This window comes from Kitasatospora sp. NPDC048298 (assembly GCF_043201465.1).
In the GTDB taxonomy this organism is placed as follows: domain Bacteria; phylum Actinomycetota; class Actinomycetes; order Streptomycetales; family Streptomycetaceae; genus Kitasatospora.
In genome coordinates, this window is record NZ_JBICYZ010000004.1 from 1 (window position 1) to 56,358 (window position 56,358).

Annotated in this window: 54 protein-coding genes and 1 rRNA gene (1 of these 55 only partly in view); 14 read left to right on the forward strand and 41 right to left on the reverse strand. The window is 72.7% G+C overall.

The window, feature by feature from the left end; all coding sequences use genetic code 11:
- Together ACGF0D_RS04315 and tyrS are read right to left on the reverse strand one after the other, a co-directional pair.
- Positions 1–88, reverse strand: a 16S ribosomal RNA gene (locus ACGF0D_RS04315); the annotation flags it as partial.
- A gap of 588 nt (positions 89–676) precedes the next feature.
- Entirely contained in the window at positions 677–1,945 is a 1,269-nt protein-coding gene (gene tyrS / locus ACGF0D_RS04320) for a tyrosine--tRNA ligase (RefSeq protein WP_392914086.1), read from the reverse strand.
- Positions 1,946–2,238: 293 nt separating this feature from the next.
- Here tyrS and ACGF0D_RS04325 point away from each other — a divergent pair, with 293 nt between their 5' ends.
- A complete protein-coding gene (locus ACGF0D_RS04325; protein ID WP_392913940.1) occupies positions 2,239–2,769 on the forward strand; it encodes an HNH endonuclease in 531 nt (176 codons plus the stop codon).
- 163 nt (positions 2,770–2,932) lie between these two features.
- Here ACGF0D_RS04325 and ACGF0D_RS04330 read toward each other — a convergent pair whose 3' ends face one another.
- The 7 genes from ACGF0D_RS04330 to ACGF0D_RS04360 all read right to left on the reverse strand — a co-directional run bounded on the left by ACGF0D_RS04330 (position 2,933) and on the right by ACGF0D_RS04360 (position 9,019).
- Positions 2,933–4,945, reverse strand: a complete 2,013-nt coding sequence (locus ACGF0D_RS04330) for a PQQ-binding-like beta-propeller repeat protein (RefSeq protein WP_392913941.1) — start codon at positions 4,943–4,945, stop codon at positions 2,933–2,935.
- 125 nt (positions 4,946–5,070) lie between these two features.
- The gene (locus ACGF0D_RS04335) at positions 5,071–5,376 is read right to left on the reverse strand and encodes a 4a-hydroxytetrahydrobiopterin dehydratase (protein ID WP_392913942.1); all 306 of its coding nucleotides are present in this window, start codon (positions 5,374–5,376) and stop codon (positions 5,071–5,073) included.
- Positions 5,377–5,463: 87 nt separating this feature from the next.
- Positions 5,464–5,643: a DUF1272 domain-containing protein gene (locus tag ACGF0D_RS04340; RefSeq protein WP_392878234.1), complete on the reverse strand. Its 180-nt coding sequence runs from the start codon at positions 5,641–5,643 to the stop codon at positions 5,464–5,466.
- Positions 5,644–5,681: 38 nt separating this feature from the next.
- Positions 5,682–6,440 carry a sulfite exporter TauE/SafE family protein gene (locus ACGF0D_RS04345; protein WP_392913943.1) on the reverse strand — a complete coding sequence of 253 codons (759 nt, stop codon included), beginning with the start codon at positions 6,438–6,440 and terminating at the stop codon, positions 5,682–5,684.
- Between the two features lie 184 nt (positions 6,441–6,624).
- Complete coding sequence (locus ACGF0D_RS04350) at positions 6,625–7,674, reverse strand: SPFH domain-containing protein (protein ID WP_392878238.1); 1,050 nt, start codon at positions 7,672–7,674, stop codon at positions 6,625–6,627.
- 10 nt (positions 7,675–7,684) lie between these two features.
- Positions 7,685–8,107, reverse strand: coding sequence for an NfeD family protein (locus tag ACGF0D_RS04355; RefSeq protein ID WP_392878240.1), 423 nt, complete (start codon positions 8,105–8,107; stop codon positions 7,685–7,687).
- A 120-nt stretch (positions 8,108–8,227) separates the two neighbouring features.
- Entirely contained in the window at positions 8,228–9,019 is a 792-nt protein-coding gene (locus ACGF0D_RS04360; protein WP_392913944.1) for an ABC transporter ATP-binding protein, read from the reverse strand.
- A gap of 150 nt (positions 9,020–9,169) precedes the next feature.
- Between ACGF0D_RS04360 and ACGF0D_RS04365 the strand changes: the two genes are divergently transcribed.
- Entirely contained in the window at positions 9,170–9,973 is an 804-nt protein-coding gene (locus ACGF0D_RS04365; RefSeq protein WP_392913945.1) for a hypothetical protein, read from the forward strand.
- Positions 9,974–11,000: 1,027 nt separating this feature from the next.
- On the opposite strand, the gene ACGF0D_RS04370 is transcribed toward ACGF0D_RS04365, so the two are convergent.
- The 3 genes from ACGF0D_RS04370 to ACGF0D_RS04380 all read right to left on the reverse strand — a co-directional run bounded on the left by ACGF0D_RS04370 (position 11,001) and on the right by ACGF0D_RS04380 (position 15,690).
- Positions 11,001–11,657: a response regulator gene (locus tag ACGF0D_RS04370; RefSeq protein ID WP_392913946.1), complete on the reverse strand. Its 657-nt coding sequence runs from the start codon at positions 11,655–11,657 to the stop codon at positions 11,001–11,003.
- Entirely contained in the window at positions 11,650–12,747 is a 1,098-nt protein-coding gene (locus ACGF0D_RS04375) for a GAF domain-containing sensor histidine kinase (RefSeq protein WP_392878827.1), read from the reverse strand. Before ACGF0D_RS04375 ends, ACGF0D_RS04370 begins: the two co-directional genes overlap by 8 nt.
- A gap of 321 nt (positions 12,748–13,068) precedes the next feature.
- Positions 13,069–15,690 carry an FHA domain-containing protein gene (locus tag ACGF0D_RS04380; protein ID WP_392913947.1) on the reverse strand — a complete coding sequence of 874 codons (2,622 nt, stop codon included), beginning with the start codon at positions 15,688–15,690 and terminating at the stop codon, positions 13,069–13,071.
- 223 nt (positions 15,691–15,913) lie between these two features.
- On the opposite strand from ACGF0D_RS04380, the gene serB reads away from it, so the two are divergent.
- Positions 15,914–17,170, forward strand: coding sequence for a phosphoserine phosphatase SerB (gene serB / locus ACGF0D_RS04385; protein WP_392878248.1), 1,257 nt, complete (start codon positions 15,914–15,916; stop codon positions 17,168–17,170).
- Positions 17,171–17,296: 126 nt separating this feature from the next.
- Here serB and ACGF0D_RS04390 read toward each other — a convergent pair whose 3' ends face one another.
- From ACGF0D_RS04390 to ACGF0D_RS04400, 3 genes are all read right to left on the reverse strand, one after another.
- Positions 17,297–17,824, reverse strand: coding sequence for a SixA phosphatase family protein (locus ACGF0D_RS04390; RefSeq protein ID WP_392878250.1), 528 nt, complete (start codon positions 17,822–17,824; stop codon positions 17,297–17,299).
- Positions 17,825–17,947: 123 nt separating this feature from the next.
- Entirely contained in the window at positions 17,948–18,070 is a 123-nt protein-coding gene (locus ACGF0D_RS04395; protein WP_392878252.1) for an SGM_5486 family transporter-associated protein, read from the reverse strand.
- A 220-nt stretch (positions 18,071–18,290) separates the two neighbouring features.
- A complete protein-coding gene (locus ACGF0D_RS04400) occupies positions 18,291–19,577 on the reverse strand; it encodes a CynX/NimT family MFS transporter (protein WP_392913948.1) in 1,287 nt (428 codons plus the stop codon).
- 124 nt (positions 19,578–19,701) lie between these two features.
- Between ACGF0D_RS04400 and ACGF0D_RS04405 the strand changes: the two genes are divergently transcribed.
- Entirely contained in the window at positions 19,702–20,379 is a 678-nt protein-coding gene (locus tag ACGF0D_RS04405; RefSeq protein WP_392913949.1) for a FadR/GntR family transcriptional regulator, read from the forward strand.
- Positions 20,380–20,575: 196 nt separating this feature from the next.
- Here the strand turns inward: ACGF0D_RS04405 and fabI are convergent, their stop codons facing one another.
- Positions 20,576–21,343 (reverse strand): enoyl-ACP reductase FabI, encoded by a 768-nt coding sequence (fabI, locus tag ACGF0D_RS04410; RefSeq protein ID WP_392878257.1) that lies wholly within the window; start codon positions 21,341–21,343, stop codon positions 20,576–20,578.
- A gap of 2 nt (positions 21,344–21,345) precedes the next feature.
- Positions 21,346–22,065, reverse strand: coding sequence for a 3-oxoacyl-[acyl-carrier-protein] reductase (gene fabG / locus ACGF0D_RS04415; protein ID WP_392878259.1), 720 nt, complete (start codon positions 22,063–22,065; stop codon positions 21,346–21,348).
- Between the two features lie 312 nt (positions 22,066–22,377).
- Between fabG and ACGF0D_RS04420 the strand changes: the two genes are divergently transcribed.
- The 6 genes from ACGF0D_RS04420 to ACGF0D_RS04445 all read left to right on the forward strand — a co-directional run bounded on the left by ACGF0D_RS04420 (position 22,378) and on the right by ACGF0D_RS04445 (position 28,449).
- A complete protein-coding gene (locus ACGF0D_RS04420; protein ID WP_392878261.1) occupies positions 22,378–23,523 on the forward strand; it encodes an MBL fold metallo-hydrolase in 1,146 nt (381 codons plus the stop codon).
- A 281-nt stretch (positions 23,524–23,804) separates the two neighbouring features.
- Complete coding sequence (locus tag ACGF0D_RS04425) at positions 23,805–25,358, forward strand: TldD/PmbA family protein (protein ID WP_392914087.1); 1,554 nt, start codon at positions 23,805–23,807, stop codon at positions 25,356–25,358.
- Complete coding sequence (locus ACGF0D_RS04430; RefSeq protein WP_392878263.1) at positions 25,358–26,755, forward strand: metallopeptidase TldD-related protein; 1,398 nt, start codon at positions 25,358–25,360, stop codon at positions 26,753–26,755. The genes ACGF0D_RS04425 and ACGF0D_RS04430 overlap by 1 nt, the downstream gene beginning before the upstream one ends.
- Positions 26,756–26,786: 31 nt before the next feature.
- Entirely contained in the window at positions 26,787–27,335 is a 549-nt protein-coding gene (locus ACGF0D_RS04435) for an RNA 2'-phosphotransferase (RefSeq protein ID WP_392878830.1), read from the forward strand.
- A gap of 186 nt (positions 27,336–27,521) precedes the next feature.
- Positions 27,522–27,923 (forward strand): DUF3099 domain-containing protein, encoded by a 402-nt coding sequence (locus ACGF0D_RS04440; RefSeq protein ID WP_392913950.1) that lies wholly within the window; start codon positions 27,522–27,524, stop codon positions 27,921–27,923.
- A 268-nt stretch (positions 27,924–28,191) separates the two neighbouring features.
- A complete protein-coding gene (locus ACGF0D_RS04445) occupies positions 28,192–28,449 on the forward strand; it encodes a hypothetical protein (RefSeq protein WP_392913951.1) in 258 nt (85 codons plus the stop codon).
- Here the strand turns inward: ACGF0D_RS04445 and moaA are convergent.
- The 4 genes from moaA to ACGF0D_RS04465 form a co-directional block, all read right to left on the reverse strand.
- Entirely contained in the window at positions 28,446–29,435 is a 990-nt protein-coding gene (gene moaA, locus ACGF0D_RS04450) for a GTP 3',8-cyclase MoaA (protein WP_392914088.1), read from the reverse strand. The genes ACGF0D_RS04445 and moaA overlap by 4 nt on opposite strands.
- A gap of 76 nt (positions 29,436–29,511) precedes the next feature.
- Positions 29,512–31,119: a cation acetate symporter gene (locus tag ACGF0D_RS04455; protein ID WP_392913952.1), complete on the reverse strand. Its 1,608-nt coding sequence runs from the start codon at positions 31,117–31,119 to the stop codon at positions 29,512–29,514.
- Entirely contained in the window at positions 31,116–31,475 is a 360-nt protein-coding gene (locus tag ACGF0D_RS04460; RefSeq protein ID WP_392878271.1) for a DUF485 domain-containing protein, read from the reverse strand. The genes ACGF0D_RS04455 and ACGF0D_RS04460 overlap by 4 nt, the downstream gene beginning before the upstream one ends.
- Positions 31,476–31,758: 283 nt before the next feature.
- Positions 31,759–32,802, reverse strand: coding sequence for a zinc-dependent alcohol dehydrogenase family protein (locus ACGF0D_RS04465; protein WP_392913953.1), 1,044 nt, complete (start codon positions 32,800–32,802; stop codon positions 31,759–31,761).
- Positions 32,803–32,926: 124 nt separating this feature from the next.
- Between ACGF0D_RS04465 and ACGF0D_RS04470 the strand changes: the two genes are divergently transcribed.
- Positions 32,927–33,922 carry a DEDDh family exonuclease gene (locus ACGF0D_RS04470; protein WP_392913954.1) on the forward strand — a complete coding sequence of 332 codons (996 nt, stop codon included), beginning with the start codon at positions 32,927–32,929 and terminating at the stop codon, positions 33,920–33,922.
- A 31-nt stretch (positions 33,923–33,953) separates the two neighbouring features.
- Entirely contained in the window at positions 33,954–34,751 is a 798-nt protein-coding gene (locus tag ACGF0D_RS04475) for an SURF1 family protein (RefSeq protein WP_392878277.1), read from the forward strand.
- On the opposite strand, the gene trxA is transcribed toward ACGF0D_RS04475, so the two are convergent.
- Positions 34,748–35,080: a thioredoxin gene (gene trxA, locus ACGF0D_RS04480; protein ID WP_392913955.1), complete on the reverse strand. Its 333-nt coding sequence runs from the start codon at positions 35,078–35,080 to the stop codon at positions 34,748–34,750. The two genes, ACGF0D_RS04475 and trxA, sit on opposite strands and share 4 nt — an antisense overlap.
- Before the next feature lie 3 nt (positions 35,081–35,083).
- Entirely contained in the window at positions 35,084–35,491 is a 408-nt protein-coding gene (locus ACGF0D_RS04485) for a MerR family transcriptional regulator (protein ID WP_392914089.1), read from the reverse strand.
- A gap of 200 nt (positions 35,492–35,691) precedes the next feature.
- On the opposite strand from ACGF0D_RS04485, the gene ACGF0D_RS04490 reads away from it, so the two are divergent.
- Positions 35,692–36,453 (forward strand): SDR family oxidoreductase, encoded by a 762-nt coding sequence (locus ACGF0D_RS04490; RefSeq protein ID WP_392913956.1) that lies wholly within the window; start codon positions 35,692–35,694, stop codon positions 36,451–36,453.
- 111 nt (positions 36,454–36,564) lie between these two features.
- Here the strand turns inward: ACGF0D_RS04490 and ACGF0D_RS04495 are convergent, their stop codons facing one another.
- The 9 genes from ACGF0D_RS04495 to ACGF0D_RS04535 form a co-directional block, all read right to left on the reverse strand.
- Positions 36,565–37,221 (reverse strand): alkaline shock response membrane anchor protein AmaP, encoded by a 657-nt coding sequence (locus ACGF0D_RS04495; protein ID WP_392913957.1) that lies wholly within the window; start codon positions 37,219–37,221, stop codon positions 36,565–36,567.
- Positions 37,218–37,874: a DUF6286 domain-containing protein gene (locus ACGF0D_RS04500; RefSeq protein ID WP_392913958.1), complete on the reverse strand. Its 657-nt coding sequence runs from the start codon at positions 37,872–37,874 to the stop codon at positions 37,218–37,220. Before ACGF0D_RS04500 ends, ACGF0D_RS04495 begins: the two co-directional genes overlap by 4 nt.
- Positions 37,871–38,197: a hypothetical protein gene (locus ACGF0D_RS04505; RefSeq protein ID WP_392913959.1), complete on the reverse strand. Its 327-nt coding sequence runs from the start codon at positions 38,195–38,197 to the stop codon at positions 37,871–37,873. The genes ACGF0D_RS04500 and ACGF0D_RS04505 overlap by 4 nt, the downstream gene beginning before the upstream one ends.
- 95 nt (positions 38,198–38,292) lie before the next feature.
- Positions 38,293–38,484: a hypothetical protein gene (locus ACGF0D_RS04510; protein WP_392878287.1), complete on the reverse strand. Its 192-nt coding sequence runs from the start codon at positions 38,482–38,484 to the stop codon at positions 38,293–38,295.
- 106 nt (positions 38,485–38,590) lie between these two features.
- Positions 38,591–39,097, reverse strand: a complete 507-nt coding sequence (locus ACGF0D_RS04515) for an Asp23/Gls24 family envelope stress response protein (protein ID WP_392878289.1) — start codon at positions 39,095–39,097, stop codon at positions 38,591–38,593.
- A 187-nt stretch (positions 39,098–39,284) separates the two neighbouring features.
- Positions 39,285–40,091, reverse strand: coding sequence for an enoyl-CoA hydratase/isomerase family protein (locus ACGF0D_RS04520; RefSeq protein WP_392913960.1), 807 nt, complete (start codon positions 40,089–40,091; stop codon positions 39,285–39,287).
- 308 nt (positions 40,092–40,399) lie between these two features.
- Positions 40,400–40,633: a helix-turn-helix domain-containing protein gene (locus ACGF0D_RS04525; RefSeq protein WP_030059940.1), complete on the reverse strand. Its 234-nt coding sequence runs from the start codon at positions 40,631–40,633 to the stop codon at positions 40,400–40,402.
- A 327-nt stretch (positions 40,634–40,960) separates the two neighbouring features.
- Positions 40,961–42,559 (reverse strand): ABC-F family ATP-binding cassette domain-containing protein, encoded by a 1,599-nt coding sequence (locus ACGF0D_RS04530; RefSeq protein ID WP_392878293.1) that lies wholly within the window; start codon positions 42,557–42,559, stop codon positions 40,961–40,963.
- A 381-nt stretch (positions 42,560–42,940) separates the two neighbouring features.
- Positions 42,941–43,969 carry a hypothetical protein gene (locus tag ACGF0D_RS04535; protein ID WP_392913961.1) on the reverse strand — a complete coding sequence of 343 codons (1,029 nt, stop codon included), beginning with the start codon at positions 43,967–43,969 and terminating at the stop codon, positions 42,941–42,943.
- A gap of 369 nt (positions 43,970–44,338) precedes the next feature.
- On the opposite strand from ACGF0D_RS04535, the gene ACGF0D_RS04540 reads away from it, so the two are divergent.
- Positions 44,339–45,562, forward strand: a complete 1,224-nt coding sequence (locus ACGF0D_RS04540; RefSeq protein WP_392913962.1) for a glycoside hydrolase family 26 protein — start codon at positions 44,339–44,341, stop codon at positions 45,560–45,562.
- 4 nt (positions 45,563–45,566) lie between these two features.
- Here ACGF0D_RS04540 and ACGF0D_RS04545 read toward each other — a convergent pair whose 3' ends face one another.
- The 9 genes from ACGF0D_RS04545 to ACGF0D_RS04585 form a co-directional block, all read right to left on the reverse strand.
- Entirely contained in the window at positions 45,567–46,727 is a 1,161-nt protein-coding gene (locus ACGF0D_RS04545; RefSeq protein WP_392913963.1) for a GNAT family N-acetyltransferase, read from the reverse strand.
- A complete protein-coding gene (locus ACGF0D_RS04550) occupies positions 46,724–47,719 on the reverse strand; it encodes a Wzz/FepE/Etk N-terminal domain-containing protein (RefSeq protein ID WP_392913964.1) in 996 nt (331 codons plus the stop codon). Before ACGF0D_RS04550 ends, ACGF0D_RS04545 begins: the two co-directional genes overlap by 4 nt.
- A 49-nt stretch (positions 47,720–47,768) precedes the next feature.
- A complete protein-coding gene (locus tag ACGF0D_RS04555; protein WP_392878304.1) occupies positions 47,769–48,884 on the reverse strand; it encodes a glycosyltransferase in 1,116 nt (371 codons plus the stop codon).
- On the reverse strand, positions 48,881–49,732 hold the full coding sequence (locus tag ACGF0D_RS04560; protein ID WP_392913965.1) for a polysaccharide deacetylase family protein: 852 nt from the start codon (positions 49,730–49,732) through the stop codon (positions 48,881–48,883). Before ACGF0D_RS04560 ends, ACGF0D_RS04555 begins: the two co-directional genes overlap by 4 nt.
- Positions 49,722–51,467, reverse strand: a complete 1,746-nt coding sequence (gene murJ, locus ACGF0D_RS04565; protein ID WP_392913966.1) for a murein biosynthesis integral membrane protein MurJ — start codon at positions 51,465–51,467, stop codon at positions 49,722–49,724. The genes ACGF0D_RS04560 and murJ overlap by 11 nt, the downstream gene beginning before the upstream one ends.
- Positions 51,464–52,885, reverse strand: a complete 1,422-nt coding sequence (locus tag ACGF0D_RS04570; protein WP_392913967.1) for an O-antigen ligase family protein — start codon at positions 52,883–52,885, stop codon at positions 51,464–51,466. Before ACGF0D_RS04570 ends, murJ begins: the two co-directional genes overlap by 4 nt.
- A 6-nt stretch (positions 52,886–52,891) precedes the next feature.
- The gene (locus tag ACGF0D_RS04575) at positions 52,892–54,406 is read right to left on the reverse strand and encodes an exopolysaccharide biosynthesis polyprenyl glycosylphosphotransferase (RefSeq protein ID WP_392878312.1); all 1,515 of its coding nucleotides are present in this window, start codon (positions 54,404–54,406) and stop codon (positions 52,892–52,894) included.
- 396 nt (positions 54,407–54,802) lie between these two features.
- Positions 54,803–55,957, reverse strand: coding sequence for a glycosyltransferase (locus ACGF0D_RS04580; protein WP_392878314.1), 1,155 nt, complete (start codon positions 55,955–55,957; stop codon positions 54,803–54,805).
- Positions 55,958–56,227: 270 nt separating this feature from the next.
- Positions 56,228–56,358 carry the 3' portion of an SRPBCC family protein gene (locus ACGF0D_RS04585; RefSeq protein WP_392878316.1) on the reverse strand. Its footprint extends 310 nt past the window's final position, so the window shows 131 of its 441 coding nt (coding positions 311–441); its start codon lies off the right edge, out of view — the gene reads right to left on this strand; it ends in the stop codon at positions 56,228–56,230.

The following is a 56,358-nucleotide window of genomic DNA, read 5'->3' on the forward strand; positions in this document are numbered from 1 at the left end:
TCCACCCCGAAGGGCTTCACCGTTCGACTTGCATGTGTTAAGCACGCCGCCAGCGTTCGTCCTGAGCCAGGATCAAACTCTCCGTGAATGTTTACCCGTAATCGGGTCCACACCCGCGTTGAGCGGCACGGCAACCACCGGAATAGGGCGGCCCCGCGCACTGCGTCCTCGCTAGTGTTTATTTCAAAAGGAATCTCCAACCCCAGGAAACCTGAGGCCGGGGATGTCAACATATCTGGCGTTGACTTTTGGCACGCTGTTGAGTTCTCAAGGAACGGACGCTTCCTTCGGACTGCCTTCCAGCAGGCCCTCCGGGCTTCGTTCTTTCGTGTTTCCAGCTTATCAGATGTTTTCCGCTCCGTTTTCCGGAGTTTCATTCATCTGATTTCCCGTAACTGGCCGGGATCGCTTTCGCAACGTCCACCACACTAACGCATTTCGAGTGTCACTCGAAATTCACACTCGCTCCGGTTGGCGGGAACGCCAACAAACCCATTTTCATGGGGATCAGAGTGAGAGTGGGTCTTGCTGAGTGGGATGGCCGCTCCAGCGACTCGTTCAACACTAGGCCACCTGGACGACATCGTCAAACGCCGAGGGCCGGATCTGTCCAGATCCGGCCCTCGAAGCTCGAAGCCGCAGCTCAGAGCAGGTGTGTTTCAGCCATGGCCAGGCCTCAGCCGGCGGCGACCAGCTCCGCCGCCGCCAGGTTCCGCTTGCCGCGCCGCAGCACGAGCCAGCGGCCGTGCAGCAGGTCGGCCTCGGTCGGCACGGCCTCCTCGTCCGTCACCTTGACGTTGTTGAGGTAGGCGCCGCCCTCCTTGATTGTCCGGCGGGCGGCCGAGCGGCTCGGCGACAGGCCGACGGCGACCAGCAGGTCGACCACCGTCTGAAGCTCGGACACCTCGGCCTTCGGGACCTCGGCCAGGGCGGCCGCCAGGGTCGGGGCCTCCAGGTCCGCCAGGTCGCCCTGGCCGAACAGCGCCTTGGACGCGGCGACCGCGCGCTCGTACTGCTCCGCGCCGTGCACCAACGTGGTGAGCTCCTCGGCGAGGGCGCGCTGGGCGAGGCGGGCGGCGGGGCGCTCGGTGGTCTCGCGCTCCAGCTCCTCGATCTCCTCCTTCGAGCGGAAGCTGAAGATCCGCAGGAAGTTGGGGATATCCCGGTCGTCCGCGTTCAGCCAGAACTGGTAGAAGGCGTACGGGGTGGTCAGCTCGGGGTCGAGCCAGACGGTGCCGGACTCGGTCTTGCCGAACTTGGTGCCGTCGGCCTTGACGATCAGCGGCGTGGCCAGCGCGTGGACGGACTTGCCGTCGGCCTTGCGGATCAGGTCCGTGCCGGCGGTCAGGTTGCCCCACTGGTCGCTGCCGCCCGTCTGAAGGGCGCAGCCGTAGCGGCGGTTCAGCTCCAGGTAGTCCATGCCCTGGAGGATCTGGTAGCTGAACTCGGTGTAGCTGATGCCCGCGTCGGAGTTGAGTCGTCGGGCGACGGCCTCCTTCGCGATCATGTTGTTGACCCGGAAGTACTTGCCCACGTCACGCAGCAGGCTGATCGCCGACATCCCGGACGTCCAGTCCAGGTTGTTGACCATGCGCGCCGCGTACGGGCCCTCGAAGTCGAGGAAGCGCGAGATCTGGCCGCGCAGGCGCTCGACCCAGCCGGCCACCGTCTCGGGGTCGTTGAGCACGCGCTCGGCGGTGGGCTTCGGGTCGCCGATCAGGCCCGTGGCGCCGCCGACCAGACCGAGCGGGAGGTTCCCCGCCTGCTGGATGCGGCTCATGGTGAGGATCTGCACCAGGTTGCCGAGGTGCAGGCTGGGGGCCGTCGGGTCGAAGCCGCAATAGAACGTGACCGGGCCGTCCGCGAACGCCTTGCGCAGTGCGTCCTCGTCAGTGGAAAGGGCGATCAGCCCACGCCACTGCAGCTCGTCGACGATGTCCGTCACGGTCACGCTTCTCCTTCGATCGGGCGTCCGCCCGGTGCCGGCCCGATTCGGTCGGGCCCCGGGTCGGTACGACTCCAGCCTGATAGAGCCTACGCGGTTCCGGCCAGCGAGTTTTCCCCGAGGCACCCCACCGGGTCGGAGGGTCCCCTCTCCCGGTCCCCTCCCCGATACCGGAAATTCCGTTGTTCGACGGCCACGGGCCCATTCAGAGTGGTTCCACCGCCGTGCGGCGGCAGTGACGTGTGTGGAGACGGTCGTGCCGCCGTGGCACGCCCGCGGGAAGGGTGTGCCGAGTGCGCAACACGCTGGTTCTGAACGCGAGCTACGAGCCCCTGACAACGGTGTCGCTCCAGCGCGCCGTCGTCCTGGTGCTCCAGGACAAGGCGGTGGTGGAGCAGGCGCATCCGCTGCGCTCGATCCGGGGGACGGGCGTGGCCGTCCCCGTGCCACGGGTGATCAGACTGCAACGGTACGTACGGGTGCCGTTCCGACAACAGGCTCCGTGGTCGAGGCGGGGCGTCCTGGCCCGAGACCAGCACCTGTGCGCGTACTGCGGCCAGCGGGCCACCACGGTGGACCACCTCCAGCCGAAGTCGCGCGGTGGTGCCGACAGCTGGATGAACACCGTCGCCGCGTGCGCGGAGGACAACCAGCTCAAGGCGGACCGCACGCCGGAGCAGGCCGGGATGAAGCTGCTGCGCCGCCCGTTCGTGCCGACGCCGCAGGCGAGTCTCATGCTCGCGCTCGGTCTGCGCAGCTCGGAGGTCCGGGACCTCGCCGACTGGCTGCCTGTCGTACCGGGCCGGCCCGTCTCGGCGGCGTGAGGCGGTTTCCGGGCACGGGAGCGTTCTCGGCACTCTCGGCTCCCTCAGCGCTGTCGACGCTCTCGGAACTCTCGACGCTCCCGGTCTGAGGACGCTCCCGGCGTCCGGACGGCGGCGGGTGACCGTGGGATGGCATGGACGGTGGGGGAACGGGCTGAGGGCCTCAGTCCTTCGCCTGGTACCCCGCCGCCGTGCCGTAGTTGGTCGAGTGCTCGGGCACCACGACCACCTGCCCGCCGCCGATCAGCACCCGTCCGGAGATCAGGAGCGAACCGGTGCCAGCCGGGAAGTTGCCGCCGATCGCCTCCTGGCCGCCCGCCAACGGGAACCTGCTGAGGCGGGCGGGCTGGTCCCGTCGTTCATCGGCGGCGAGCACCAGCGATCCGCCGTCGATGCCCACGGCCCGGGCAGCGCCCTTGGCGGCGGTGGGCACCTTCCAGCGCTGCTTGCCGGTGTCCAGGTCGTAGCCGACGGCGGCCACCTGTCCGCCGCCGTTCGGAGGGGCCAGGGTGGTGACCATCGTGCGGCCCTCGAAGTACACGCCGGGAGTGGCCGAAAACGTACCGTGGGCGACGTCCAGCCGACCGCCGTCGACGGCCACCGGGATCTCGGTGGCCGGGTCGCCGCCCGCACCCCAGGCGAACAGCCGGTCCGCCTCGGGCTTCTCGCCGGTGGTGAGGACCACGGACGGCTCGGCGGACAGCACGGTCACCGTCTTCGGCTGGTTGTTCAGGCCCCGCCACCAGGCGACCTTGCCGTCCGCGGTGTTCAGCGCGACGGTCTGGTCGGCGGGGGTCGAATCGGCGCAGGAGGAGGCGACGAGCACGGTCTTGCCGCTGACGCCGCCGGAGAGGGTGCAGAACTTGCCCTGGCCGGTGTACTGCCAGACGTCCTTCCCGTCGGCGGACTCCCAGGCCAACGCCCGGTCGTCACCGACGGCAACCACCTTGTCCTCGGTGACGCCGACCCGGGCCGAGTACGCGCCCTTGGCGTCCGAGAGAGTCTTTGTCCAGGTGGTCTTGCCGGTCTTGGTGTCCACCGCGGTCACCAGCGTGCAGGGGCTCTTCGGATCGGCCTGCGGACGGAACAGCACCGCGCCCAGACCCGCCTGGTTCACCCCCGCCGACAGCCCGCACGGAACGGCCCCGGCGGCCGGCGGCTCCACCGACCAGGTCGGCTTGCCACCCGCCCGGTCGTACGCGTGCACCCCGGAGCCGTCGGCCCGGACCACCAGGTCGGCCAGCAGCCAGCTGCCGATCAGCGTGTCGTCGCCCCCGGACGAACCGGCCGCGGCGGGCTGCGCGGCCCACGCCCGGGCGTGCGCCACCGCGAAACCCGGCTCACCGCCGCTGCTCGCCGCCGCGCTGCCACCGCCCTCGGCGCCAACCGTCAACCCGGCGGCCACCAGCACCCCCAGCGCGGCCACACCGGCGCCGGTCCGCACCAGCAGGGCCTTGCGGCTGGGCACATGCTCCCCGGTCAGCACCGCGCCGGCGGCCTTCCGGGCCTTGGCGGAGAGCGAGGAGCCGGAGCCCGCGCCGGAACCGGAACCGGCTCCGCCCCCGGCGCCTCGACGGGCAGCGGCCCTCGACGGTGCGGCGGTCTCGGCCTGGCGCTCGGGGGCCTGTTCCCGAGAGGTCCCCGCAGGCTGCTCGGGGCCGGGCTCGGGTTCCGGCTCGACCTCTTCGATGTGCACGTAGCCGTCCGGCGAGTACTCCGCCCCCGCCGGGACGTACAGCCCCTCTGCGGCGGCGGGCTGCTGCGGCGTGGCGTACGGCGCGTAGGACTGGTGCTGTGTGTGGTCCGGGTACTGCGGATGCGGCTGGTACTGCTCCTGGCCGTCGTACCGGCCCTGGACGTAGCCGCCCTCGACATAGCGGCCCTCGACATAGCCGGTCGGACCGAAGCCGGACTGGTCGTACCCACTCTGGTGGTACCCGCTCTGGTCATAGCCGGCGTGCCCGTAGCCACCCTGGCCGAACTGCTGCTGCGGATGCTGTTGCTGCTGCCCGTACTCGGCTGAGCCGTAGCCTGGCTGCGGCTGCCACTGCGACGGCTGCTGAGGTGCCTGTTGCTGCTCGGAGTACCCGCCGTACGCGTCGTTCTGCCAGTCCTGGTGGCCCTGGGGCGGCCACGGCTGCCGGGGGTGGGCGTCTCCGAAGGGCTCCTGCGCCATCCGTTCCCGTCCCTCCGAGCCGTCCGCCTGCCGATGCGGCAGTCAGCATCTCACGCCCGCCCGGAGGCACCGCCCGGGCCCTCGGCCCTCGGCCGTACAGTCCCGGGCTTCGCGGTCGTTCCGCGTCAGGCCGCCGACTCGGCGCGCAGGGCCTCGTCGATCCGGGCGGCGAGGGAGAAGTCCAGCCCGGTGAGGCCGCCGGCACTGTGGGTGGACAGGACGAAGCGCAGCGTGCGCCAGCGGACGTCGATGTCGGGGTGGTGGTCGAGCGCCTCGGCCTGCTCGGCGACGGCGACGACCACCCGGATCGCCGCCGGGAAGTCCGGGGCGTCGGCGGTGCGGAAGATGCTGTCGCCCTCCCGCGTCCACTGGGGCAGCGCCACCAGGGCCGCCATGATCTCGTCCTCGTTCAGCCGTGCCCTGTTGCTCATCGCCGCGCTCCTGGTGGGTCGTCGGTCCGGTGCCGGGATTCCGGAGTGCCGGGACTCCGGGCTACCGGAATGTCCGGGGTTCCGGTGTCAGGCAGCCTTCCGCCGCGGACGGGCCACCAGCTCGCCACCACAGTTGGGGCAGCTGTCGGCCATGGCCTCGGTGCAGTCCGGGCAGAAGGTGCACTCGTAGGAACATATCGAGGCAAGGCCGTCCGCGGTCAGCGACACCGCGCAGCGCTCGCAGCTCTCACGCATCTCCAGGGCCACGGCGTACTCCTCCGTTTTGCACACGATGTGACAGTCGTTCAACTCAACAGAAGCTTGGCGACGGCCACGAGACCGACCACCACGATGACACCGCGCAGCGCGGTCGGGGGGAGGCGGCGGCCCACCTTGGCACCGAGCAGGCCACCGACCAGCGAGCCCGCCGCAATCAGACCGGCGGCGGCCCAGTTCACGGTCGAGGTGAAGAGGAAGAAGAGCGCGGCGACCGCGTTCACGATCATCGCCAGGGCGTTCTTCACCGCGTTGATCCGCTGGAGGTCCTCCTGGAGCAGCATCCCCATCAGTGCCATCAGCAGCACGCCCTGCGCGGCGCCGAAGTAGCCGCCGTAGATGCCGGTCAGGAACACCCCGATCAGCAGCACCGGGCTGCCGTCCGGATCGCCACCAAGTCGGCGGCGGGCCGCGACGGCCTTGGCCACCCGCGGCTGGATCACCACCAGAACGAGCGCGAGCAGGATCAGCACCGGGACGATCGTGTCGAAGGCCCCGCTCGGCAACTTGATCAGCAGCAGCGCCCCGAGCAGCCCGCCGAGCAGTGAGGCAGTGCCCATGCGCAGCACCCGGCGGCCCTGGCCCACCAGTTCACGGCGGTACCCGATCACGCCGCTGAGCGAGCCGGGGACCAGGCCGAATGAGTTGGAGACGTTGGCGGTGACGGGCGGGATGCCGACGGCGAGCAGGACCGGGAAGGTGATCAGCGTGCCGGAACCGACGATGACGTTGATCATCCCAGCGCCGACGCCGGCCGCCAGGACAGCGATCGACTCCCAGAGCGTCATGGGTCACCTCTCCTCTCGGTCCTGTCCGAGGGGATCATGCCGGACGGCCTCGCGCGCCGACCAGACCCGCCCACGATTCGGGACGCACGCCACACACCCCGGACGTACGCGCCGGCCTCGCGAAAGGCCGAGGGCCCGCCACCTCTCGGCAGCGGGCCCTCGCCAGTACATGGGGTTCGACCGATCACTCCGGGTCGATCTTCGGGTACTCCCGAGCCGGGTCCACCCGGGGACGGGCGGCGCCCTTCTCGGTGTCCACGGGCCGCGGGCCGGCCGCCGGGTCCAGCGGCACCTGGGTGGCCGCCGGGGCGGTCTGCGGGATGCTGGGTGCCGCGACCGCGCCGCCGTTCATTCCGCCGTTGCCGGTCAGGCCAGTGAAGGCGCCGCCGAGGCCCTTGAGCGCGTCGCCGACCTCGCTGGGGATGATCCAGAGCTTGTTGGAGTCGCCCTTGGCCAGCTCGGGCAGGGTCTGGAGGTACTGGTAGGCGAGCAGCTTCTGGTCGGCGTCGCCGTCGTGGATGGCTTCGAAGACCGTCCGGATCGCGGCCGCCTCACCGTCCGCGCGCAGGACCGCGGCCTGCGCCTCACCCTCGGCCTTGAGGACCTCGGCCTGCTTCTCACCCTCGGCCTTGAGGATCTGGGCCTGGCGCTGGCCTTCGGCGGTGAGGATCGCGGCGCGCTTGTCCCGGTCGGCGCGCATCTGCTTCTCCATCGAGTCCTGGATGGAGGTCGGCGGCTCGATCGCCTTCAGCTCGACACGGTTGACCCGGATGCCCCACTTGCCGGTGGCCTCGTCCAGGACGCCGCGCAGGCCGGCGTTGATGACCTCGCGCGAGGTGAGGGTGGACTCCAGGTCCATCGAGCCGATGATGTTGCGCAGCGTGGTGACGGTCAGCTGCTCGATGGCCTGGATGTAGCTGGCGACCTCGTACGTCGCGGCGCGGGGGTCGGTCACCTGGTAGTAGATGACGGTGTCGATGTTGACGACCAGGTTGTCCTGGGTGATCACCGGCTGCGGCGGGAACGGCACGACCTGCTCGCGCAGGTCGATGCGGTTGCGGACGCGGTCGATGAACGGGACGACGATGTTCAGCCCAGCGTTGAGCGTCCGGGTGTAGCGGCCGAAGCGCTCCACGATCGCGGCGCTGGCCTGCGGGATGACCTGGATCGTCTTGATCAGCGCGATGAAGGCCACCACGACCAGGACGACCAAAACGATAAGGACGGGTTCCACGGACTCTCCCCTAGACGACCAGGGCGGTCGCGCCCTGGATTTCGACGACGTCGACCTGCTGCCCCGGCTGGTACACCTGGCCCGGGTGGAGCGCACGGGCCGACCAGATCTCGCCTCTCAGCTTGATCCGCCCGCCCTCCCCGTCGACGGTTTCCGCGACGACCGCGGTGGCGCCCTGGAGCGCCTCGATGCCCATCTTGACCTGCGGGCCCTTTCGAAGCTGCCGGTAGGCGATCGGGCGGACGAAGACCACCAGAGCGACCGAGACGACGACGAAGGTCACGGTCTCCAGGACCACTCCCCCGCCCAACGCGGCCACGCCGGCGGCGGCCAGCGCCCCGACCGCGAACATGGCGAACTCCGGCATCGCGGTAAGCACCAGCGGTATGCCGAGCCCTGCGGCGGCCAGGAGCCACCAGATCCAGCTGTCCACACGTCCATCCTAGGGAGCGAAGGCCTTCGAAGCGGACAGTTCCCGCAGGTCGAGGGGCGGAAACCGGTCGCACGTGCGACCGGTTCCGACGGCCTTCCGGATGAACGAACGGACGGGGCCTCAGCCCAGCGGCAGACCCTGGGCCGACCAGCGGTCTCCGTGCCGCTCCAGGGTGAGCGGCAGGCCGAAGCACTTGGAGAGGTTGCGGGCGGTCAGCTCGGTGTCGATCGGCCCGGCCGTGAGCACCTTCCCCTGGCGGATCATCAGGACATGGGTGAAGCCCGGCGCGATCTCCTCGACGTGGTGGGTGACCATCGCCATCGCCGGGGCGAACTCGTCCTGGGCGAGCGCGCCCAGCCGGCGGACCAGGTCCTCGCGGCCACCGAGGTCCAGGCCGGCGGCGGGCTCGTCGAGCAGCAACAGCTCGGGGTCGGTCATCAGGGCGCGGGCGATCAGGGTGCGCTTGCGCTCTCCCTCGGAGAGGGTGCCGAACTTGCGGTCTGTGAGGTTAGCCATGCCAAGGCGGTCGAGCAGGGCAAGGGCGCGGGTCTCGTCCGACTGCTCGTAGGTCTCCTGCCAGGTGACCGTCATGCCGTACGCGGCGGTGAGGACGGTCTGGAGCACGGTCTGCTCGGCGGGCAGCTTGTCGAACATGGCGGCGCCGGCCAGGCCGATCCGGGAGCGCAGCTCGAAGACGTCGATCTCGCCGAGCTTCTCGCCCAGCACCGTGACCTTGCCCGAGGTCGGGAACAGGTACGAGGACGCGATCTGCAACAGCGTGGTCTTGCCGGCGCCGTTCGGGCCCAGGATGACCCAGCGCTCGCCCTCGGAGATGGACCACGAGACCTGGTCGACCAGCGCGCGCCCCTCCCGGACCACGGATACGTCCACCAGCTCCAGCACGTCGCTCATGCCTACGCCTTCCCCAAAAAACAAGATTCTCGGCCGTCGGTGCGGGCGGCGAGCCTACTCCGGCAGCCGGTGGGCACGGGGTGGGTGCGCCGCACACGCATGGGCAAACCTACGCCACGCGGATGACCGCCGATTCCGTAGGCTGGCCGGATGCTCGCGACACCTGCCGACAATCCGTACGAAGAGCCCCGTTCGGGGCGGCTCACCGCATGGGGCAACGCCCTGCTGGCTGGTCTGGTCCCTCCGGACGACGCCGCCACGGCAGTCCTGGGCGCAGACGAGATCCATCGGGTCACCGGGCTTCCCGGCGACGAACCTGGCGAGCAGCACGGCCTGACCTGGGCGCTGGGCCGACTGCGAGTGCTCGGTGTGAAGGGCCTTCGTCTCGCGCTGCCCTCAGCCGGGCATCCGCTCGGGCTGACTGGCCCGAGGGCCTTCAACGAGCAGGCCATGAGTGCGGGTGAGGCCGTCCTGGCTGTGGGCGCACCGCTCGGGCTGGTGCCGGAGGTGGAGGTGTACGGTCCGGCCGGCGACCGCTCGGCCACCGTGCTGTGGCGCTGTTCCGAGGTCAATGACGCACCTCCGGCGGACGTGCCGTCGCTCCACGAAGCCGAGCGTGAGCTCGCAGACGGGCTGCGGGAGGCTACCGTCATGCTCGCTCGCCTCGACGTGGCCGGGGCCGGGCCTGAGGCCCTGCGCGCCCTCGATGCGTACCGCCGGCGTGGCCACAGCGAGCTGCTCGCCCCTGGCTACCCGTCCCGGGCCGTCCGCGTCCTGGAGTCGGCCCGCCAGGTGTCCGCCCTGCTCGCCATCGCCTCCGGCGGCCACGGCGCTGCCGTCAGCGCCTCGGAGATGGCGGCCCGCCAATCCGTGCTGGCCCCGCTGCGGCGCACCGCCCGGCGCGCCCAGGTGGCCGCCTACAACGCCCTCGTCGACGAGCGAGACGACCGCTGAGAGGCGGTGGGGCCCGGAGCCGGCGGCGGCGAGCGCGATCACCTCGGCGCGCTCGTATCTGCCGTCGGGCCCGATAACCAGGTCTCCCTGTGTCGTAGCGGCCGCCAGCCTTCGCCGGGACCACCCCAGGATCTCGGCCGCCTCCTCCTCCGAGAAGCTCGCCGCAAGCCGCCGCTCCAGCACCTCGACCGCGGCTCTCGCCGTGTCCGCAGCCTTGCGCATGCGCTCCATGACGGCCTGCTCCACCGCGGCATACGGGACTGCGGCCAAGGTCTCCCGGCTGTAAGTCGGCCAACCCCGGTATCCGCCACAGGGTCGCAGCTCCCCTGCGGCGGCAAGGCGTCTGACGTCCTCGGCGATCACCAGCAGACCGGTGGTGTGCCTCAGCACCGTGGCCGCCTTGGCCGCTCCCACCGGCGGCACGGCGCCCAACGCGAGGACGATCTCCTCGGCACGAGCCTCGAGCTGCACCTTGACGAGGGCCGACCAGGTGCCGTTGTCGAGGTCCGGTTCGGGGATCAGTTCGCGTTCCCGTGCCAGGTCGAACTGCCAGCGCCGCATCCGGAGCCGGCGCCTCAGCAGCTCCGGCCCGTACGCCTGCCGGTCGCGGATTGCCGCCCGGGTCGACCGCGCCCGGCGCTCGGTGGCTTCCGCTGCGCCGATATCCGGCTCCATGTCCTGACACCCCGACAAGAGGGGTTCGTCCGGCCCCCGCCCCTGGCTTCCGCGCTCGGAAGTCAGGGGAGGCCCAGAGCTGGACGGGATGGACGCGCCAGACAGGCGGCACGTCAACTCGAACTCATGGGCCAGCAGGGCAGTCCCGCAATCACTGCGCATCGCGTTCATCCGGCCCTCCATCGGAATCGGTGTCGGCATTCAGGCTGGCACAGCCGAATGACCACACGTCACCAAAATTCGGACCATCCCTGCCGAAAGGCATATGCCGGACCACCGTTTGACACCAGTTCTGGCCGAAACCCTGCCGATCGACACAGCACCCGCATTAACTCCCCGCGCCCCCGGCGCACTACCCCTCGCGGGTCTCGCCATGGCGAACGGCCCAGAGTGCCGCCTGAGTACGGTCGGCCAGGTCCAACTTCATGAGGATGTTGGACACATGGGTCTTCACCGTCTTCTCCGAGAGGTGCAGGCTGCGGGCGATCTCCCGGTTGGAGCGGCCGTCGGCGATGTGACCCAGTACCTCGCGCTCGCGCTCCGTGAGCGTGCCTCCGCGCCCCTGCGGAGCACGAGGGCCGTCGTCGGAAAGCAGGGCCTCGGCCAGTTCGGGCTGGAGCAGGACGTGACCGGCGTGCACAGATCGGATCGCCCCGGCCAGTGCCTCCGGATCCACGTCCTTGTAGACGTACCCGGCCGCGCCGGCCCGCAGCGCGGGAACCATCGTGCGGTGCTCGGTGAAGCTGGTGACGATAAGGATCCGGGCCCGGCTGCCTTCCCCCTTGAGCGTGCGCAGCGCCTCGATGCCGTCGACGCCGGGCATCTTGAGGTCCATCAGGACCACGTCAGGATCGAGTTCACGGGCCCGCTCGATGCCCTCCGCCCCATCGGCGGCCTCCCCGACCACCTCGATGTCGTCCTGGACCTCCAGGAACGTACGCAGCCCGCGCCGAACCACCTGGTGGTCGTCGACCAACAGGACACGGATCGACGGTGTGCTCTCAGGCACCGGGGACCTCCATCTCGACGAGCGTCCCCCGGCCGGGGGCCGACTCCAGGGTTAGCGTGCCGCCGACGGCGGACGCTCGGTCGCGCATCGAGGCCAGGCCGAGGTGGCGGCCGGCTCGACGGACTGACTCTGGATCGAAGCCGCGCCCGTCGTCGTGCACCCGCAGCACCGCACCGCGCGCCGGCGTCCCGGTCAAGGTGACGGTGACGGTCCGGGCTCCCGAGTGACGTAGCGCGTTGTGCAGCGCCTCCTGGGCGACTCTCAGCAGCGCGGCCTCCTGGGCCGGCGGCAGCGCCCGGACACCGTCGGCGGTGAAGGTGACATCGGCGGTGTGCGCCCGGTCGAGCACCTGCACCTGCGAGGCGAGAGTCGCGCTGAGCCCGTCCTCCTCCAGCGCGGCGGGGCGCAGCTCCACGACGACGGCGCGCAGTTCGTCGGCCGCCTCGGCAGCCAGCCGGGCGACCTCGGCGAGCTCGGCACGCGCCCGGGCCGGGTCGCGGTCGACGAGCTTGGCGGCCGCCTTGGCCGTGAGCCGCAGTGAGAAGAGCTTCTGCGAGACGGCGTCGTGCAGGTCGTGGGCGATCCGGGCCCGCTCGCCGGCCAGCGTGAGCTCGCGGCTGCGCTCGTACAGCCGGGCGTTGGACAGGGCCAGGGCGGCGTGCGCGGCGAGGATCCGCAGCAGCTCCTCGTCGTGGTCGGTGAAGAGGCCGCCGCCGCGCTTGTTGGCGAGGAAGATGACGCCCATCACCTGCGGCTCGTCCTCGGCCGCGTCGGTGTCCAGGATCGGCATGCCCAGGAAGGCGTCCATGTCGGGGTGGGCCGCTGGCCAACCTTCGAAGGCGGGTGCCTTGCGGACGTCCACGAGCCGCGTGGGACCGGCCTCGTGCAGCATCGCGGCGAGCACCCCGTGCTGCCGGGGCAGCGGGCCGATCGCCCGCCACTGCTCGTCGGTGACACCGTCGACCACGAACTGGGCGAAGCCCCCGTGGTCGTCGGGCACACCCAGGGCCGCGTACTCGGCGCCGAGCAGCCCGCGGGCAGAAGCGGTGATGCGGCGCAGCACCTCGCGGACCTCCAGGTGCCGGCTCATGGCGAGCAGTGCCTGGCTGACGGTCTCGATCCCGGACAGGCACGGTTCGCAGGCAAGCAGCGGGCCGCGGTGGGCCCGGTGGTCTCCGGTGATGCTGGGCATATCGCCAAACTACCGCCGTCGCGACGAGCGCCGCGTCCGTCCGCGGCCGCCCCGGGCCCAGGTCCGGGGACCTAGGCCACAGGGCCCGCCCGGAGTCCTGGGGAGACCACTCGGAGCCCCGAGGGACCTTCCGGAACACGGAACCGAACACGCCCGGAACACGAAAGGGGCGGCCCTCCCCACTGGGAGAGCCGCCCCTCGGCCTGTCGTCGAGAAGGGTCAGCCCTTCTGCATGACCTCAGGCTCGTGCCGGCGCTGGAGCCGGGTCACGATGACGCCGATGACGATCGAGATGGCGATCAGCACGCCCGCGTCGATCGCCCACTGGGCGACGCTGTGCTTCCAGAGCGGGTCGTAGTTGGGGTTCTGGAAGTCCTTGTTCCACGGGCCCATGAGCACGGAGAGGTCGAGCGTGGTGGACACGACGCCGGTGCCCCAGCGGGCCGGCATCAGCCAGGCGACCTGCTCCAGTCCTGGCTTGCTGAAGATCTGGAAGAGGCAGCCGGTGAAGACGACCTGCACGATGGCGAACATGACCAGCAGCGGCATGGTCTTCTCGGCGGTCTTCACCAGCGCGGAGATCATCAGGCCGAACATCATCGCGGCGAAGCTCAGCAGGATCATGCCGATGGTCATTTCGATGATCGGCAGGTTCTTGACGATCAGGCCGTGCTCGGGGAGCTTGCGCGGCAGGAAGCCGACGGCGGAGATGATGGCGCCCTGGATCACGCTGAAGAACCCCAGCACGATGATCTTGGACATCATGTACGCCGAGCGGGAGAGCCCGGTGGCTCGTTCTCGCTCGTAGATCGCCCGCTCCTTGATCAACTCGCGGACGGAGTTGGCCGCTCCGGAGAAACAGGCTCCGATCGCCAGGATCAGCATGATCGTCGCGGCGCCGCTGTTGAGGTGGAGCTGCGTCTTGGGATTGGGCGCGAGCCCCGGTTCGTTCGGGATCAGCACGCTGACCGCGCCGATGACGGCGGGCAGCAGCACGGACAGCGCGAGGAAGCCGCGGTCCGAGGCGAGCACCGACATGTAGCGGCGCATCAACGTCCACAGCTGCGAGCCCCAGCTCTGCGGCTTCGGTGGCCTGACGGCCTCCTGGGCGACCTGGACGTGCTGCACCTCACCCGCCTCCACGGTGGGCGCGGAGTACTGCTGGTAGTGCACCGAGCCGCGGTAGCGGCCGGCCCAGTCGTGGTCCGGGTAGTTCTCGAAGGCCTGGAAGACGTCCGCCCAGGTCTCGTACCCGAAGAAGTGCAGCGCCTCGTCCGGCGGGCCGAAGTAGGCCACCGAACCGCCCGGCGCCATCACCAGCAGCCGGTCGCACAGCGCCAGCTCGGCCACCGAGTGGGTGACGACCAGGATGGTGCGGCCGTCGTCGGCGAGGCCGCGCAGCATCTGCATGACCTCGCGGTCCATGCCCGGGTCGAGGCCCGAGGTGGGCTCGTCCAGGAAGATCAGCGAGGGCTTGGTGAGCAGCTCCAGGGCGACCGAGACGCGCTTCTGCTGGCCGCCGGAGAGCGCGGTGATCTTGTTGTCGGCACGCTTGTCCAGGCGCAGTTCGTACAGCACCTCGTCGATCCGGGCGTCGCGCTCGCGGGCCTCGGTGTCGCCGGGGAAGCGCAGCCGGGCCGCGTACTTGAGGCCCTTGCGGACGGTGAGCTCGCGGTGCAGGATCTCGGACTGCGGCACCAGGCCGATGCGCGAGCGCAGCTCGGCGAACTGCTTGTAGAGGTTGCGGCCGTCGTACAGGACCTCGCCGCGGTCGGCCGGGCGGTAGCCGGTGAGGGCGCGCAGCAGCGTGGACTTGCCGGATCCGGACGGGCCGATGACGGCGACCAGCGACTTCTCCGGGACGCCGAAGCTGACGTCGTTGAGCAGGATCTTCTTGGTGCCCTTGTGCTCGACCTCGACGGTCAGGTGACGGGCGGAGAAGGAGACCGCACCGGTGTCGACGAACTCCTGCAGCTGGTCGCCGACCAGGACGAAGCTGGAGTGGCCGACGGTCAGCCGGTCCTGCGGGCCCATCAGCTGACGCTGCACCCGCTGGCCGTTGAGGAAGATGCCGTTGTGGCTGCCGAGGTCGACGATCTCGTAGCGGCCGTCCGGGAGCTGGCGCAGCTCGGCGTGGTGGCGGGAGACCTGGAGGTCGGACACCACGACGTCGTTGTCGAGCGCACGGCCGATCCGGACGGTACGCATCGCCGACGTCAGGTTGCGGATGATGGTCGGCTGCGGCCCGCCGTCGTGCTGCGGCGGGGCCGGAAAGCCCTGCTGGGGGAAGCCACCGTGCTGGGGCTGGGACTGCTGCGGGGCCGGCTGGGCCTGCGGCGGCGCGTACTGCTGCTGCGGGAACGCCGGCTGGGCCTGCGGCTGCCCCTGCCAGGCCTGCTGCTGCGGCTGCGGCTGCTGGTACGGGTCGTGCTGCGGCCAGCCCTGCTGCGGGGCGGGCTGCTGGGGCGTGGGCACCGGGCCGCGGCTGGTGGCGGCCTCGTGCACCGGGGCGGCCTGCGGCGCCGGGGCCTGCGGAGCCACGGCGTGCGCGGGTGCGGAGAAGCCGAGCCGGGGGCCGTTCTCCGGGTTGCCCAGGTTGACCACGGCACCGGGGAACAGCTGGGCCTGCATGGTGCGGGCGCCGGCCACGTACGTTCCGTTGGTGCTGCCGTGGTCGTCCAGCTGCCAACCGCTGCCGTTGAAGCTGATGGTCCCGTGCTGCCAGGAGACCCTGGCATCGTCGAACGTGAAGTCCGACTGCGGGTTGCGCCCGATGGTGTAGGACCGCCCGGGCTCCAGAGTCCGCTGCTGTCCGTTGATCTCGATGACGAGTTGCGGCACTGCTCGCCTGCCCCGCTCTCTCGGTTCCCCCGAATTGTGGCCCCCGGCCGGGGCTGCGATGTTCCTGTGACTGACGGGGGGAATCATTCCAGCCTGCCGACCACCGGTGAAAGTCAGCCCTGGCGACTGTGACCAGGCTGCTACCGAGCCCTGACCCGCGGCGTCCCGCGAGGTGGGACGGGTGCTCCCGGGCCCTCGGCCGCCCGGTAGCGTGGGAGGCACCATGAACGCATCGCCCCTGGCCGCTGAGCCCCTCCCCGCCGCCCAGCACCGGACCGCGGACGAGCGCACCCTGCTCGTCAAGGTGTTCGGCAAGGACCGCCCCGGCATCACCGCCGGCCTCTTCGCGACGCTGGCCGGCTTCGGCGTCGACGTCATCGACATCGAGCAGGTCGTCACCCGTGGCCGCATCACGCTGTGCGCCCTGGTCACCCCGCCTCCCACACCCGGTGCCGAGGGTGGACTGCGGGCCACCGTCCACCGCTGGGCCGACGAGCAGAAGCTCCAGGCCGAGATCCTCTCCGGCATCGGTGACAACCGGCCGCGCCGTGAGGGCCGTTCGCACGTCACGGTGCTCGGCAACCCGCTGACCGCCGCCGCCGTCTCCGCGCTCACCTCCCGGATCACCGCCTCGGGCGGCAACATCGACCGTGTCTTCCGGCTCGCCAAGTACCCGGTGACGGCGGTCGAGCTGGCCGTCTCCGGCGTGGCCACCGACGAGCTGCGGGCCGCCCTGGCCCAGGAGGCCGCCACCCAGCGGGTGGACGTCGCGGTGGTCGCCGCCGGGCTGGAGCGCCGGGCCAAGCGCCTGGTGGTCATGGACGTCGACTCGACGCTCATCCAGGACGAGGTGATCGAACTGTTCGCCGCCCACGCGGGCTGCGAGGAGGAGGTCGCCGAGGTGACGGCGGCGGCGATGCGCGGCGAGCTGGACTTCGCCGAGTCGCTGCGGGCCCGCGTGGCACTGCTGGCGGGGCTGGACGCCTCGGTGACCGAGAAGGTCCGTGCCGAGGTCCGCTTCACGCCGGGCGCGCGCACTCTGATCCGTACGCTGCAGCGCCTCGGCTACCAGGTCGCGGTGGTGTCCGGTGGCTTCACCCAGGTCACCGACCACCTGGTGGAGCAGCTGGGACTGGACTTCGCGGCCGCGAACACCCTGGAGGTGGTGGACGGCAGGTTCACCGGCCGGGTGGTCGGCGAGATCGTGGACCGGGCGGGCAAGGCCCGCTGGCTGGCCCGCTTCGCCGAGCAGGCGAAGGTGCCGCTGGAGCAGACGGTGGCGATCGGCGACGGCGCCAACGACCTGGACATGCTGAACGCGGCCGGCCTCGGGGTGGCGTTCAACGCCAAGCCGGTGGTGCGCGAGGCCGCCGACACCGCGGTGAACGTGCCGTTCCTGGACACCGTGCTGTACCTGCTGGGCATCACCCGCGAGGAGGTCGAGGCGGCCGACGCGCTGCACGGCACCCCGCCCGAGTAGGCGCGGACCCGGCGACGGCCGATGGAGTGAGGCCCGCCGAGGAGCGCCTGCGTTCTGCGTCCCGCAGCCGCGGACACACGAGGGGCGCGTGGATCAATCCGCGCGCCCCTCACGTACGTTCCGGGGTCAGTCCTGCGGTGTGTGGTACGAGACCAGCTCGGCCACGCCCGGCTCGACGCCCTTCCAGGAGCCGCTGAAGCTGAGCACCGCGATCGCCGCCGTCGGGAAGCCCCCGAGCCGCAGCCGCTCCAGCGCGTCCCGGTCGCCCGCGTCCCCGGCCAGCACCTGGGTCAGGCCCAGCACTCCCGGGTTGTGGCCGACCAGCACCACGTCCGAGTACTCCTCCGGGGTCTCCTGGAGCACCGCGATGATCTCGCCGGGACTGGCCTCGTAGACCCGCTCCTCGTAGACGGTCTTGAGGGGCCGCTGCGGCAGCTCGTGTACGGCCAGCTTCCAGGTCTCGCGGGCGCGCAGTGCGGTGGAGCAGAGCACGTAGTCGGGGCTGATGCCGGAGTCCACCAGCCAGCGGCCGGCGTCCGGGGCCTGGTGACGGCCCCGGTCGGCCAGCGGCCGGTCGTGGTCGTCCACGCCGTTCGGCCAGTCGGCCTTGGCATGGCGGAGAACGATGATCCTGCGGGGCGTGTCGGCGCTCATACCCAGCAAGCTTGGCAGAAAAGCGGCCCGGCGGCGCGATGCTCCCGGATGCCGCCACTCCGAGGGACGACGAGTGTCATCATGCCCCGTTCACCGGGGCGTCGGATGGCGTACGGGCGTCCGTCAGCCCATCGTGGCCGCAACGGTGGCGATGATCGCCACCAGCACCACGATGGCGCCGAAGGCGAGGGCGATGCGGCCGAGCTGCTTGCGGCCGTCGGTGGGGTTGGGATCGAGAACGGGCATGTCCGAAAGTCTCCCATCCCGAACACGCCCGCCCCCCGCTGGCCCCTCCCCCTTGGCCGGGGCTTGACCTTCCCCGCCGGGCCCGGCCTTCACCGCCCCGTCCGACCGCCTCGCGGCCTCACGCGCCCCTCCGCGGCGTCACACGCCCCTCCACTGCCGCACGCGCCCTGCTGCGGCATCACGCGCTCCTCCGAGGCATCGCACGCCCTACCCGGGGGCGTCACGCCTTGGCCTGCTCCACCGGGTGCACCGCCTCGTCCTCGATGTGCCGGGCCCGCGCCGCGCGCAGGCCGAACAGCATCTGCGGCACCAGCAGCAGCGCCAGGAATCCCAGCGGCCAGTACCACTGGCCGGTGATGTCGTAGATCCGGCCGATCAGGATCAGGCCGGGAACGGAGATCAGGTAGCCGACGCCCTGGGCGAAGGCGGACAGCTGCGCCACCCCACCTGCCGTCCTGGCTCGCAGTCCGATCATCGTCAGCACCAGCGGGAAGGCGCAGTTGGACAGGCCCACCAGCACGGCCCAGACCCACGCCCCGCCGGCCGGGGCGAACGCCAGCCCGGCGTACCCGACGATGCCGCAGGAGGCCAGCACGACCACGAACGGCCGCTGGTCGCCGCGGCGGGCGGCCAGGTTGGGCAGCACGAAGGAGACCGGCACGCCGATCACCATGGTGACCGCGAGCAGCACCCCGGACGTGCCCTTGTCGACGCCGGCGTCCTGGAAGATCTTCGGCAGCCAGCCCATCACCACGTACGCGCCGGTGGCCTGGAGGCCGAAGAAGCAGGCCAGCGCCCAGGCCGTACGGCTGCGGGTGATGGGCAGCCGGGCGAGGGCGGCGCCGTCGGCGCGCTCACCGCGCTCGCGCTTGGCGATCAGCACCGGCAGCCAGAGCACCAGGGCGAGCGCGCCCAGCGCGGCCCAGACGCCCAGTCCATGGCGCCAGTCACCGCCGAGCGCGTTGGTCAGCGGCACACTGACCAACGCGGCCAGCGCGGTGCCGGCGGACAGCGCCATCGAGTACAGGCCGATCATCGGACCGACCTTCTCCGGGAAGTACCGCTTGATGACCACTGGCAGCAGCACGTTGGAGACCGCCACACCGGCCATGGCGAGCGCGGTGAGCAGCAGGAACACCGCCGTGCCGCCGGCGAAGGAGCGGGCCAGCACGCCCGCCGTGATCGCGCCCATCCCGGCAGTGACCACCGCGATCGGGCCGATCCGGCGGGCCGCGACCGGTGCGGCGAACCCGAACAGCGCGAAGCACAGCGACGGGACGGCGGTGAGCAGTCCGGCGAGCGTCGGGTTCATCCCGAGGTCGTCGCGGACCTGGTCGAGCAGCGGCCCGAGGCTGGTGACCACGGGGCGCAGGTTGAAGGCGGCGGCGGCGATCGCGACGGCGAACAGCCAGCCCAGGTACTTGGCGGAGCCGGAGGTGGCGGACCGCTCGGCGGCCGGCGTCCGGCTCTCGGTCCGGGCGGAAGTGGTGGTGTCTGCTGCGGGCATGGAGAGCATCATAGAATGATGGGATGAATTGATGCACCTCGTTATTGGCATGATGTGCCGACCGTTCATCCGCCGGCCATCTCCCACCCAGGCCCCACCGAGCCGTAGTCGCAAGGAGTCCCCCGTGGCGCTGTCCTCGCCGAGGCGCACCCCGCTGTCCGACCAGGTGATCGCACAGCTGCGTGCCCAGATCACTTCCGGGGAGTGGCCGGTCGGCTCCCGCATCCCCACCGAGGCCGCCCTGGTCGAACAACTCGGTGTCGCCCGCAACACCGTCCGCGAGGCCGTCCGCGCCCTCGCCCACAACGGGCTGCTCGACATCAGACAGGGCTCCGGAACGTACGTCCTCGCCACCAGCGAGCTGGCCGGCGTGATGCACCGCCGCTTCGCCGACGCCGACCAGGACCAGGTCGCGGAGCTGCGGGCGGCCCTGGAGACCTCGGCCGCGGCCCTCGCCGCCCGCCGCCGCACCGCGCGCGACCTGGAGCTGCTGGACGGCGCGATGGCCCGCCGGGAGGCCGCCTGGCTCTCCGGCGACGCCGAGGACTTTGTCCAGGCCGACGCCGCGTTCCACCAGGCTGTGGTGGAGGCCGCCCACAACGACGTCCTGCTCGCCGTCTACGCCGACCTCGGCGAGGCCACCCGCGAACTCCTGCGGCACGACATCGGCCCCGAGCTGATCCCCGAGCGCTACATCGGCCACCAGGCCATCCTGGAGGCCATCAGGGACGGCGACGCCCAGCGCGCGTCCATCGAGGCCGGCCGCGCCGCCCCCGGCCCCTGCGCCACCATCGAGGCCTGACCGCCCGCACGCCGGCCTTCGACGTCACCCCAGCCCCCGCCCCTGGCTGCCCCACCCCTCAGCCCTCAGCTCAGCCCTCAGCCAGAACCACCCCGCGGGGCCCACCGAACGAGAGCAAGAACGAGAGATCGAGAACAAGACGCCGCTGCCCGGCACCCCCACGAGGGGCGCCGGGCAGCGGCGTACGGGCGGAGCGTCAGGCGCCGATGGCGTGCAGACCGCCGTCGACGTGGATGATCTCGCCGGTGGTCTTCGGGAACCAGTCCGACAGCAGCGCGACGATGCCGCGGCCGGCCGGCTCCGGGTCGCTCAGGTCCCACTTCAGCGGGGAGCGGTGGTTCCAGGTGTCGGCCAGGTCGCCGAAGCCCGGGATGGACTTGGCGGCCATCGAGCCGATCGGGCCGGCCGAGATCAGGTTGCAGCGGATGTCCCGCTCGCCCAGGTAGCGCGCCAGGTAGCGGTTGGTCGACTCCAGGGCGGCCTTGGCCGGGCCCATCCAGTCGTACTGCGGCCAGGCGAACTGCGCGTCGAAGGTCAGGCCGACCACCGAGCCGCCGTCCTGCATCAGCGGCAGCAGCGCCGTGGTCAGCGACTTCAGCGAGTACGCCGAGACGTTCATCGCGGTGGCCACGGACTCCCACGGGGTGTCCAGGAAGTTGCCGCCCAGCGCGTCCTGCGGGGCGAAGCCGATCGAGTGGACGATGCCGTCCAGGGTCGGCAGGTGCTCGCGGACCTGGTCGGCGATGCCGGCCAGCTGCTCCGGGTTCGAGACGTCCAGCTCCAGCACCTTGACCGGGTTCGGCAGCTTCTTGGCGATCCGCTCGGTCAGGCTCGGGCGGGGGAAGGCGGTGAGGATGATCTCCGCGCCCTGCTCCTGCGCGAGCTTGGCGGTGTGGAAGGCGATGGAGGACTCCATCAGCACACCGGTGATCAGGATCCGCTTGCCCTCGAGGATTCCACTCATGATCAGTGACCCATGCCCAATCCGCCGTCGACGGGAATGACGGCTCCAGTGATGTACGCGGCCTCGTCCGACCCGAGGAACCGCACGGTGGAGGCGACCTCGGCGGGCGCCGCGTAGCGGCCCAGCGGCACGCCCGAGACGATCTCCGCGCGGCGCTCGTCACTGAGCACGGCGGTCATGTCGGTGTCGACGAAGCCGGGGGCGACCACGTTGACGGTGATGTTGCGCGGCCCGAGCTCGCGCGCCAGCGACCGGGCGAAACCGACCAGGCCGGCCTTGGAGGCGGCGTAGTTGGCCTGGCCCGGGGAGCCGGACAGGCCCACCACGGACGAGATGAGCACGACACGGCCCTTCTTGGCACGCATCATCAGCTTGGACGCGCGCTTGACCACCCGGAAGGTGCCGGTCAGGTTGGTGTCCACGACGGAGGTGAAGTCCTCCTCCGACATGCGCAGCAGCAGGGTGTCGTTGGTGATCCCCGCGTTGGCGACCAGCACCTCGACCGCGCCGTGCTTCTGCTCGATCTCGGTGAAGGCGGCGTCGACCTGCGCGGCGTCCGTGATGTCGCAGCGGACCGCGAGGACGTCGTACTTGGCCAGCGCCTCGGGCACCTCACCCGAGCGGCTGGTGATGGCCACCTTGTCGCCCGCCTCGGCGAAGGCCTGGGCGATCGCGAGGCCGATGCCCCGGTTTCCTCCGGTGACGAGAACCGAGCGGCTCAACGATCCACCTCTCTCCGTGTGTGAGCGCGTACGTCGGAATGCGCACGCAATGTGACGCTATCGGGCGGTCGGCGGCGGCGGCGCATCGGTCTCCCACAGCGCGACCCCGGCGGATCTGTCGCAATCCGACAATCCGCACCCGCCCGCGCCGCCCCGGCGACGGACATCGCCCAGGCCCGGGCGCTGCCCGGATCGGGGCGACTGTACGGGAACAACACGGGCGGGCGCACCCGTTGCCCCCGTGGTGCGGGCCGGCCCGGGACCTGCCGTACCGATCCCCGACCATCCCGGTGAGCGACGAAGGCAGAGCGGATGACCAAGGCACGGCCCGGGAGCACCCACCGACGCGGACGACTGCTGGCCCTCACCGCCTTGGCGGCCGGCCTGGGGGCGGCCGCCTGGTCTCTGCGCGACCTCCCGGCGGCGTTCGGGCGGCGGCCGGACGGCGAGCGCGAGGAGCGGGTGCGCAACTCCCCGCAGTACCGCGACGGCGTCTTCCACAACGCGCCCTCCGCGCTCGCCCGCACCGCCGGCGCCCCCGGCTTCGACGGCGCCACCGCCCGCCGGATGCTGTTCGAGCGGGCCGGCCGCGTCCCCTCGCGTCCGGTTCCGACGGTCCGCCCCGCCGTCCCGGCCGGGCCGGCCGCCGAGGGCGTGGAGGTCACCTGGTACGGGCACGCCTCCGCGCTGGTGGAGATCGAGGGCTTCCGGGTGCTGTTCGACCCGATCTGGAGCGACCGCTGCTCCCCCGCCGCGCACGTCGGCCCCAAGCGGCTGCACCCGGTGCCGGTCGAGCTGGAGGAGCTGCCGCAGGTCGACGCGGTGCTGATCTCGCACGACCACTACGACCACCTGGACATGGCGACGGTCAAGCGCCTGGTGCGCAGCCAGTCCGCGCCGTTCGCGGTGCCGCTCGGCATCGGCGCCCACCTGCGCCGCTGGGGCGTCCCCGAGCACCGGATCATCGAACTGGACTGGGACGAGACCTGCACCCTGGGCGATCTGGTGCTCACCCTCACCGCGGCGCACCACTTCTCCGGCCGCGGGCTGACCCGCAACACCACCCTGTGGGGTTCCTGGGTGGTCGCCGGCCCGAACCGCAAGGTCTTCTACACCGGCGACTCCGGCTACTTCGAGGGCTACGCCCGGATCGGCGCGCAGCACGGCCCGTTCGACGCCGCGCTGGTCCAGATCGGCGCCTACGACGCGGCCTGGGCGGACATCCACATGACCCCGGAGGACGCCGTCCTCGCCCACCGGGACCTGGCCGCCGGCCTGCTGGTGCCCGTCCACTGGTGCACCTTCAACCTGGGCCTGCACCCGTGGTCCGAGCCGGTCGAGCGGCTGGTGAAGGCCGCCAAGGAGCAGGCCGTCCCGCTGGCCGTGCCGCGGCCCGGCGAGCGGGTCGACGTCGACAACCCGCCGGAGCTGGACGGCTGGTGGGAGAACGTCGGCTGACGGCCCGCACCCACCGGCCGGGGGCACCGGCCCCGCCGGTCGGACGAGGCCGACTGCCGGACGGCACCACCGACCAGCCGGGCACCACCGGCCGGACGGCCCGCTGGTCAGACGGCCCCGCCGGTCGCACGGTGCCGGTTTCGGACGGCGCCGTCCGAAACCGCGGCGCAGCGGCCGTAATGCGCTGGCCGGAAACCGGGTGGACGGGAAATGATGCGGTGCGGGCGCCCCTGTGGCGCCGCACCGCCACCCTCCGCGACCTGGGAGCCCGATTGCCTCCGATCCCTCCGGCCGATCGCTCCGGCGCCCCGCACGGGCGCGCCGTCGATCCGCTGTTCCTCGCCCTGCCGCTGCGGCCCCTCGCCGACGCCGCCCTCACCCGGGCCCGCGGACTGGGCGTGAGCCACGCCGACTTCCGGCTGGAGCGGATCCGCAGCGCCTCCTGGCGGCTGCGTGACGCGCGTCCCGCCGGCACCTCCGACAGCGTGCAGCTCGGTTACGCCGTCCGGGTGCTGCTGGACGGCGCCTGGGGCTTCGCCGCCGGTGTCGACCTGACCCCCGACGCGGCGGCCCGGGTCGCCGAGCAGGCCGTCGCGGTGGCCCGCCTGTCCGGCGGGATCAGCCGGGCGGCCGGCACCGCCGAGCGGGTCGAGCTGGCCGACGAGCCGGTGTACCGCGACGTCACCTGGGTCTCCGCGTACGAGGTCAACCCCTTCGAGGTGCCGGACGCCGAGAAGACGGCGCTGCTCGCCGAGCGCAGTTCCCGGCTGCTGGCGGCCGAGGGCGTCTCGCACGTCCAGGCGGCCCTGCGCACCGTCCAGGAGAACAAGTTCTACGCGGACACCGCCGGAACGGTGACGACCCAGCAGCGGATCCGGGTGCACTCGGACCTGGAGGCCACCTCGGTCGACGAGCGCACCGGCGCCTTCGACTCGATGCAGACGCTCGCCCCGCCGGTCGGCCGCGGCTACGAGTACGTCACGGGCACCGGCTGGGACTGGGACGCCGAGCTCGCGGAACTGCCCGTCCTGCTGGGCGAGAAGATGCGGGCCCCGAGCGTCGAGGCGGGCCGCTACGACCTGGTCGTCGACCCGACCAACCTCTGGCTGACCATCCACGAGTCGATCGGCCACGCCACCGAGCTGGACCGCGCGCTCGGGTACGAGGCCGCCTACGCCGGCACCTCCTTCGCCACCTTCGACCAGCTCGGCTCGCTGAAGTACGGCTCCGAGCTGATGCACGTCACCGGCGACCGCACCGCCGAGCACGGCCTGTCCACCATCGGCTACGACGACGAGGGCGTGGCCACCCAGTCCTGGGACCTGGTCAAGGACGGCGTCCTGGTCGGCTACCAGCTGGACCGCGGCATCGCCAGGCTGAAGGGCTTCGAGCGCTCCAACGGCTGCGCGTTCGCCGACTCCCCTTCGCACGTCCCGGTGCAGCGGATGGCCAACGTGTCGCTGCAGCCCGCCGCCGACGGCCCGGACACCGAGGGCCTGTTCGCCCAGGTCGAGAACGGCCTCTACATCGTCGGCGACCGTTCGTGGTCGATCGATCAGCAGAGGTACAACTTCCAGTTCACCGGGCAGCGCGCCTACGCGATCAAGGACGGCGAGCTCGCCGGCCAGGTCAAGGACTTCGCCTACCAGGCCACCACCACCGACTTCTGGGGCTCGATGGCGGCGGTCGGCGGCCCGCAGACCTACCTCCTCGGCGGTGCCTTCAACTGCGGCAAGGCGCAGCCCGGTCAGATCGCGGCGGTCAGCCACGGCTGCCCGTCGGCGCTGTTCCGCAACGTCAACGTGCTCAACACCCAGCAGGAGGCGGGTCACTGATGACCGCGAAGCAGCCCCACGAACTCGTCGAGCTGGCGCTCGGCCTCTCCCGCGCCGACGGCTGCGTGGTGATCGCCGACGAGGAGTCCACCGCCAACCTGCGCTGGGCCGGCAACGCGCTGACCACCAACGGCGTCACCCGCGGCCGCCGCCTCACCGTGATCGCCACCGTGGCGGGCGCCGAGGGCACCGCCTCCGGCGTGGTCTCCCGCGAGGCCGTCACCGCGGAGGAGGTGGAGGGCCTGGTGCGGGCCGCCGAGGAGGCCGCCCGCGCGGCCGGACCGGCAGAGGACGCCCAGCCGCTGATCGCCGACCAGCCCTCCTCGCCGGACTTCACGGAGCCGCCGGCGCTCACCTCCATCGAGGTGTTCGACGCCTTCGGCCCGGCCCTCGGCGAGGCCTTCGCCCGCGCCGCCGCCCAGGGCGAACTGCTGTACGGCTTCGCCCGGCACGAGATGACCTCCAGCTACCTGGGCAGCTCCACCGGTCTGCGGCTGCGCCACGACCAGCCCACCGGCATGGTCGAGATCAACGCCAAGACCGCCGACCTCTCCGGCTCGGCCTGGGTGGGCGCCGCCACCCGGGACTTCGCCGACATCGACCTCACCGCCCTGCACACCGAGCTGACCAGGCGGCTCGGCTGGGGTGCCCGCAAGGTGGACCTGCCGGCCGGCCGGTACGAGACGCTGCTGCCGCCCTCGGCCGTCGCCGACCTGCTGGTCGTCCTCAACTGGAACGCCGGCGGCCGGGACGCCCAGGAGGGCCGGACGGTCTTCTCCAAGCCCGGCGGCGGCACCCGGCTCGGCGACAAGCTCAGCTCCCTGCCGCTGACGCTGCGCTCGGACCCGCGCGAGCCCGGCCTGGAGGCCGCGCCGTTCGTACTGACCCACTCCACCGGCGGGGACTTCTCGGTCTTCGACAACGGCCAGCCGATCGCCGCCACCGAGTGGATCCGCGACGGCGTGCTGAACGACCTGATCACCAGTCGCCACGCGGCCGCCCTCACCGGCCTGCCGCTGCGCCCGGCGATCGACAACCTGGTGCTGGAGACGGCCGACCAGGAGTCGGCGCCGACGCTGGACGAGATGATCGCCCGCACCGAGCGCGGCCTGCTGCTCACCTGCCTCTGGTACATCCGCGAGGTGGACCCGGCGACGCTGCTGCTCACCGGCCTCACCCGGGACGGCGTCTACCTGGTGGAGAACGGCGAGGTCGTCGGCGAGGTCAACAACTTCCGGTTCAACGAGTCCCCGGTAGACCTGCTGGACCGGATCACCGAGGTGGGCCGCACCGAACGCTGCCTGCCCCGCGAGTGGAGCGACGTCGTCACCCGCACCGCGATGCCACCCGTGCGTGTCACGGACTTCAACATGAGTTCGGTCAGCCAGGCCTCTTAGCCACTGACCTACGGGGGATACGAGAGACATGATGGACGAGAAGCGCCTGGTCAGGTCGAGCAAGATGCTGTCGCGCATCCTGCGGCACGAGCCCGGGCTGGTGGGGATCACGCTGGACGGGGCCGGCTGGGTCCGGGTCGACGAGCTGCTCACCGCGCTCGCGGCCCGGGGCAGGCCGCTCACCCGGGCCGAGCTGGACCACGTCGTGGCGACCAACAACAAGCGCCGCTTCGGCTACTCGCCGGACGGTCTCTCGATCCGCGCCAACCAGGGACACACGGTGGCGGTCGACCTCGGTCTGGCCGCCGCGGTTCCGCCGCCCGTGCTCTACCACGGCACCGCCGACCGGCACCTGGCGGCGATCTTCCACGAGGGGCTGCGCCCGATGGCCCGCCAGGACGTCCACCTCTCGGCGGACACCGAGACGGCGACCAGGGTCGGCGCCCGGCACGGCCGTCCGGTGGTGCTGACCGTGAACGCGGCGGCGATGACGGCGGCCGGCCACGAGTTCCGGCTCAGCGAGAACGGCGTCTGGCTCACCGACGCCGTGCCCCCGCAGTACCTCTCCCGGCGCTCGTAGCCGACCGGGCCGCGCCGCCTCGCCGGCGCCCCGACCGAAGGGCCTGTCCGCTCCGCCGGACAGGCCCTTCGCGTACCCGACCGGGTGGGTCCGGCCCACCCGGCCTCGTCGCCGCCCGTGCCCGGGCGTACCGTGAGGAGGCCGCGCGGCCAGGCGCGCGGGTGCGTGACGAGGGCGGTAGGACACATGGGCAAGAGCGCCGACGACGGGCAGGTCTTCCGGATCACCGGGGCGCGCAGCAGCCTCACCGAGGACGTCCGGGGACGCCAGCGCCGCTACGTCATCTCGATGCTGGTCCGTACGGCCTGCGTGCTGCTCGCCGTGGTGCTGTGGGACGTCCAGCGGATCCTGGCGTTCGCCGCGCTGGCGGGCGCCGTGCTGCTGCCGTACTTCGCGGTGCTGATCGCCAACGCGGGCCGGGAGCGGGCCCCTGGGCTGCCGAGCACCTTCGACATCCCGCTCGACACCCCGCTGATGCTCGGCCCCGGTGGGAGGGGTGGGACGGGTGGGATGGGTGGAGCGGCTGCGAAGGCCGGTACAGGAGAGGCAAAGGCCGCTCCCACCGATCCTTCACAGGACGTGGACTGACCGTCCGTTTCATGCTGCTTCACCCCCGTCCGGCCCGGAGAAAGCTCAAAAGAAGCTCAGATTAATCATGCAAGACCTCCCCATCCCCGGGTCTTCGCGTGACATACTGCGTACGCGCTCCGCATCCCCCGTCGGAGCGACGGACCGACGCCGGGCGGCTCCCCCCGTGGCTGCCCGGCGTCGCCATGCCCGGACGGATCCGCTCGGCCCGGGCGGGCGTGACAGACTGGCGGCGCAGACGTACCCGCCAATCGTTGAGGACGGCCCGATGGAAACCCCGCAGATGCCGATCTGCTCCGCCAAGGGCTGCCGGGCGGACGCCGGCTGGGTGCTGGTGTGGAACAACCCCAAGCTGCACACCCCGGACCGCCGCAAGACCTGGCTCGCCTGTGACGAGCACCGCGAGCACCTGTCCCAGTTCCTCGGGGTGCGCGGCTTCCTCAAGGAGGTCGTCGCCTTCGCCGAGTGGACCCCCGAGGCCTCCGAGAGCACCGCGAGCACCGAGGGTTCCGGGAAGCCGGCCTAGCCGCCGATCGCGGACATCGGCCGCTCGGGCTGGAGGAACTCCGGGTCGTCGATCCCGGCCCCGGCCTTCTTGCCCCACATCGCCGCCCGCCACAGCGCGGCCAGTTCGGCGTCGTCCGCGCCCGAGCGCAGCGCGGTGCGCAGGTCGGTCTCGCCGGTCGCGAACAGGCAGTTGCGCACCTGGCCGTCGGCGGTCAGCCGGGTGCGGTCGCAGGCCCGGCAGAACGGCCGGGTGACCGAGGCGATCACGCCCACCCGGCCCGGGCCGCCGTCCACCAGCCAGCGCTCGGCGGGGGCCGCGCCCCGGCGGGCGGACGGCTCGGGGGTGAGTGTGAAGCGGGCCCGCAGCAGGTCCAGGATCTCCGTCGCGGTGACCATCGACGCGCGGTCCCAGCCGTGCTGGGCGTCCAGTGGCATCTGCTCGATGAAGCGCAGCTCGTAGCCCCGCTCCAGGCACCAGGCCAGCAGGTCGGCCGCCTCGTGGTCGTTGACCCCGCGCATCAGCACCGCGTTGAGCTTCACCGGCGCCAGCCCGGCGGCCTCGGCGGCGGCCAGCCCGTCCAGCACGTCCTGGTGACGGTGCCGGCGGGTGAGGGTGTGGAACACCTCGGGGTCGAGGGTGTCCAGCGAGACGTTGACCCGGTCGAGGCCGGCCTCGCGCAGCGCCGTCGCGGTACGGGCCAGCCCGATGCCGTTGGTGGTCAGCGAGAGTTCCGGGCGCGGCTCCAGCTCCGAGCAGGCGGCGACGACGGCGACCAGCCCGGGGCGCAGCAGCGGCTCGCCGCCGGTGAAGCGGACCTCGCGCACGCCCAGGTCGCGCACGGCGACGGTGACCAGCCGGACGATCTCCTCGTCGGTCAGCAGGTCCGGCTTGCCCAGCCACTGCAGGCCCTCCTCCGGCATGCAGTAGGTGCAGCGGAGGTTGCACCGGTCCGTGAGGGAGACCCGCAGGTCGACGGCCTGGCGTCCGAAGGTGTCGAGCAGCACGTGCGTCCTTCCCCGAGATGCGGCCGGCCCGGCCACCGTCACGGCGGGCCGGGCCAGCATAGTCATCGCGGGACGATCAGTGGGCGCCCAGCCCGGTCAGTGAGCGGACCTCCAGTTCAGCGTACTTCGCCGGATCGGGGCGTTCCGTGGACAGCAGCGTGCCGAGCCAGCCGGCCAGGAAGCCGACCGGGATGGAGACCAGGCCGGGGTTCTCGAGCGGGAACCAGTGGAAGTCGGAGTGCGGGAAGAGCGAGGTCTTCGCGCCGGAGACCACCGGGGAGAAGAGCACCAGCACCACCGAGGTGACCAGGCCGGCGTAGACCGAGCTGACGGCGCCGACGGTGGTGAACCGCTTCCAGAACAGCGAGTAGAGCAGGGTGGGCAGGTTCGCCGAGGCGGCGACCGCGAAGGCCAGGGCGACGAGGGCGGCGGTGTTGAGCTTGTCCGCGAAGAGGCTGAGCACGATCGCCACCGCGCCGATCGCGACCGCGGCCCACTTCGCCGACAGCACCTCCTCCCGCTCGCTCGCCTTCCCGCGCCGGATCACGTTGGCGTAGAGGTCGTGGGCGAAGGAGGCCGAGGAGGCGAGCGTGAGCCCGGCGACGACGGCCAGGATGGTGGCGAAGGCGACGGCCGAGATCACCGCGAGGAGGATCGCGCCACCGGTGGTCCCGACGCCTCCGCCGAGCGCCTCGGCCAGTTGCGGGGCCGCGGTGTTGCCCGCCGCGTTGGCCGCCTTGATCGCCTTGGAGCCGACCAGCGCGGCCGCGCCGAAGCCGAGCGCCAGGGTCATCAGGTAGAAGACGCCGATGATGCCGATCGCCCAGAACACCGACTTCCGGGCCGCCTTGGCGGTGGGCACGGTGTAGAAGCGGACCAGGATGTGCGGCAGGCCGGCGGTGCCGAGCACCAGCGCGATGCCCAGGCTGATGAAGTCGAGCTTGGCGGTGCCGGTGCCGTACTTCTGCCCCGGTTGGAGGAAGGCCTCGCCCTTGCCGCTCGCGCTCGCCGCCGCGCCGAGCAGTTCGGAGGGGTTGAAGTGGTACTTGGCCAGCACCAGGACGGTCATCAGCGCGGCGCCGGCGATCAGCAGCACCGCCTTGACGATCTGCACCCAGGTGGTGCCCTTCATCCCTCCTATCACCACATAGACGATCATCAGCGCGCCGACCCCGACGATGGTCCAGCGCTTGGCGGCACTCCCCTCGGCCCCCAGCAGCAGGGCCACCAGGGTGCCGGCGCCGACCATCTGGGCGAGCAGGTAGAAGATCGACACCACGATGGTGGAGACGCCCGCCGCGGTGCGCACCGGGCGCTGGCGCATCCGGAACGCGAGCACGTCCGCCATCGTGAAGCGGCCGGAGTTGCGCAGCGGTTCGGCGATCAGCAGCAGGGCGACCAGCCAGGCGACCAGGAAGCCGATCGAGTAGAGGAAGCCGTCGTAGCCGCTGAGCGCGATGGTCCCGGCGATGCCGAGGAAGGAGGCGGCGGACATGTAGTCGCCGGAGATGGCCAGGCCGTTCTGGAAGCCGGTGAAGCCGCGGCCGCCCGCGTAGAAGTCGGAGGCGCTCCTGGTCTGCCGCCCGGCCCAGACGGTGATGCCGAGGGTGGCCAGGACGAACACGCCGAACAGGGCCATCGTCAGGCCGCGGTGCTCGGTGGCGGAGCTGGCGAGCAGAGTCATTCGACGGACTCCCGGGGGGCGTGGACGACGGCGCCGTGCGCCTCGCGGATCGCCGCGGCGGCGGGGTCGATCCGCCGGTCCGCGTAGCGGGCGTACCAGGCGGCGATGGCGAAGGTGGTCGCGAACTGCAGCAGCCCGAGCACCAGGGCCACGTTGACGTGCCCGAGGACCTTGGTGCGCATCAGTCCCGGGGCGTAGCAGGAGAGCAGGACGTAGAGCAGGTACCAGAGCACGAAGCCGATGGTGACCGGGAAGGCGAAGCTCCGGAACGAGCGCCGCAGGGTGCGGAACTCCTCGCTTTCGTCGATGACTTGGGCTTCCGTGGCGGCGGTGGTGGTGAGCGGCGGCGAATCCACGCTGTCTCCTCACTCCTTCGGCGTATGTGTCACACGGGGGAACGGTCGAGCGTGAGGGGCGTCACAGGTCTGGTGCGCGCCGCGCAATGCTAGGAGCGTCCTGCCCACCCCGGAAGGGGTTGACCGCGATCAGTCGACCGTTCACCCCCTCGCACCATCCGATTGGCCGAAAAACAGCCCATCCCAGCGATGCCACACCCCTCCAGCCCCACCCGGAACACGGCACCGGCCCGTACCGCACCCCATACGGGGCGGCACGGGCCGGTGCCGGGAGGCCGAGGACTCAGAACGCGATCCGCACCTTCAGGGCCGAACGGTCGTCCATCGCGCGGTAGCCGTCCGGAACGCCGTCCAGGCCGACGGTGCGGTCGAAGACCAGCCCCGGCTCGATGGCGCCCGAGAGCACGTCCGGCAGCAGTTCGGGGATGTACGCGCGGGCCGGCGCGACTCCGCCGTTCAGCGAAACGTTTCGGCCGAACATCTGACCGATGTCGACGCCCGCGCTGCCACCGTGCGGCACCCCGACGTAGCCCACCGCGCCGCCGTCCCGGGCGATCGAGACGGCCGTCCGCATCGACTCCTCGGTACCGACCGCCTCCAGGACGGCGTGCGCGCCCTGACCGCCGGTCAGCTCCTTCACCGCCTCGACCGCGGCCTCGCCGCGCTCCGCCACCACGTCCGTCGCGCCGAAACGGCGGGCCAGCTCGGTACGGGCCGTGTGCCGGCCCAGCGCGATGATCCGGCCCGCGCCCAGCCGGTGCGCCGCCAGGACGCCGCACAGGCCCACCGCACCGTCGCCGACCACCGCGACCGTCGCGCCGGGGCGCACCCGCGCCGAGACCGCCGCGTGGTGCCCGGTCGACATCACGTCGGACAGCGCCAGCAGCCCGGGCAGCAGCTTCTCGTCGCCCGCCGCCTCCTTCGGCAGCTTCACCAGCGTCCCGTCCGCGAACGGCACCCGCACCGCCTCGCCCTGGCCGCCGTCCGAACCGACCTGCCCCCAGAACCCGCCGTGCGGGCAGGAGGTCTGGAGGCCTTCGAGACAGAAGTCACACGTCCCGTCCGACCAGACGAACGGTGCCACCACCAGGTCGCCCTTGACGAAGCCGCGCACCTCGGCGCCGGCCTCCTCGACCACCCCGAGGAACTCGTGCCCGATCCGCTGCCCGGCCACCCGGTGCGCCACCCCGCGGTAGGCCCACAGATCGCTGCCGCAGATACAGGCGTTCACCACCCGGAGCACCACGTCCGTCGGGTGCTGGATCACCGGGTCCGGGACTTCCTCGATCCGGATGTCGTTGGGGCCGTGAATCACGGTGGCACGCATGCGCTGTTCCTTAGCTGAATGGTTTCGACCAGGTGTACGACATCCCCCGCGACCACTCTATTCCGGCCGGTCCATCGGATCATTCCGGCCGGAACCCCCGCCCGGCCCCTTATCCTGTTGGACCATGCAACCGATCCAGCCCGAGACGTACGGAGTGCCGCGGACCGCGCCGGTCCCCGCGCAGCGCTCCGCCGACCCCTCCCGGGGCTTCGCGGTCGTCGACGTCGAGACCACCGGTCTCGGCCGCTCCGACCGCGTCATCTCGGCGGGCGTCTACCAGCTGGACCCGGACGGCGACGTCGTCGGCCACTGGTACACCCTGGTCAACCCCGGACGGGACCCGGGCCCGGTCTGGATCCACGGCCTCACCGCCGAACTGCTCGCGACCGCCCCGACCTTCCCGCAGATCGCCGACGAGTTCGCCGCGCGTCTGCGCAACCGCGTCCTGGTCGCGCACAACGCGCTCTTCGACTGGAACATGATCTCCCGCGAGTTCTCCCGGGCCGGCCTGCGCGCCCCGGTCGAGCAGCGGCTGTGCACCATGGTCCTCTCCCGCGACCTGCGGCTGCCGCTGCCCAACGGCAAGCTGTCCTCGCTCGCCGCCCACTTCGGCGTCCGGCAGCGCCACGCCCACAACGCCCTGGACGACGCCCGGGTGCTCGCCGAGGCCTTCCGCCCCAGTCTGCACCTCGCCCGTGACGGCGGCGTGCCGCTGCCGCTGCAGAACTGCGTCGCGGTCACCGACCTCGGCGAGGAGGAGCCCGCCAGCCCGGGCCGCGCCGGCTGGACCGGCGCCACGTACCGCCAGGCCAAGAAGCGCCCGCCCTGCCCGTACCCCAACCCGGGGCGCTGGGAGGACGGCAAGCCGCTGGTCCAGGGCATGCGGGTGGCCATCACCGGTGACACCGCCACCGACCGCGAGATCCTGGAGGACCGCGCGGTCGAGGCCGGACTGCACATCGCGACCTCCGTGAGCCGCCTCACCAGCCTGCTGGTCACCAACGAACCGGACGGCTGGAGCGGCAAGGCCCGCAAGGCCCGCGAGGTCGGCACCCCCGTCGTCGGCGAGGACGCCTTCCTCCAGCTGCTGCGCGAGGTCGCCCCGCACCCCGGTGCGTGAGCCGGTTGTGAGGTCGGCGTACCGTTCCCATGTGTACCGTTTTCTGCTGACCCGACAGTGGCTGATCACCATGCTGATCGCGCTGCTGCTGATCCCCGCGACGATCAAGCTGGGCTTCTGGCAGCTGCACCGCCACGAGGCGCGGGTGGCCCGGAACGAGCTGATCGGCCAGGCCCTCACGGCCGCGCCGGTCCCCTTCGACACCCTGTCGCCGACCCCCGGCTTCGCGGTCCCCAAGGACCTCACCTGGCGCGCGGCGACCGCCACCGGTCAGTACGACCCTGCACACGAGTTCGTGGTCCGCAAGCGGACCGACTCCAGCGGGACCATCGGCTACTTCGTCGTGACCCCGTTCCAGCTCGCCGACGGCAAGGGCACCGTCCTGGTCAACCGCGGCTGGGTCGCCTCCGGCGACGGGGCCACCGAGTACCCCCCCGTCCCGGCCGCCCCCGCCGGCGAGGTCTCCCTCACCGGCCGCCTGCGCGCCGAGGAGACGTACGGCGCCAGCGGCATCAAGGACCGCACCGGCCTGCCGGACCGCCAGTTCAACCTGATCAACACCGACGAGCAGGCCAAGCGGACCGGCGTCCCCCTCCTCGGCGGCTACCTCGAACTCACCGGCACCACCCCGGCCCCGGCCGACCAGCCCCAGCTGATCCCCGAGCCCAACCACTCCGACATCGGCCCGCACATGGCCTACGCGATCCAGTGGTGGCTGTTCACCGCGATGATCCCGGTCGGCGTCTGGGTCCTCGCCCGCCGCGAGGCCAAGGACCGCGCCAAGCAGGCCGCCGAAGCCGAGGTCCCGCTCGAGGCCGTCCCCGCCTAGAGCACGTCGTCCAGCTCCCGCATCAACCGCGCCTTCGCCCGCGCCCCCACCACCGACCGCACCGGCTGCCCGCCCCGGAACACCATCAGCGTCGGCATCGACAGCACCCCGTACGCCGCCTGCGTCCGCGGGTTGCGGTCCACGTCCACGCTCACCACCCGCAACCGGTGCGCCTCCTCCCGCGCGATGTCCGCCAGCACCGGCGCCATCATCCGGCACGGCGGACACCAGTCCGCCGTGAAGTCCACCAGCACCGGTCCCTCGGCCGCCAGCACCTCCGCGGCGAACGTGTCGTCCGTCACCGCCGGCACACCCGTGATCTCCACCATCGTCTACTCCTTCACCAGTTCACAGAGAGGCGACTCCCGGACGGCGGCCAGCTCGTCCCGTGCCCGCACGGCCCGATCGAACTGCCCCGCCATCTGCGCCCGCACCTCCTGGAGCCGGGCGATGCACTCGTCCAGCTCCCCCAACTTCCGCCGGTACACCTCCAGAGAGGCCGGACACGAGTCCCCCTCCGGGTACCCCGCCCGCAGGCACTCCACGAACGGCCTGGTCTCCTCCAGCCCGAACCCGAAGTCCTGCAACATCCGGATCTCCCGCAGCAACCGCAGATCCCCCTCGTCGTACGCCCGGTACCCGTTGCCCGCCCGCCGGGCCGGCAACAACCCCAACTGCTCGTAGTACCGCAACGCCCGCGTGGTCGTCCCCGCCCGCTCCGCCAACTCCCCGATCCGCACGCCGAACCACTCCTCCCGCACTTCCGGCAACGACCGTAAACCTTCCCCCCGACGTCAACGCCAGCCCTGCCCCGGCTCCCGATCACCCTCACCCAGCCCCACCGGGCGGCGGCCTCCCCCACCCCCGGGGCCGCCCCCGGCCCCAACCATCCCGAGAGCCCACCCCCCGAACCCCGACCCCCACCGGGCACTATGTCCCCATGGATCTCGGACTGAAAGACAAGGCCTACATCGTCACCGGCGCCACCCGAGGCCTCGGCCTCGCCGGCGCCCGCGAGCTCGCCGCCGACGGCGCCCGTGTGCTCATCAGCGGCCGCACCCAGCAGGCCGTCGACACCGCCGTCGCCGAACTCGGGACCCTCGGCACCGCCCGGGGCCTCGTCGCCGACAACGCCGACCCCGACACCCCCGAGCGCCTCATCTCCGAGGCCCGGCACCACTTCGGCCGTCTCGACGGCATCCTGATCAGCGTCGGCGGCCCCCAGGCGGGCCCCGTCGAGACCACCCCCGAGGACGCCTGGCGCGCCGCCTTCGAGTCCGTCTTCCTCGGTGCCCTCCGGCTCGCCCGCGCCACCGCCGCCGCGCTCCCCGAGGGCGGTGTGATCGCCTTCGTGCTCTCCAGCTCGGTCCGCCAGCCGATCCCGGGCCTCGGCATCTCCAACGGCCTGCGCCCGGGCCTCGCCATGGCCGCCAAGTCCCTCGCCGACGAGCTCGGCCCCCGCGGCATCCGTGTGCTCGGCCTGCTCCCGGGCCGGATCGACACCGACCGGGTCCGCGAGCTCGACGGCCTCACCCCCGACCCCGAGGCCGCTCGCGCCAAGGCCGCCGCCACCATCCCGCTGGGCCGGTACGGCGCCCCCGAGGAGTTCGGCAAGGTCGCCGCCTTCCTGCTCTCCCCCGCCGCCTCCTACCTGACGGGCCTCATGGTCCCCGTCGACGGCGGCGCCCTCCGCGCCCTCTGACGCCCTCTGACGCCCTCGCAACTCTCAATCACTCATTCCTGACCGATCGATCCCGATCGGTCAGTTCCGACCATTCATCCCAGCCAGTCGATCCCAACCGATCCGTCCCGACTACTCCACCCTCGACTGCCTGCGCCCCCGCCGGCCCCGCCGCCCCCACCCGTGCCGCGGCTCGGCGGGGGCCGCCTGCAGGACCCGGATGCGCAGATCGGCCGGCAACTCCGCCAGCCGCAGGCTCCCGCACGCATCCGCCCGGGGCCCGTCCTCGAAGTGCTCCACCAGCGCGGCCGGATCCCCGCCCGGCCGCAACCGCACCGCGCCTCGCAACCGCGGATGCCTCGGCGCCCGCACCAGCCGCACCCCGGCCCGCTCGACCTCCGGCAGCACCGCCGTCCCGTTCTCCAGCGCCTCTTCCAGCGCCCGCGCACCGACCCGCAGTCGAAGCCCGCTCACGCCCGGCGTCGGCACCGCGATGCTCGGCAGCCCGCTGCGCCGCAGCTGCGCGACCAGCCACCACGCCATCCCGGCCACCAGCACGGTCAACCCGCCGATCACCGTCGGCCACCACCACGCCGACGCCACCCACTGCCCCCGCGAACGCGCGCTCACCACCGGCTGGTCGGGCGAGGTGAGCGGCCACCAGTCCGGCGGTTTTACGCCCAACCGCCGGTACAGATCGAGCCCGCCCGCCAACACCAGCACCCCGATGCCCAACAGCACCGCACCCACCAGCCCCAGCAGCACCCGGTTGACGACCGTCCTCCTCACCCCGTCACCCCCTCACCACCACCCGCGCCGCCACCCGTCCCCGCGCCGAAGTCCTCCCCCACCGCGCCGGCGGCCCCTCGTGCCATTCGCACGTCCAGCCGCAACGGCCGCCCCAGCCCCACCCGCTCCAGCTCGTCCCGCAGCTGCCGCTGCACCAACGCCGGATCCGCCACCCCCGCCAGCGAGATCCGGACCCGCCGCCGACCGACCCGGATCCGCAGGTGGTCGATCCCGTCCAGGCCCGCCGCCCGGTCCGCCAACAGGTGCCCGACCCCGGCCCGGTCGATGGCCGCCGACGTCCCCCCGTACGGACGCAGCACGAGCCACCGCCGCAGCCCGGGCGCGACGGCCAGCCACAGCAACCACCCGCCGAGCGCGGTCGCCACTCCGGCCCCCACCAGCACTCCCAGGTCGTCGAGGTGGCGTGTCGCCAGCTCGTCCGCGATCTGTGCCCGCCACCGTCGCGCCGGCTGCCCCACCCGCACCGCGATCACGTCGTACAGCAGCGCCCCCGCCACCACCAGCACCCCGGTCGCCACCAGCGCCGCCGCGGCCGTACGCGGAGCCCGCAGCCGTCTCACCCTCCGCGGCCGGGCTTCCGGCGCCGCCCCTTCCACGCCCGCCGTCGCGGAATCCTCCGCGTTCACGCTCACGAGGCGCCTCCCGTCACCAACTTCTCGACCAAGACGACCACTTCCGACACCCTCGTCCCGGTCAGCCCCACCACCCGCTCGGCGATCCGCTGCCGCACCGCCCCGGCCAGCGCCGCGATGTCCGAGGGGAACGGCAGCTCGAGCTCCACCCGGACCATCACCGTGCTGCCCGGTACGGTCACCGAGACATGCGGCGGCGCTCCCTTCGCCCGCCCGGCGGGCCAGGCATCGGCGAGCACCTCCCGGGCGGCCCGGGCCGCGATCCGGGCGTACACCCGGTCGGCGACCCGGAGCCGCCCCCGACGGCCCGGCACGGACCCCACGGCGGAACCCGACCCGGGGACCGCCGAGGAATCCGAACCGGAGCCCGAACGGGAAGAGAGCGCAACCCGCCCCGGACCGGACGCAACGCCCGACATCAGTGACGCCGGTCGCGGCCGCGGAGCAGGTCCCCGAGCTCGCCCAGCTCGATGTCTCCCTCCAGCAGGCGCCCGACCACGAAGCCGACCAGCCCGAGCGCGCCCACCAGCAGGAAGGCCGCGAATCCGCCGAAGTACCCGGCGAAGCCGAGGGCCATACCCGCCGCCAGGCCGACGATGGCCAGGTTCATCCGCTACTCCCTCGTCTCCAGCTACCTCGTCCGGTCCTGATCCGACTCGCCGCCGACAACCCGACCCCGCCCCGCCCCGCCCCGCCCCGCCCCGCCGCCGAACGCGCTACTTGAGCTTCGGCCGCTGCCCGGGCGCCGTCTCCGGCACCTCTTCCTCCTCGAACTCCGGTTCGTCCGGGAGGTGGACGTCGTTGACCGCGATGTTGACCTCGACGACCTCCAGGCCGGTCATCCGTTCGACCGCGTTGATGATGTTCTCCCGCACCTGGCGGGCGAGTTCGGGAATGACCACGCCGTACTCGACCACCAGGGCGATGTCGATCGCGGTCTGCTTCTCGCCGACCTCGGCCTTGATACCCCGCCCGACGCTGGGCTTGCCGCCGGGCACCCGGTCCCGCATCGCGCCGAAGGTACGGGCGAGCCCGGAGCCGAGCGCGTGGATCCCGGCGACCTCACGGGCTGCCATCCCGGCGATCTTCTCCACCACGCCGACGGCCAGCGCGGTGCGGCCGCGCTCGCCGACCGGCTTGGCACCGCCGCCGGTCCCCGGCGGCGGGCCGGCGCTGCCGCCGGTGTGCTTGTGCATGGTCGCGGGCGTCGGAGTGTCAGGCATGGCGCTTCTCCCGTCGTGCGGCTCCAGCTATATCGCAAGCCTCCCCAACTCTGGCATTTCGCCACGAACCCCGCCCGCCGAGCGCCGCCGACCGGCTCCCCGCGCGGAAGTTCCAGCCCCCGAACAGGGAAAGGGCCCGGCCCCGGGAGGATCTCCCGGGGCCGGGCCCTGCGTCGTCACCGCGCGGTCAGTCGCCGATCCCGGCGAGTTCCCGCAGTCGGCGGGCCTGCGCCGCCCGTTCGGCCGAACGCTGCTCGTCGAAGGAGCGCCCGGCGGCCCCCTGCAACAGCGCCTTGGTCTCGATCACGGCCCCGCGCGGAGCGGCCAGCAGGGCCGCCGCGAGGTCGCGTGCGGCGGCGTCCAGTTCCTCGCCCGGCACCGTCAGGTTGGCCAGCCCGATCGCGGCAGCCTCCTCGGCACCCACCCAGCGGCCGGTCGCACAGATCTCCAGTGCCCGCGCGTAGCCGACGAGGTCGGTGAGCGGCTTGGTGCCGGCCAGGTCCGGGACAAGGCCCAGCGAGGTCTCCTTCATCGCGAACCGGACGTCCTCGGCGACCACCCGCAGGTCGCAGCCGAGGGCCAGCTGGAAGCCCGCACCGACGGCGTGGCCCTGGACCGCCGCGATGGAGATCAGGTCCGGGCGGCGCCACCAGGTGAAGGCCTCCTGGTAGGTGGCGATGGCGTCGTCCAGCTCCTGGTCGCTGGAGGCGGCGAGCTGGAGGAAGGTGGGCTCGCCCAAAATGCCCTCGGGGGTGAACATGGCCCGGTCCAGCCCGGCGGAGAAGGAGACGCCCTCCGCGCGCAGCAGCACCACCCGGACGCTGCCGGGCAGCTCGCGGCCGGCCGCGGTGAGGGCGCGCCAGAGCGCGGGCGACTGGGCGTTGCGCCGCTTGGGCAGGCACAGGGTGACGACGGCGAGTTCACCGTCGATCTCCAGGCGGACGCCGTCGCGCTCCCAGCTCGGGGCCTGCGGTTCGGTGGCGGGAGCGGTCATGCGGGAACCTCCGGTGGCGAGGGACTTGGCTACCGGAGAGTAACAAAACTCGAGACGCGAGGGCAGGGGCCCCGACCCGAAAAGATCGACGGGGCCCACAGCGCTCGACGAAACGCGAAAGCGGAGCAGAGCGAAGCGCGAAAGGAAAACGAACGGACGTGAAGAACCGGGGGGCGGACGACACCCCGGACATGACGATCGGCGGCCGGTCCACACGACCCGAGGGCGGACGCCCAGCTGGTGGTCAGCTGTCGTCTCCTCGGCCGGCGCCCTGCCGCCGCGTCATCCAGCCGGTGGCTGACTAACCGTCAGGACCCGGCCCCGGCAGTTGCCTTGTTCTTGCCCCGCGTGGCACCGCCGCGGCCCCGGAGAATGACTCCGGATTCGCTCAGCATCCGGTGCACGAAGCCGTACGAACGACCGGTCTCCTCCGCGAGAGCGCGAATGCTCGCCCCGGAGTCGTACTTCTTCTTGAGATCGGCCGCGAGCTTCTCACGCGCGGCACCGGTCACCCGGCTGCCCTTTTTCAGAGTCTCGGCCACCCGTGCCTCCTCGTAGCGTTGCTCGGTCAGATTCCCATGATCACCCATCCATCGCGTCCTGGCCACCCATTCGACAAGGTCGATGTCGGAAATGCGTGGTCCTACGGTGGTGATCCGAGCGCATCAGGGCGCTCACGCAGAGTGCACGCCCCCGGGTGGAAGTCGCCGTTCGCCGAGAAATAGCTGATCAGCAGCGTCGGCCCGACCACGATCGAGTGGCGGGCCGACGGAAAGTCCTTAAACGGAATCCGGGTCTACTTCATTCCCGGACACGCCGAAAGGACTAGATATTCTCATCCGAAAAGCGGATCTCGCGTCTACTTCCGGTCAGGCCAAGGAGACCAGATCGGCGTAGGACGGGTTCCAGAGATCCTCCACGCCGTCCGGCAGCAGGATGATCCGCTCCGGGTCGAGCGCCTCGACCGCGCCCTCGTCGTGAGTGACCAGGACGACCGCCCCGGAGAACTCGCGCAGCGCGCCCAGGATCTCCTCGCGGCTCGCCGGGTCGAGGTTGTTGGTGGGCTCGTCGAGCAGCAGCACGTTGGCGGAGGAGACCACCAGGGTGGCCAGCGCCAGACGGGTCTTCTCACCACCGGAGAGCACCCCGGCCGGCTTGTCGACGTCGTCGCCGGAGAACAGGAAGGAGCCGAGGATCTTGCGGATCTGCACCAGGTCGGTGTCCGGCGCGGCCGAGCGCATGTTCTCCAGCACGCTGCGGTCCGGGTCGAGCGTCTCGTGCTCCTGGGCGTAGTAGCCGATCTTCAGGCCGTGGCCCGGGATCACCTCGCCGGTGTCCGGCTGCTCCACCCCGGCCAGCATCCTCAGGAGGGTGGTCTTGCCGGCGCCGTTGAAGCCGAGCACGACGACCCGCGAACCGCGGTCGATCGCCAGGTCGACGTCGGTGAAGATCTCCAGCGAGCCGTAGGACTTGGACAGGCCGCTGGCGGTCAGCGGGGTCTTGCCGCACGGGGCCGGCTCCGGGAAGCGCAGCTTGGCGACCTTGTCGCTCTGGCGCACCTGCTCCAGACCGGAGAGCAGCTTGTCGGCACGGCGGGCCATGTTCTGCGCGGCCACCGTCTTGGTCGCCTTGGCGCGCATCTTGTCGGCCTGGGCGTTGAGGGTCGCGGCCTTCTTCTCGGCGTTGGCCCGCTCGCGCTTGCGGCGCTTCTCGTCGTCCTCGCGCTGCTGCTGGTACTGCTTCCAGCCCATGTTGTAGACGTCGATGCAGGAGCGGTTGGCGTCCAGGTAGAACACCTTGTTGACGACCGTCTCGACCAGGTCGACGTCGTGCGAGATGACGATGAAGCCGCCCTTGTACGTCTTCAGGAAGTCCCGCAGCCAGACGATCGAGTCGGCGTCCAGGTGGTTGGTGGGCTCGTCGAGCAGCAGCACGTCGGAGTCCGAGAAGAGGATCCGGGCCAGCTCGACGCGGCGGCGCTGACCGCCGGAGAGGGTGTGCAGCGGCTGGCCGAGGATGCGGTCCGGCAGGCCCAGCGCGGCGGCGATGGTGGCGGCCTCGGCCTCGGCGGCGTACCCGCCCTTGGTGAGGAACTCGGTCTCCAGCCGGGCGTACTTCTTCATCGCGTTGTCCTGGGTGGCGCCCTTGCCGTTGGCCATCCGGTCCTCGTTCTCGCGCATCTTCTTCAGCACGGTGTCGAGGCCGCGGGCGGACAGGATGCGGTCCTTGGCGAGGACGTCCAGGTCACCGGTGCGCGGGTCCTGCGGGAGGTAGCCGACCTCGCCCGACCGGGTGACGGTGCCGGCGGCGGGCAGGCCCTCGCCGGCCAGCACCTTGGTGAGCGTGGTCTTGCCGGCGCCGTTGCGGCCGACCAGGCCGATCCGGTCGCCGGCGGCGACCTTGAAACTCGCGGACTCGATCAGGATCCGGGCACCGGCACGCAGTTCGAGGGCGTTGGCGGAAATCATGGCTGAGGACTACTCCTGGGACGTGGGCGGGCGGCCGGGTGCGACGGACCCGGGGCCGGGTTGGCGTGAGGGGGACTTCAACGGCGGTCGGCGCGGCCCTCGTGGCGCCGCCACCCGCTATTGCCCGGAGAAGATAGCCATGGCGGCAAGTCTACCGGGCCCCGTGTGTCGCCTCCGGAGTAGTACGGGCCTGGGGTATCCACCGGGCACCGGGGGCCCACCGGTCCCGGCCGAGGGCCGCCCGGACCGAGACCATCACCTCGGACCGAAGCCTCTCCTCGGACCGTAGCCGTCGCCCCGGGCCGAAGCCTCGCCCCGGGCCGGAGGCCGCCGTCCGCGGGCCGACCCGGTTGCCGCGACCGGAGACGACCGCGGCCGCGACTACTGCGGCTGTCCGGCCGGCTGGTCCCCGGTAGGCGCCGCGGAGTCCGGCGTCGGGGCGTCCGGGGCGGTGCCGGCGGCCGCCGGGTCGCCCGCGGCCGGGAGGAGCGCCGACGGGTCCGCCGCACAGCCGCCCTGAGGACGGACCGCGGCGAACGGCGCGTCCACGCTGCCGCAGGGCGTCTCGGGCGCCGCCGCCTTGGTGTCGAACACCTTGGGCGGGACGATCGGGCCGTCGGTGATCTCCACCCGGCTGCGGTCCAGCACCTTGACCGTGGCGTTCGGGCCGGTGCTCGTCGCCCAGCCGTTGCTGTCCAGCCGGTAGCCGGTGATGCCGCCGGACACGGCCTGCCCGCTGCTGTTGGTGCAGGTGCGTGGGATGAGCACGGCGTAGTCGGTGTGGACGGCGCGCAGCGGGTCGTAGACGCAGCCGCCGGAGGGCTTGTCGTTGTAGCGCAGGTCGCCGTCGGCGTCGCGCAGGCCCATGGTCAGGTTCGGCGTGACCAGGGCCAGCCAGGGCGAGCCGTCCCGCTGGACGGTGTGCAGCGCGCCCGCGGCCCGCTGCATGGCGAGCGCCTTGCGCTGGGCGTCGGTCCGCTTGTCGGCGCCGGGTTCGCCGTCGCCGTGCAGCCAGTCGGCCAGGCCGGGCACCGCGCGGTGCCAGCGCACCTCATGGTCGCCGGGCCGCACCGAGGTCACCATGCCGTCGTCCCAGACCACGATGGCGTTGTCGCCGGCCATCGCCAGGTAGAGCGCCTCGGCGCCCTCCCGGCGGTAGGACCAGGCCTGCTCGCCGGTCTGCTTGTGGAAGGCCTCCAGGCCCGGGCCCACCCGCAGGTCGAGGTCGGCCGAGCTGAGCGACTCGGAGTTGACCGGCGTCGCCCCCGCGTCACCCGGTCCCGCCACCCGGTCGCCGAACGGCACCGGCTTGTTCGCGTGTGCCGCCGCTCCGGCCGCAAGGACCAGCACCACCGCCGAGGCAGGCAGGATCGAGCGGGGGGTCAGTACACGCAGCGGCTTCCAGGACACGGCCGGAGCGTACCTTTCACCGGGCACGCGAGTCAGCCCGGTTCCGCCGCCGACACCTCCCGCCCGGCGTCCGCCCGGCCCCGCGCGCCCTCCCCGCACGTCCGCCCGCCCACCTGCGCCGTCGGGGCCTCGGCCGCTCCGGCGGGCGCGCCGGAGCGGGCCACAGCGGCCCGGCGGGACCGTTACAGAGCTGATACATGACCGCCGGTCGTCGGCCGCCATAGCAGCCGACGTTCGATCGGCGCCCACTTTGGGGTGACATTCGGCCCCTTCGTCCCTCTTCGGGCCTACTGTCAGCGAGCGGAGCGCCACGGTCCGTCCACGCCGTGACCGTGGCGCCCCGCCCACGAGACTCCCGAGGAGAGCACCATGCGAATCGGCCGCCTGACGCTGGCCGCCGCCACCCTGCTGCTGATGGCCACGGCCAGCGTCCCGGCCGGGACGCCGTTCAGCCAGACCGAACGGCACACCCTCTCCTCGGACGCCATCGAGCCGCGCGGTCCGGCCCCGCGCCCGCCGGTCCAGCGGCCGAGCCACGAGCCGCCGTTCGGCGCGTTCGTCGGCTCCTGGGACGACTACATCCCGCAGATCGGCCGGTACGCGCAGTGGCTCGGCGACGCGAACATCCAGGTCGGCCACACCTACCTGGCGGGCAACGGCTGGAGCGACATCGAGGGCGAGCCGATGGTGCTCGGCCTCTGGTCGCAGTGGCGGCAGGCCGACCCTTCGCGGTTGCTGGTACTCGGTGTGCCGATGCTGGTGCCCAGCGAGGCGAAGGTGTCGGACGACGAGGTCGCCGAACTGCTCGCCCAGGGGGCGCGCGGGGACTTCGACGGGCACTTCCTCAAGCTCGCGCGCCGACTGGTCGCGCTGGGCAGTGCGGACACCGTGCTCACGCTCGGCTGGGAGATGAACGGCACCACCTACACCCACCGCTGCAAGCCCGACCCGTCGGCGTGGAAGACGTACTGGCGGCGGATCGTCGAGGTGATGCGCTCGGTGCCCGGGCAGCGCTTCCGCTTCGACTTCGCCCCCAGCCGCGGCCTGGACGCCATCCCCTGGACCAAGTGCTACCCCGGCGACGACGTGGTCGACATCATCGGCATGGACAACTACGACCAGCCCGCCGGCGGCACCTTCGACGACTACGTGCGCGAGCCGTACGGCCTCCAGGACCAGGTGGAGTTCGCCGCCAAACGCGGCAAGCCGGTCTCGTACCCGGAGTGGGGGCTGTTCCGCAACGGCGACAACCCCGAGTTCGTGCAGCGGATGGTCGACTGGATCCGCACCCACGACACCGCCTACCAGACCGTCACCGACTACTGTCCGCACGGCTTCTTCCAGTGCGAGCGCAATCCGCGCTCGACGGCGACGTTCAAGGAGTTGATGGCCGGGTCGAAGGGGGCGCCCTCGCCGGCGCCCACCGCGGCGGCCCCCGGCATGCCCGCGGCGCCGGGCCCGGCCGGCCCCGTGGACTCGCCGGCCGCGCCCGGGGGCCGCGCCGCGCCGAGTGCGACGCCGCACCCGGCGGCCCGTCCGACGACCGCCAAGGCGACAGCCGTTCCGACGGGCACGAAGCACGCCCGGCACTGAGCGGTCAGCTGCGGCGGCGGGCCAGCAGCGCCTCCTTGAGCCGGGGGAAGCGGGTGCGCAGCTGGTGCGCCGCCACCTGCCGGGCGAGCACCGCCCCGGCCCGGAGGGCGGCCGCCGGTGCCGCCCCGGCCGGGCCGAGCAGCAGCCGGTGGTTGGACAGCTGGTCCGGCCGCCAGCGCTGCTTGTACGGTTCCTGCCCGCGCAGCAGGCCGAGCACCGGGACGCCCGCGCCGACGGTCTCGTCCAGGGCCGCGCTGAACAGCAGCCCGGCGATGTCAAGGCGCTCGCGCAGCACCGGGTGGGCGCCGTACATGTACAGCCCCCCGAAGGACGGGCAGAGCAGCAGCAGGTTCACCGCGACCAGCTGGCCGTCCAGGTGGAACTGGTGGACGACGGCCCTGCCCGCGGCGACCAGTCCGGTGGTGGACTCGGTCAGGTGCCGGGCGAACCGGTCGGTACGGTGCTCCGGCGTGACGCCGCGCGCCTGCCACTGCAGGAAGTGCAGCCGCAGCAGCCCGTCCAGCGCCTGCGGCACCTCGGCCACCGGGGTCGTACGGACCTTCACGCCGGCCTCGGCGATCTTGCGGAGCTTCACCCGGCTGCGCTGGGCGGTCTTGCCGGGCACCCGTTTGAGCAGCCTGTCCATCGGGACGGCCGGCAGGTACTGGCAGAGCGAGTCGCGGTAGCGGCGGCGGCTGCCACGCCAGTGCCCGTACACCCGGTGCACCGCTGCGTCGGGATGCACCTCGCGCAGCTCCAGCCAGTGCCACGGGCGGGTGAGCGGGAGGACGGCGGCGAGTTCGGCGGCGGCCCGGTCGGCGTACTCGTCGTCGAGCAGGACGTCGGTGTAGTCGGCCAGCCCGGCACCGAGACCGGTCAGGCCGCCGAACGGTCCGCCGCGGCGCACGAAGGCGCCGGCGCCGACCAGCCGGCCGTCGCGGCGGACCAGCACCAGGAGCAGGCCGCCGGGGCGGCCGTAGTGGCGCCACCAGGAGCGCTGCCAGTCGGCGGCCTGGAAGAAGGTGGCGGTCCGGCAGCGGGCGGCCAGGTCGTCCCACTCCTCGGCGAGGACGTCCAGGGCGTCGTCCTCGCGGCGCAGCTCGGTGGTCCAGGCCGGCGCCGTCGCTTGGGCGGGCAGGCTGCTACTGCGGGTGCGGGTGCTCACCGGCCGCTCCCGGCCGGGGCCTTCTTCCGGGCGGGGGTCTGGTTCCCGGTGGCCGGGGCCTGCTCCTCGGCGGGGGCCTGCTCCTCGGCCGGGGGCTGCTCCGTCGCGGGCTGCTCCGCCGCCGCGGGCTCGGTGCCGGCCTGCTTGTCGGCCTTGCCGTCGGCCTTCTTCTCGGCCTTCGGGCTCTCCTTCTTCACACTCGTGGTCCTGGCGCTCTCCTTCTTCGGGCTCGCGGCCTTCGCCCCTCCGGCCTCGGGAGCGGCGACAGCCCCGGGCTCGGTCTCGGCCGGCTCCTCGCGACGCGGGCGCGGCTGCGTCGGGACCGCCACCGACACGGCGGCGGCGGCGGGGGCAGCGGCGGCGGGGGCGGGGACCTCCGGTGCCCGTGCGGCCCGCGGTGCTTCGGGGCTCGCGTCGGCCTCGGGCGTTCCCGCGCCGCCCCGGCGGCGGGTCATCATCACCAGCGCGCCCAGCAGCAGCCCGGCCGAGCCGCCGACCGCGACGTCCAGCTTCCCGGAGGGCGTGGTCGGCTTGTCCGGCGCGGCGGCCGGGGCCAGCGTCACCAGCCGGACGTTGGTGTCCTTGCTGCTGGTGTTGGCGAAGGCGACCAGCGAGCGGGCCACCGCGTCGGCGGTCCCGGCCGCGTCCTGGGGGCGCCGCCCGGTCCCGGTGATCTCGATCATCGGGGCGTCCGGCGAGGTCGTCCCGTGCACCAGGGTCTCCAGCTCGGTCCGGGTGTGGCCGGTCTCGTCGGCCGCCACGGCGAGCACCTGCGGCTGGCCGGCCAGCCGGCCGTACGCCTGGGCGAAGTTGGTCGCGATCACGGCCTCCCCGGGGTTCTGCGCGACCACGAGGACGTAGGCGTTCGCGGCGTACGACGGGTGCGCGACGACGGCGTACCCGGCGCCGGCCGCGGCGCCCAGCGGAACCGCGAGCACCACCGGCCACCAGCGGCGGACCAGGCGGCGGGCGCTTCGGCGCGGTGTGGTCATGGGTGTTGCTCCTTGGGTCTGGTACGGCGGTTCCGGCGGTGGCGGGCGGTCAGACGCGGGCCAGCCGGTCGTAGAGGGCGCCCAGGTCGGAGGCGACCCGGGCGATGTCGTAGTGGCCGATGGCCGGGGGGTGGGGCAGCGGGTCGGCGATGTGCCCGCTGAGCGGCCGCAGGTCGCGCAGCGCGGCGGCGTAGGCGGCCGGCTCGGAGGGGATGCGGCGGGCCTGCGGGGCGGCGCTGGGCGGGAGTTCGTCGAGTGCCGGGCAGGCGCTGTGCCGCACCGGCAGCCCTGCCGCGAGGCCCTCCAGGACGCCGAGGCCGAAGGTCTCCGCGGTCGAGGGGGCGGCCAACACGTCCAGGGCGGCCAGCAGTTCGGGCACGTCGTCGCGCTCCCCGGCGAGCACCAGCCGGTCCCGCACGCCGGCTTCGTCGGCCCGGCGCTCCAGCGCGGCGCGCTCCGGGCCCTCGCCGACCAGCACCAGCCGGGTGGCCGGGTCGAGTTCGGCGAGCGCCTCGACCAGCACCTCGAAGCGCTTGCCCGGCACCAGCCGGCCCACCCCGCCGACCACCCAACTCCCGTGCGGCAGCCCGAGCTCGGCCCGCAGCCGGCGACGGACGGCGGCCCGATCGGCGGGTGGGAGGCGGTAGCGGGAGGCGTCGATGCCGTTCGGGATCAGCTCGATCCGGGCCGGCGGGACACCCCAGGAGCGCAGCGTCTGGGCGACCTGTCGGGAGACGGCGACGGTGGTGCTGCCGAGCCGTTCGGCCGCCAGGTAGAGGCCCTTGACGCCCCGGGTGACCGGGCGGCCCTCGATCACCCCGGCGTGCAGCGAGTGCTCGGTGGAGACCACCGCGCGCACCCCGGCCAGCCGGGCGGCCAGCCGGCCGTACAGCTGCGCCCGGTAGAGGTGGGTGTGCACCAGGTCGTAGCGGCCGGCCCGGACCAGCCGGACCAGCCGGGGCAGTGCGCGCAGGTCCCGGTTGCCGCGCATGCCGAGATGGTGGACGGTGACGCCGTCGGCGCGCAGCGCGGCGGCGACCGTGCCGGGCTCGGTCAGGGCTAGCACCTCGCACTGCTGGTGCGCCGGCAGGTGCCGCAGCAGCAGGTGGAGTTGGCGCTCGGCACCGCCGGCGGCCAGTCCGGTGACGATGTGCAGCACCCTCATGGCCGGGGCTCCCGGCGGGCGTGGCGCAGCTCGGTGACGGCGTCGCGCAGCCGCTGCCGGCCCCGCTTGGCGCGCAGCCGCCAGGCGCCGTCGCGGGCGCCGACGTAGCAGCGGGGCAGGGCGAAGCGGCCGGTGAGCGGGGAGTGCCCGATGGCGCAGGCGTAGTCGTACCCGGCGTCGCGCACGGCCAGGGCGGCGGGCAGGTCGACGGCGCCGTACGGGTAGCAGAAGCCGGCGACCGGTCCGCCGACGGCCTCCTCCAGCAGGCGCCGGCTCTCCCCGGCCTGGACGGCGAGGGCCTCGGCGGGCAGGCCGGGCAGCGCCTGGTGGCCGAGGCCGTGCGATCCGATCTCCCAGCCGGCGGCGGCGAGTTCGGTGACCTCCTGGACGGTGAGCAGCTGTTTGCGCGGGCCCTCGGTGTCCCAGTCGTTGTCCCGACCGAGCAGGTCGGCGACCACGTACGCGGTGGCGGTGAAACCGTACGCCTGGAGGATCGGCACCGCGTACCGGGCGAAGTCGGCGTAGCCATCGTCGAAGGTCAGGCCGACCAGTCCGTCGTCCCGGCCGAGGGCCCGGGCCCGCATCAGCTCGCGGACACTGACGCCGCGCAGGCCGCGCCGGTGCAGCCAGGCGATCTGTTCGGCGAACCGCTCGGGGCTGACGGTGAGCCGGTAGGGGTCCTCCTTCTCGACCGCCACCGAGTGGTACATCAGGATCCACGGCGAGGCGGAGCCGTGGACCGGTGGTTCACCGATCGGGGGGCGGCTCCTGGGCAGTGGTGCCCGGTGCGGCGGGGCGCTGCTGACGCCCGCCCGGGCCGAACGGACGGCTCCCCGTTCATCGTCCATGGGGACGCTTCCCTTCTTCGGCGACGGTTGGCGGGGTCCGCCCGGGCCCCAGGGCCCGGGCGGCGGCGAGGACCGGGCCGCGCACCTCGCGGGCGCCGAGCCCGGTGCCGAGGGCGGCGAAGGCCAGCGCCACGGTGAGGCCTCCGAGGAGGGTCGAGAGCAGCGGGTCGGCGGCCAGGGCGGCGGCGGCGGTGCCGAGCACGGTGGCCCCGGCGGCGGCGGCCACCAGCCGGCCGTGTCCGCCGAGCACCCGGTGCAGCCGCAGCGGGATGCCGCGCAGCACCAGGCCGTGCAGCAGCAGCGCGGCGGTGGTGGTGATGCCGGCCGCGTTGCCGGCGGCCAGCCCCAGGGCGCCGAAGCGGGGCGTGGCGAGCAGGCCGGTGGTGACGGTGACGCCGAGGCCGAGCAGCATGGCGGCGACCGGGTACCAGTCCAGGAGCCGGCTGCGCCCGTCCTCGGTGCCCGGGTCGTCGGCCCGGCGGACCACCGGGCGCAGCGAGAAGTACGGGCGGATCATCACACCGATCAGTGCCTGGGCGGGCAGGCCGAAGCTGTAGACCCGGATGACGTCCGCGGTGGCGGCCGTGTCGTGCGGGCCGAAGGCGCCGCGTTCGAACAGCAGCGAGACCACCGAGGGGGCGCAGGCCATCAGGAAGGCGGTGCCGAGCAGGACGACGGCCGCCGCCTGGCCGAGGTCCTTCTCCACCCGGTCGCGGGCGGCGGTGAGGTCCCCGGCAGCGAGGGCCCGGGCGACCAGCGGGAAGGTGACGGTGCAGATCAGGATGCCCGCCGTCATGGCGAGCTGGGAGACCTTGGCGGCGTAGTTGAGGTGCGAGATGGTGCCGGGCGGCAGGGCCGAGCCAAGGTAGCGCTCGACGAAGACCTGGGACTGGCGGGTGAGGGTGAAGGCGGCCACCGGCAGCAGGGCGAGCGGCATGAGCACCAGGGTGCGGCGCGAGCGGCGGCCGCGGCCGGTGCCGGGCGGGCCCTGGCGCAGTCGGCGCAGGAACGGGCCGACCAGCAGGCCGGCCATCAGCAGGCTGCCGGCCGCGACACCGAGGGCGGCGGAGCGCACCCCGAGGTGGGAGTGGAGGCAGAGCAGGACGGCGAGGATGCCGAGGTTGTGGGCGACGTAGATGCCGGCCGGGGCGGTGAAGCGGTGGTGGGCGCGCAGCGCGGCGGCCAGGTAGCCGGCCACCCCGAAGGGCAGCACCGTGATCGCGGTGATCCGGGTGCAGGTGACGGCCAGGCCGGGGTCGGTGAGGCCGGGGGCGAGCAGTGCGACCAGTTCCGGGGCGCCGAGCGCGGCGGCCAGGGCGAGGCCGCCGAGCGCGAGCAGCAGCCAGGGCAGGGAGGCGCGGACGAGTTGGCGGACCGGGTCGGGGGCGTCCGGGTCCTCCTCGCGCAGCACCAGGGCGAGGGCGAAGGCGGGCACCATGAGGAAGGACATGGCGTCCTCGATCAGCAGCGGTGCGGCGGTCTCGGGGACGGTCCAGGCGACCAGGAAGGCGTCGGTGCCCTGGTTGGCGCCGAAGTAGCGGGCCAGCAGGAGGTCGCGCAGCAGGCCGAGGCCGGAGCCGGCGGCACTGAGGACAGCGGTGATGCCGAAGGCCTTGGCGAGGAAGCCGCGCCGGGGGGCCGGGTGGGGCTCGGCGGCGGGGTCCTCGCCGGTGGCGCCGCGGGGGGCCGGGAGGGCGGCGGGGCCGACGGCGGCGGCCGGTTGGTCGGTGGTCACCGGGCCGCTCCGGCGGCGGGGTGGTCGGTGGCGGGGTGCTCGGCGGCGGGGAGCCCGGGGCGGTGGGTGGCCGCGTGGGCGGCGAGGCCGAGGACGACGGAGGTCAGCACGGTGGTGGTGCCGCCGATGTCGGAGTACAGGAAGTCGACCAGGACCCAGGTGAGCAGGGCGAGTGCGGCGAGCCCGGGGCCGTGGCGGTGGCGCAGGCAGCCGAGCAGCAGGGCGAGGAAGAGCGCGGCGTAGGCGGTGATGCCGATCAGGCCCTGCTCGCTGAGCACCAGGAAGTACATGTTGTGCGGGGAGAGCAGCGGTTCGCGCTGGAAGCCGATGGTGGCGTCGGCGGCGTCGCTGCCGGAGGACAGCCGCAACGGGGCGTGGCTGTCGCGCAGTTGCTGGAAGGCCTTGGGCCCGGCGCCGTGCACGGGGTGGTCCTGCCAGATCAGTCCGGCGGTGGACCACAGGTCGTACCGGTCGGAGACGGACTGGTCGGGGGCGGCCGAGACCGAGCCGATCGAGCTGAGCCGCTGGGTGACGCCGGAGCCGCCGAGGCCGAGGCCGCCGACCAGGACGACGCCGGCGGCCAGGCCGACGACGGCGCCGCGCACCAGCAGCCGGGCGTCGGCGCGCAGCAGCAGCACGGTGGCGGCGAGGCCGGTGGCGATCCAGCTGCCGCGGCTGAAGGAGACGGCCAGCGGGAAGACGAGGAAGGCGGCGGCGGCGAACATCGCGCGGCGCAGGCGGGGGTTGCCGTCGGCGCGCGGCGCCGGGCTCCCGTCCACCGCCCGGCGGGCGGGGGTGCGCCGCCCGGCCCCTGGTCCGCGCTCGGCGAGGGCCAGTGCGAGGGCGGCGAGCAGGCCGTAACTGACCACGCTGGACATCGCCATGACGTCGAGTGCGCCGAAGGTGCCGACGGCCCGGATCGGCTGGCCGGTGTAGGAGGCGCCGGTGTGGGTGAGGTACTGCTTGGCGCCGACCGCGCCCTGGATCAGCGCGGCGAGCACGAAGGAGCCGAGGACCAGGCGCTGGTCGGTGCGGTCGCGCAGTGAGCAGAGGACGGCGACGGGGACCAGGACGAACACCTGGGTGAGCCGGACGAAGCCGGTGACGCCGGCGGCCGGGTCGATCGAGCCGACGGTGGCGACGGCGGCCGCCACGACGATCCCGCCGAACAGCGCGCAGGTGGTGCGGCTGATCGCGGGCAGCCGTCCGCGCAGCAGGTCGAGCGCGGTGAGGGCGACCAGGGCCAGCGAGGCGAGGTCGGCGGCGGTGATGTGGACGGCGGCGGCGACGTCCTTCTGCCCGGTGGGCACGCAGACCAGCAGGACGGTGGCCGCGGCCAGCGGGCTGGTGCGCTCCGCGAGTACGGGCAGGGCCTTCCGTAAGACGGGGTGGGGGAAGGCGGGGAGGGTCAGGGCCACGCGGGGTCAGCTCCCGTCCGGGTGGAGCATCAGGGCCGTGGTGCGGCACAGGATCTTGACGTCCTGCCAGAGGCTCCAGCTCTCGATGTAGCGGTTGTCGAAGCGGGCCCGGTCCTCGATGGAGGTGTCCCCGCGCAGGCCGTTGACCTGGGCCAGGCCGGTGAGGCCGACCGGGACCCGGTGGCGGTCGGCGTACTCGGGGTAGGCCTGGCCGAACCTCATGACGAAGTACGGCCGTTCGGGGCGCGGGCCGACCAGGCTCATGTCGCCGCGCAGGACGTTCCACAGCTGGGGCAGCTCGTCCAGCGAGCTCTTGCGCAGCAGCCGGCCGACGGCGCCCATCCGGTGGTCCTGGGCGATGTTCCAGCGGGTGGCGGACTCGTGCTCGTTGCTCGGGCGCAGGGTGCGGAACTTGAGGAGGGTGAAGACCCGGCCGTCCAGGCCGGTGCGCTGCTGGCGGAAGAGCACACCGGGGCCAGTGTCGAAGCGGACGGCGAGGGCGCAGAGCGCCAGGACGGGGGCGAGCAGCAGCAGGCCGACCGCGGCGGCGGTGAGGTCCAGGGTGCGCTTGGCGATCCAGCCGGGGCGGCGGCGCGCGGGGCGGCCGACCCGCAGGCAGGGGAAGCCCCACAGGTGGTCGCCGCCGGTGACCGGGGTGACGGGCAGCGAGCCGTACTCGCGCAGGGCGGGCACCAGCCAAGCCTGGCAGCCGAGCCGTGTGGCCTCGCGCAGGGCGGCGGCGGTCTCGGCCTCGTCGGTGCCGCCGGCGGTGGCGATCACGTGCTGGACGCCGTGCCGGCGCACCTCGCGCTCCAGCGCCTCGCGGCCGCCGAGCACGGGCAGGTCGGTGTCGCCGGGCAGCAGCGGCGGGTCGGCGTCGAGGAAGCCGACCGGGCGCATTCCGTACTCGCCGTGCTCGCGCAGGACGGCGGCGACCCGGTGGCCGAGCCGGCCGGCGCCGAGCACCAGGACGGGGCTGGGGCGGCTGCGGCGGATCCGCCGGGCCAGGTGGTAGAGGACGGCGCGGCCGGCGGCGGCGATCAGCAGCTGGGCGCCGAGCAGGAGGGTGAGCCGGGCCGGGCCGCAGTCGGGCCAGCGGCCGCCGAGGCAGCCGGACAGGGTGACGGCGAGGGCGGTGGCGACCACGGCCCGGGCGGCCAGTGCGGGCAGTTCGTCCAGGACGGAGAGGGTGAGGCGGGAGCGGTAGAGGCCGCCGGTGAGGTTGAGCAGGAGCAGCAGGGGCAGGACGGCGGGGACGCCGAGCAGCGGGTCGAGCGGGCCGGCCGGGTCGATGACGCGACTGGCGATGCCGCCGGCGGAGCAGAGCGCGATGATGTCGGCCTGGACCAGGGCGAGCGACAGGGCCGGCCGGGATCGGACCGTGCCACGGGAACGGCGCGGCGAGGGGACCGCCCGGGGGTGTGCCGCTCCCGCCGGACGGTCGAGCAGCCCGGTGCCGGGCCGGCGGGGGCCGGACAGGGGTCCGGCGTATCGCGGCACACTGTCGTGGTCAATGGTCATCAGCGCACGATCTCCCCTGCTGTGTGCCCGGGGTGACGGTGCCCCGGCACCGGCTGGCGCGGGGCGGCCGTCCCGGCCCGGTGGGCGCGGTCCTGACAGCGCCTGCTGCCGCTGACGGCTTTCGGACGTCCGGTGGCGGGGCCGATCGCCGAGGGACCAATCACGAGGGAATCGGTCGCGCGGGGCTCTGCCGTGAATTCCCGGCATGAAATCTGAACGAAGCAGGCAAAATCCGACAATACAGAACCAGGCCGTACCGGGCGGAAGTTGACTTGCCGTTTCATTCCAGCCGCCCAGTAATAGGTATTTCGGATTTGACTCCTCGCCTCCATATCCGGTCGAGGGTGCGAATACGACAACGCCGGAAACGACGGGCATTCACGGCATGTGAAACGATCAGATCCGCTCTGGGACACGGGCCCGGCGCCGCCCCGACGCCGGACCGGCACCCAGCAGGTGGCGGTAGAGGACATCCACCTGTTCGACCACGGTGCGCACGTCGTGCCGGCCGGCCACGTGGTCGCGCAGCCGCGCACCGCGCCGCTCGCACTCGATCGGATCCGACAGCGCGTCCCCCATTCGGGTGGCGAGGGCCCGCACGTCCTCGGACGGGACCACCGCGTGCGCGAGCTCGGACGGCGGCAGGCACTCCCGGGCCCCGGACACGTCGGTCAGCAGCACCGGACGGCCGGCCGCCATCGCCTCCAGCGGGGCCAGCGCCATCCCCTCCCAGCGCGAGGGCAGCACCACCAGGTCGGCCGCCGCCAGCCACGGGCGGGGGTCCGGCACGTCCCCGACCAGCCGGACCCGGGCGGGCTCGGCGGTCCGCCTGACCAACTCCGCGACCCGCTGCTCCTCCGGCCCGCCGCCGACCAGTGCCAGCCGGGCCCGCGGCACCCGGCGCAGCACCTCCGGCCAGGCGGCCAGCAGCACGTCCTGGCCCTTCTGCCGGCACAGCCGCCCCACGCACACCGCCAGCGGGGCGTCCAGGTCCAGGCCGAGCGCGATCCGGGCGGCGCGGCGGTCGGCGGGCACGAAGTGGCGCACGTCGACACCGTTGGGCACCACCGCCCAGTCGGCGTGCACCCCGGCCGCCACGCCGTCGGCCCGCTCCTGGACGCTGACGCACAGCAGCCGGTGCGACCAGCGGGCCGCGAAACGCTCCCAGCGCAGGGTGGCGGCGGCGAGCGCGCCGTCGACGGCGGCGAAGGACCAGGCGTGCGGCTGGAAGACGGTCGGTACCGTGCCGCGCACCGCGAGCCGCCCGGCCAGTCCGGCCTTGGCGCTGTGCAGATGGACCACGTCGGGCGCGGCCGCCCGGACGATCCGGCGCAGCCGCCAGGCCTCGGCGGCGGTGCCCGGGCCGGGCGAGCGCCGGGCGGGCCAGTCCTGGACCAGCGCGCCCACCGCGCCGGCCTCCTCGGCCAGCCGGCCGCCGCGCGGGCAGGCGACCATGACCCGGTGCCCGGCCTCCCGCTGACCCCGGACCAGATCGGCGACGACGCGGGCGACCCCGCCGTCCACCGGTTGCGAAATGTGAAGGATCGTCATATGCACGGCGGCGAGCCTAGGGTGGCTCCCCGGCGCCGGGCGGCCCTCGTCACCCGCAGGTGGTGGTTCGGCCACCCGTACGGCTTTCGGCTCGTACGGGAGACCGAACCGCTCGAATTCCCGGGCGATTCGAGCGGTTCGATGGATCTACGCGCGCGAATCGCGCGGTTGGCGATTCCGCGGCCTCGGCGGGCCGCGGATGATTCAGCGGGACGCCGCGGCCGCGGAGGCTTCAGCGGACCTCGGTGCCCCCAGTGGGCCGCGGATGCCTCAGCGGACCTCGGCGGCGAGGTTGGCGAGCACCTGGTCGTGGATCCGGTTCAGGCCCTTCGGCGCGAAGGTGCGCTCGAAGAAGCCGCCGATGCCGGTCGCGCCCTGCCAGGTGGCGGTCACGGTGACCT

What these genes read in the sequence shown, in the direction of transcription:
- ACGF0D_RS04330 (WP_392913941.1), bottom strand. Translation starts at nt 4,945, where the DNA reads ATGGCGCAGGAGCCCTTCGGAGACGCCCACCCCCGGCAGCCGTGGCCG.
- ACGF0D_RS04335 (WP_392913942.1), bottom strand. Translation starts at nt 5,376, where the DNA reads ATGAGCAACAGGGCACGGCTGAACGAGGACGAGATCATGGCGGCCCTG.
- ACGF0D_RS04345 (WP_392913943.1), bottom strand. Translation starts at nt 6,440, where the DNA reads ATGACGCTCTGGGAGTCGATCGCTGTCCTGGCGGCCGGCGTCGGCGCT.
- ACGF0D_RS04360 (WP_392913944.1), bottom strand. Translation starts at nt 9,019, where the DNA reads ATGAGCGACGTGCTGGAGCTGGTGGACGTATCCGTGGTCCGGGAGGGG.
- ACGF0D_RS04365 (WP_392913945.1), top strand. Translation starts at nt 9,170, where the DNA reads ATGCTCGCGACACCTGCCGACAATCCGTACGAAGAGCCCCGTTCGGGG.
- ACGF0D_RS04375 (WP_392878827.1), bottom strand. Translation starts at nt 12,747, where the DNA reads ATGAGCCGGCACCTGGAGGTCCGCGAGGTGCTGCGCCGCATCACCGCT.
- serB (WP_392878248.1), top strand. Translation starts at nt 15,914, where the DNA reads ATGAACGCATCGCCCCTGGCCGCTGAGCCCCTCCCCGCCGCCCAGCAC.
- ACGF0D_RS04390 (WP_392878250.1), bottom strand. Translation starts at nt 17,824, where the DNA reads ATGAGCGCCGACACGCCCCGCAGGATCATCGTTCTCCGCCATGCCAAG.
- ACGF0D_RS04395 (WP_392878252.1), bottom strand. Translation starts at nt 18,070, where the DNA reads ATGCCCGTTCTCGATCCCAACCCCACCGACGGCCGCAAGCAGCTCGGC.
- ACGF0D_RS04400 (WP_392913948.1), bottom strand. Translation starts at nt 19,577, where the DNA reads ATGCCCGCAGCAGACACCACCACTTCCGCCCGGACCGAGAGCCGGACG.
- fabI (WP_392878257.1), bottom strand. Translation starts at nt 21,343, where the DNA reads ATGAGTGGAATCCTCGAGGGCAAGCGGATCCTGATCACCGGTGTGCTG.
- ACGF0D_RS04420 (WP_392878261.1), top strand. Translation starts at nt 22,378, where the DNA reads ATGACCAAGGCACGGCCCGGGAGCACCCACCGACGCGGACGACTGCTG.
- ACGF0D_RS04430 (WP_392878263.1), top strand. Translation starts at nt 25,358, where the DNA reads ATGACCGCGAAGCAGCCCCACGAACTCGTCGAGCTGGCGCTCGGCCTC.
- ACGF0D_RS04435 (WP_392878830.1), top strand. Translation starts at nt 26,787, where the DNA reads ATGGACGAGAAGCGCCTGGTCAGGTCGAGCAAGATGCTGTCGCGCATC.
- ACGF0D_RS04440 (WP_392913950.1), top strand. Translation starts at nt 27,522, where the DNA reads ATGGGCAAGAGCGCCGACGACGGGCAGGTCTTCCGGATCACCGGGGCG.
- ACGF0D_RS04445 (WP_392913951.1), top strand. Translation starts at nt 28,192, where the DNA reads ATGGAAACCCCGCAGATGCCGATCTGCTCCGCCAAGGGCTGCCGGGCG.
- ACGF0D_RS04455 (WP_392913952.1), bottom strand. Translation starts at nt 31,119, where the DNA reads ATGACTCTGCTCGCCAGCTCCGCCACCGAGCACCGCGGCCTGACGATG.
- ACGF0D_RS04465 (WP_392913953.1), bottom strand. Translation starts at nt 32,802, where the DNA reads ATGCGTGCCACCGTGATTCACGGCCCCAACGACATCCGGATCGAGGAA.
- ACGF0D_RS04470 (WP_392913954.1), top strand. Translation starts at nt 32,927, where the DNA reads ATGCAACCGATCCAGCCCGAGACGTACGGAGTGCCGCGGACCGCGCCG.
- trxA (WP_392913955.1), bottom strand. Translation starts at nt 35,080, where the DNA reads ATGGTGGAGATCACGGGTGTGCCGGCGGTGACGGACGACACGTTCGCC.
- ACGF0D_RS04490 (WP_392913956.1), top strand. Translation starts at nt 35,692, where the DNA reads ATGGATCTCGGACTGAAAGACAAGGCCTACATCGTCACCGGCGCCACC.
- ACGF0D_RS04510 (WP_392878287.1), bottom strand. Translation starts at nt 38,484, where the DNA reads ATGAACCTGGCCATCGTCGGCCTGGCGGCGGGTATGGCCCTCGGCTTC.
- ACGF0D_RS04515 (WP_392878289.1), bottom strand. Translation starts at nt 39,097, where the DNA reads ATGCCTGACACTCCGACGCCCGCGACCATGCACAAGCACACCGGCGGC.
- ACGF0D_RS04520 (WP_392913960.1), bottom strand. Translation starts at nt 40,091, where the DNA reads ATGACCGCTCCCGCCACCGAACCGCAGGCCCCGAGCTGGGAGCGCGAC.
- ACGF0D_RS04530 (WP_392878293.1), bottom strand. Translation starts at nt 42,559, where the DNA reads ATGATTTCCGCCAACGCCCTCGAACTGCGTGCCGGTGCCCGGATCCTG.
- ACGF0D_RS04540 (WP_392913962.1), top strand. Translation starts at nt 44,339, where the DNA reads ATGCGAATCGGCCGCCTGACGCTGGCCGCCGCCACCCTGCTGCTGATG.
- ACGF0D_RS04550 (WP_392913964.1), bottom strand. Translation starts at nt 47,719, where the DNA reads ATGACCACACCGCGCCGAAGCGCCCGCCGCCTGGTCCGCCGCTGGTGG.
- ACGF0D_RS04555 (WP_392878304.1), bottom strand. Translation starts at nt 48,884, where the DNA reads ATGAGGGTGCTGCACATCGTCACCGGACTGGCCGCCGGCGGTGCCGAG.
- ACGF0D_RS04560 (WP_392913965.1), bottom strand. Translation starts at nt 49,732, where the DNA reads ATGGACGATGAACGGGGAGCCGTCCGTTCGGCCCGGGCGGGCGTCAGC.
- ACGF0D_RS04575 (WP_392878312.1), bottom strand. Translation starts at nt 54,406, where the DNA reads ATGACCATTGACCACGACAGTGTGCCGCGATACGCCGGACCCCTGTCC.
- ACGF0D_RS04580 (WP_392878314.1), bottom strand. Translation starts at nt 55,957, where the DNA reads ATGACGATCCTTCACATTTCGCAACCGGTGGACGGCGGGGTCGCCCGC.